We start from the raw sequence: 55,131 nt of genomic DNA, 5'->3' as shown, positions 1-55,131 counted from the left end.
GCATCAATCGGCGTAATGCCGACTACGTGCTCAAGTACAACAAGCGCAGCCTGTACCCGATCGTCGATGACAAGATCATCACCAAGGAGCGCGCGATCGAGGCCGGCATTCATGTGCCGGAGCTGTACGGCGTGATCTCCACGGAGAAAGAAATCGACAAGCTCGACGAGATCATCGGCGGGCGTAACGACTTCGTAATCAAGCCGGCTCAAGGTGCAGGCGGTGACGGCATCATCGTCATCGCTGACCGCTTCGAGGGCCGCTATCGCACGGTGTCGGGCAAGATCCTTGCTCACGAAGAACTCGAGCACCACATCTCGAGCATTCTCACTGGCCTGTATTCGCTGGGCGGCCACCGCGACCGCGCGCTGATCGAATACCGGGTGACCCCGGACCAGATCTTCAAGAGCATCAGCTACGAAGGCGTGCCGGACATCCGCATCATCGTGCTGATGGGTTACCCGGTGATGGCGATGTTGCGCCTGCCGACCCGCCAGTCCGGCGGCAAGGCCAACCTGCACCAGGGCGCCATCGGTGTCGGCGTCGACCTCGCCACCGGCCTGACCCTGCGCGGCACCTGGCTGAACAACATCATCAACAAACACCCCGACACCACCAATGCGGTGGATGGCGTGCAACTGCCCTACTGGGACGGTTTCATGAAACTCGCCGCCGGTTGTTATGAACTGTGCGGGCTGGGTTACATCGGTGTGGACATGGTGCTCGACCAAGAAAAAGGTCCGCTGATTCTCGAGCTGAATGCGCGGCCGGGGCTGAATATCCAGATTGCCAACGATTGCGGGCTGACCCAGCGTACGCATGCGGTCGAAGCGCATCTGGAAGAGCTGAAGGCGCTTGGGGTGACCGAGTCGGTTGAGGAGCGGGTGGCGTTCACTCAGGAAATGTTTGGGCATATTCCGGCGGTCGAGGGCTGAAGCTGAAAAGCTGAAGAGCCCCTCACCCTAGCCCTCTCCCGGAGGGAGAGGGGACTGACCGTGTTGGATGCTCGAAGTACATCGACCTGCAAGTTCGAGTCGAACTCAGAACTTGAAAAGCATGAAGGTCTGCTCCCTTTCCCCCTCGCCCCCTTGAGATATCGAACCGAACTCGGATCTTGAAAAGCATGAAGATCTGCCCCCTTTCCCCCTCGCCCCCTTGGGGGAGAGGGCTGGGGTGAGGGGGTAGCTTTTGATTTTGATCTGGCAGCCGAGAGGACTACAATCCCCACCCCGCCTCGATGGCCGATCTGCCCCGCCCATGTTGACCTGTTCCGTACACCCGCTACCCTACCGTGCCAACCCCGCCGACTACTTCGCGGCCATCCGCCATGCGCCCGGCGCCGTGCTGCTCGACAGCGGCCGACCGAGTGCCGACCGTGGCCGTTACGACCTGCTCAGCGCCTGGCCGCTGGAACACCTGGCGGTGTTGCCTGATGAAAGCGGTAGCGTTTTCCTGCAACGCCTGCGGGAAAATCTGAGCCGTCTGGGCGAAGCACAGTTGCCTGCGGGATATGACCTGCCCTTCGCCGGCGGCCTGATCGGCTATCTCAGTTACGACTTTGGCCGGCATCTGGAACACCTGCCGAGCCAGGCCCGGGACGATCTGCAATTGCCCGACGCGCGGTTCGGCCTGTACGACTGGGCGCTGATCAGCGATCACCAGAGCGCCACCAGCCAACTGGTGTTTCACCCGTCGCTGGCTGACAGCGAGCGGCAACGGCTGATCGCGCTGTTCAGCCAACCGGCTTCAGCGGCGCTGACGCCGTTCAAACTGGACACGCCGATGACCGCCGACCTGTCGCCGGACGACTATCGCCAGGCGCTGGAGCGCATTCATCAATACATCCAGGCCGGCGACTGCTATCAGGTCAACTTCGCCCAGCGTTTCCGCGCAACCTGTCAGGGCGATCCGTGGCTGGCCTATTGCGCGTTACGCGAGGCCTGTCCGACACCGTTTTCCGGGTTTCAGAGCCTGCCCGACGGCGACGCTGTGCTGAGCCTGTCGCCGGAGCGTTTCGTCAAAGTCAGCCAGCGTCAGGTGGAAACCCGCCCGATCAAAGGCACCCGCCCCCGTGGTCTGACGCCTGCCGAAGACGCCGCCAACGCTGCCGAACTGCTGGCCAGCCCCAAGGATCGCGCGGAAAACCTGATGATCGTCGACCTGCTGCGCAACGACCTCGGCCGCGCCTGCCGCATCGGCTCGGTACGGGTGCCGGAGCTGTTCAGCCTGGAAAGCTATCCCAACGTGCATCACCTGGTCAGCAGCGTGACCGGTGAACTGGCGGATGACCGCGACGCCCTCGACCTGATTGCCGGCAGCTTCCCCGGCGGCTCGATCACCGGCGCCCCGAAGATCCGCGCGATGCAGATCATTGACGAACTGGAGCCGACGCGGCGCGGTTTGTATTGCGGTTCGTTGCTGTACCTGGACGTACGCGGCGAGATGGACAGCTCCATCGCGATTCGCAGTCTGTTGGTCAAGGATGGGCAGGTGTGTTGCTGGGGCGGCGGCGGGATCGTGGCCGACTCGGACTGGCAGGCGGAGTATCAGGAGTCGATTACCAAGGTAAGAATCCTCCTCGACACCCTGCAAAACCTATAACTTTTTGTGGCGAGGGAGCTTGCTCCCGCTGGAGTGCGAAGCGCTCCCCAAAATCTTACGACTGCTGCGCAGCCGAGCGGGAGCAAGCTCCCTCGCCACAATGTTGTAATTACAAACTCAAATCCCGGTTCGAGGCCTTGAGGAACTCCTGCTTCAACTCGGCAAACGTATGCACCGCCGGGAACTGCGGGAACTCGCGAATCACATTGTCTGGCGCATGGAACAGAATCCCCGCATCCGCCTCGCCGAGCATGCTCGTGTCGTTATACGAATCCCCCGCCGCAATCACCCGGTAGTACAGGCTCTTGAACGCCAGCACCGACTGACGCTTGGGGTCTTTCTGGCGCAATTGATAGCTGGTCACCCTGCCGCTGTCGTCAGTGATCAGACGGTGGCAGAGCAAGGTCGGGAAGCCCAGCTGACGCATCAGCGGCTGGGAGAATTCGTAGAAAGTGTCCGAGAGAATCACCACCTGGAAGCGCTCGCGCAGCCAGTCGACGAACTCCACCGCGCCGTCCAGCGGCTTGAGGGTGGCGATCACTTCCTGAATGTCCGAGAGTTTCAGGCCGTGCTCGTCGAGGATGCGCAGGCGCTGCTTCATCAGCACGTCGTAATCGGGAATGTCCCGGGTGGTGGCCTTGAGCGAGTCGATTCCGGTTTTTTCGGCGAAGGCGATCCAGATTTCCGGCACCAGTACCCCTTCCAGATCCAGGCAAGCAATTTCCACAAGACACTCCCGTTTGTAGTGATTATTGAGTCGAGCGAGCCCGAACTCTAGCGACTCCCCCGCCACCGCGCAACGCAGCGGGCGCCCCTTACCCCGCCGCTTTTTGTTAACATCGCCGCCATATAGAGCGCCCAGCGCCACCGACCTGTAGGAAGCCGCCCTGATGAGCCCAACGTTCGATGTCGTGGAACTCGCCACGACCTATGCCAACAAATCCGCCCAGGACATCCTGAAACTCGCGTTTGCCGAGTTCGGTGATGAGCTGTGGATCTCTTTCAGTGGCGCCGAGGATGTGGTGCTGGTGGACATGGCCTGGAAGCTGAACAAGAACGTCAAGGTGTTCAGCCTCGACACCGGCCGCCTGCACCCGGAGACCTACCGCTTCATCGATCAGGTGCGCGAGCACTACAAGATCGACATCGAGATTGTCTCGCCGGACTACACGAAACTGGAACCGTTCGTGAAGGAAAAAGGCCTGTTCAGCTTCTACAAGGACGGCCATGGCGAGTGCTGCGGCATCCGCAAGATCGAACCGCTGCGGCGCAAACTGTCCGGCGTCAAAGCCTGGGCCACCGGCCAGCGCCGCGACCAGAGCCCGGGCACCCGCAGCGCCGTGGCGGTGCTGGAGATCGACACCGCGTTCTCCACGCCCGAACGCACGCTCTACAAGTTCAACCCGCTGGCGCAGATGACCAGCGAAGAGATCTGGGGTTACATCCGCATGCTCGAACTGCCGTACAACAGCCTGCATGAACGCGGCTTCATCAGCATCGGCTGCGAACCGTGCACCCGCCCGGTGCTGCCGAACCAGCATGAGCGCGAAGGCCGCTGGTGGTGGGAAGAAGCGACGCAGAAAGAGTGCGGGTTGCATGCGGGGAATATCATCAGCAAGGCGTAAATCTCTGTCTCAATGATGCCCCCCTGTGGGAGCGAGCTTGCTCGCGAAAGCGGTCTGACAGTCACCGGATTTGTTGACTGGAAAGACGCCTTCGCGAGCAAGCTCGCTCCCACATTTGCTTCATGGTGCCATGAAAAAATGTGTACACACAAATGTCACCATCGGTGCCATTTATGTGTGCACTTTTTGTTTTCACGCCCTGAAAAGTTACATCCCTTCTGAATATCCCTGCGCTTTGCCCCCTCCGCAAAATCCCCCGCAAAAAATAAATACCTGTTCAATCGGTCAATTTATAACCACTTATTTTCAAACACTTAGCGCTCTTCGATAACTTTTCGAAATGAGCGCAGCGCTGCATAGATCGCTGACTGGCACAGATCTGGCTTTAGTGCATACATGTTTTGTATACAAAACCGCAAAACATGACCACACACTTTCGATCCGCAAGCCTGAAGCGCCCTATCCCGTACAGGCTGCAGATGCCCCGTAACCAGTGATGTTTGCTGGCCGCGCCGAAGATTTGTCGAGCCCTGGGCTCATGCACAGTCATCGCGGCCCGCCCATCAGGAGCCTGCCGGAATGCGTACAAGTCTCTCCAACAACATCGCGCTGAATCTGTCCGCCTCTGCCCTCGACCAGCCATTGCCCGAACCGGGCTTGGCCGAACCGCTGCAACTGAGCCCACGTCTGCACAACCGCGACCTGGCACCGACCCGCGCCGAAGGTCGGCGCTGGGGCAAATACAGTATCTTCGCCCTGTGGACCAACGATGTGCACAACATCGCCAACTACTCGTTCGCCATCGGGCTGTACGCCCTGGGCCTGGGCGGCTGGCAGATTCTGCTGTCGCTGGGGATCGGCGCGGCGCTGGTGTACTTTTTCATGAACCTGTCCGGCTACATGGGGCAGAAAACCGGGGTGCCGTTTCCGGTGATCAGCCGGATCAGTTTCGGCATCCACGGCGCGCAGATTCCGGCATTGATCCGTGCGGTGATCGCCATCGCCTGGTTCGGCATTCAGACGTATCTGGCGTCGGTGGTGTTTCGCGTGTTGCTGACGGCGATTCACCCAGGTTTTGCCGAATACGACCACAACTCGATCCTCGGTCTGTCGACCCTGGGCTGGGTGTGTTTCGTGGCGATCTGGTTCGTGCAACTGGCGATCCTCGCTTACGGCATGGAAATGGTCCGTCGCTACGAAGCGTTTGCCGGCCCGGTGATTCTGCTGACCGTCGCCGCCCTCGCCGCGTGGATGTACACCCAGGCCAACGCCACGATTGCTTGGTCGATCCGCGAACCGCTGAGCGGTGGCGAGATGTGGCGCAATATCTTTGCCGGCGGCGCACTGTGGCTGGCGATCTACGGCACGCTGATCCTCAATTTCTGCGACTTTGCGCGTTCTTCGCCGTGCCGCAAGACCATCAAGGTTGGCAATTTCTGGGGCCTGCCGGTGAACATACTGGTGTTCGCTGCCATCACCGTCCTGCTGTGCGGTGCGCAATTTCAGATCAACGGACGGATCATCGAAAGCCCTACTGAAATCATCGCTTCGATCCCCAACACGTTCTTTCTGGTGCTTGGTTGCCTGGCGTTCCTGATCGTCACCGTGGCGGTGAACATCATGGCTAACTTCGTTGCCCCGGCGTTCGTCCTGAGCAACCTGGCGCCGAAGTACCTGACCTTCCGCCGCGCCGGGCTGATCAGCGCGACCCTCGCCGTGCTGATCCTGCCGTGGAACCTCTACAACAGCCCGCTGGTGATCGTGTACTTCCTCTCCGGCCTCGGCGCCCTGCTCGGCCCGTTGTACGGGGTGATCATGGTCGACTACTGGTTGATCCGCAAAGGCCGGATCCACGTCCCGCAGCTCTACAGCGAAGACCCCAATGGCGCCTATTACTACAGCCGCGGGGTGAATTTCCGCGCGGTGGCGGCGTTCATTCCTGCGGCTTTGATCGCCATTGTCCTGGCGCTGGTGCCGGGCTTCCACAGCATCTCGCCGTTCTCCTGGCTGGTGGGCGCCGGCATTGCCGCGATGCTCTACCTGATCATCGCCAAACGTCAGCCGCAGTACGCCGACGTCAGCGGCGAATCGATCGCCGTCGACAACGTCAGCCATTAACTTCCTTGCGGCCCGGGTTTGGGCCGCTGAACTGCCCGCAATAAGGACTTCCCATGCGTATTCTTGTGGTCAACGTCAACACCACCGAATCCATCACCCAAGCCATCGCCCGCTCGGCACAGGCCGTCGCGTCTCCCGGCACGGAAATCGTCGGCCTCACGCCGTTCTTCGGCGCCGACTCGGTGGAAGGCAATTTCGAAAGTTACCTGGCGGCCATCGCCGTGATGGACCGGGTGATGTCCTACGATCAACCGTTCGACGCGGTGATTCAGGCCGGTTACGGCGAACACGGCCGCGAAGGTTTGCAGGAATTGCTCAACGTGCCAGTGGTGGACATCACCGACGCCGCCGCCAGTACCGCGATGTTTCTCGGTCACGCCTATTCGGTGGTGACCACGCTGGATCGCACCGTGCCGCTGATCGAGGATCGACTGAAGCTTTCGGGCCTGTGGGATCGCTGTGCCTCGGTGCGGGCCAGCGGCCTGGCGGTGCTGGAGCTGGAACATGAACCGCAGCGCGCGCTCGAAGCCATCGTGCAGCAGGCGGAACTGGCGGTGACTCAGGATAAGGCCGAAGTGATTTGCCTGGGTTGCGGCGGCATGGCCGGACTGGATGAACAGATCCGCCGCCGCACCGGGGTGCCGGTGGTGGATGGCGTGACGGCGGCGGTGACCATCGCCGAATCGCTAGTGCGATTGGGGTTATCGACGTCCAAGGTGCGGACTTACGCGACGCCACGGCCGAAGCAGATCATTGGCTGGGCGGAGCGGTTTGCCCGGTAGACCGCGTTATCGTTTATCGCGAGCAGGCTCACTCCTACAGGATCGGTGTGGCCACAGATTTCGGGCACGACACTATTCCTGTAGGAGTGAGCCTGCTCGCGATGGCCGCAACTCGGTCAAAAGCCAAACTCAGACAGCACTGAACCGCCGAGCCAACCCCCGCTGCGCAAACTGCTCAATCAAAAAATCGACAAACGCCCGGGTTTTGCCCGGCAGCAACTTGTGTTCGGCGTAATAGATCGAGGTGTAGCCGTCGTCGATGTACCAGTCCGGCAGCACCCGCTGCAACCGGCCCGACTCCAGATACCCCGAAGCAAACGGCATGCTCACCAAGGCAATGCCCAGGCCCTGGCAGGCCGCGATGCAAGCGGCTTCGGAGTCGCTCATGGTCATGCGCGCCTTGAGCGTCAAGGGGCGACAGACCTGAGGATCACGACCGGTCAACTGCCAGGAACGTACGCGCCCGGTTTGCGGCGAACGAATCAGAATGCCGTCGTGGTACTTGAGTTCGTCCGGCTCTGTAATGGCCGGATTGGCCTGCAAATAATCCGTGGACGCCACCAACACCCGATGCGCCGGACTCAGCCTGCGGGCCACCACCCCTTGGGGCAATTCGAAACCGCCACCGATGGCCGCATCGAAACCCTGCCCGATCAGATCGACCTGACGGTTATCAAAATGCCAATCCGGGCTGATCGCCGGGTAGCGCCGTAGAAACTCGCCGAGCATCGGCACGATGTGCAGGCAGCCGAAAGCCGTGCCCATGCTGACCTTCAGCGACCCCGCCGGCAGTCCTTCGACACTCGACAGATTGGCCACCGCATTCTGAATCGTCGTCAGACTGCCACTGACCTGACTCAAAAACAGCTGACCGGCCTCGGTCAGAGTCAGGCTGCGTGTACTACGCTGGAACAGCCTTACCCCGAGGCGCACCTCGAGCTTCGCCACACTCTTGCCGACGGCGGCCGGGGTCAGGCTCAAGCGCCGGGCGGCTTCGGCGAAACTGCCGACTTCGGCGCTGCGCACGAAGCATTCGATGCTGCTGAACGTTTCCATGATCGTCACTATAAACTTCTGGTTTACACAGACTATAGCAATCATGGTCTACACGGTTGTCGATGCGAGGCCGATACTCGGCTCCAACAACAAGGCACCCCGCCTTGAATTCTCTGGAGATCGAACATGACCACTCAACACCTCAGCGGCAAAGTCGCTCTGATTCAAGGCGGTTCCCGTGGTATCGGCGCCGCCATCGTCAAACGTCTGGCCGCCGAAGGCGCCGCTGTCGCATTCACCTACGTCAGCTCCACCGCCAAGGCCGAAGAGTTGCAGAACAGCATCACCGGCAATGGCGGCAAAGCCTTGGCGATCAAGGCCGACAGCGCCGATGAAGCCGCAATCCGCAATGCCGTCAACGCCACCGTCGAAGCCTTTGGCCGCCTGGATATTCTGGTGAACAACGCCGGCGTCCTGGCCATCGCGCCGCTGGAAGACTTCAAACTGGAAGACTTCGACCAGACTCTGGCGATCAACGTGCGCAGCGTATTCATCGCTTCTCAGGAAGCGGCAAAACACATGGGCGAAGGCTCGCGCATCGTCAACATCGGCAGCACCAACGCCGACCGCATGCCCTTCGGCGGTGGCGGTGTGTATGCGATGAGCAAATCGGCGCTGGTCGGCCTGACCAAAGGCCTGGCCCGCGATCTCGGCCCGCGCGGCATCACCATCAACAACGTGCAGCCCGGCCCGGTCGACACCGACATGAACCCGGCCCATGGCGATTTCGCCGAGAGCCTGATCCCGCTGATGGCCGTCGGTCGTTACGGCACCGCCGATGAAATCGCCAGCTTCGTTGCCTATCTGGTAGGCCCGGAAGCCGGTTACATCACCGGTGCCAGCCTGACCATCGACGGTGGTTTTGGCGCCTGATTGCGCTGAATCCCGGGTACAAAAAACGCCGCACCTCGATTCGAGGGGCGGCGTTTTTTTACAGGCGCTTATGGGGCGGTCAAGCCCACTCCAGCGCCGGCAAACCGCAGGCACTCGGGGTGAATGCCTTGAGCGTGCGCAAAATCCCGTCGGCGTGTGCGTATTTTTCGTCGGCCATGGCCGCATCGGGAATCGCGATGGCCGTCATCCCCGCCGCTTTCGCTGCGGTTACGCCAAACGGCGAATCCTCGAATACCAGACAATCCTCAGGCGCGACGCCCAGACGCCGGGCCGCCGTGAGGAAGATGTCCGGCGCCGGTTTCGCTGCACCGACTTCCGGATCGTCCGCCGTGACAATGAAATCGAACAGGGCAAACCAGTCGCGGTGCAGGGTGGTTTTCTGGCCGAACGACTGCCGCGACGAACTGGTGCCCACGGCGATCGGAATGTTGTGCGCCTTTAGATGGCGAATCAGTTCCTCCGCGCCCGGCATCGCCTGGGCCTTGGGGAAACGTTCACGCATCAGCGGTTCGCGGATCAGCAGAAACTCTTCGGCGCTGATCGGCAGATCCAGCGCCTGCACCACGTAGTTCGCCAGATCATTGGCGCCACGACCGATGATGTTCTGTTTAACGCTCCAGTCGAAGGTCCGCCCGTAACGCTCGGCAATGAGCGAGGTGACCTCGGTGTAGATGCCCTCGGTGTCCAGCAACAAACCGTCCATGTCGAAAATCACGGCCTTGATCGGGCCAAACGTCTTCATCGGTGCATTCATCATCGGATCCGTTATCAAAAACATCCCGGGCGGCCAAGCCGGCGCCGCTACGCGGATCTGATTAATGGGTTCAGCAGCATAACGAGGCCGGCGGACATTGAGCAACGGGCAATGTTTAAGGGCCATGGAATGACTCGCTGGTATTTAGCGAAATGCCCTACAGATAACGCCTACTTTCCCGACTTCTTTCCCGTTTGATCCCCCGCAAAGTCCGCGCACCTCTTTCACGTGCGCGAGTGCCTGCGAATGTTCCAAACCGATCGGCTCCTGGCCCTGAACAACAGCATCGGCCTGCTGGTGGTTGCCGCCCTGAACCCGCAACACCCGGACTTCGAAACATTGATCCACGAGTTCCGCCTGTGCCTGAACAACTACGAGGCCTGGGCCGAGCAGTTCTGGACCGGGACGGCGCTGGATGTCGAGCAGGTGTTCAAGGTCGGCAACGACGTCCACCTCAGCGCGCCCGTCAAATCTCGCCAGCCGATCCAGACCTCGGTGGTCATGTGCCCCGCGAGCGGTCCGTTGACTCTGGTGCACCTGTTCGAGGCGGCGCGCTTCGTACCGATCGGCAATACCCCGGTGCTGCTCGAACCGGTGATCGGCGAAATCGACGGGGTATTGAGTTTCGGTGAACCGCTGCGCCATACCATCGGCCCGAGCGGCATTCTGGAAGTCAGCGATTGCGACCGGGGCCAGCGTTATCGCATCACCTTCTTTCCTGATGTTTCCAGCACCCATATCCAAGCGCTGTATGCCTCCTACGACGGGATTGTGGATGGGCTGGAGGTCTGGCTTCGTCAGGAGTGGGACGGGTTTCAGCCACTGTGGGCGGAGTTTTCCGGCGCCGGTTTGGCTGATCGTTACCAGCAATTGCAACAGGCCGACTGGCGCGGTTTCGAGAAAGCCCTGCACGCCATCTGGGATGACGTTAAACAGCTGTTCGGCCTGCTCGCCGACCTGCAGGCCAACAGCGAAAAACTTCTGCAGTACTTGAGCGATGTCGAGCTGCAAGCGCTGCTCGACGCCTCCAGTGAGGCCATCGCCAATGGCTTGCTGATCCTCAGTGACGAGCCGTTGCTGTTTATCCACCTGGCCGCGTTTAACAGTTGGTTGAAGATGCTGCCGCCGCAGTACCTGGCGGAAGTGGTGGCAGAAGTTCGGGTCGAGTTGTTGATCAGCTTTTTGCTGATGCGCGTTTGCGGCGGCGTTGGCGTGCCCGTGCGACTGAGCAGCAAGGTGCTGAGCAAGATCAAGTCGTCCCGGGCGCGAGAATGGCTGGCCGCGTCGGCGTTGCGTCTGAGCGAACTGACCTCCCCTGCCGATCTGAACCAGCACGCCGGCGCGTTGAAGCCGTTGCTGGTCAACGCTCGCGATGTGCCGTTGAAGCCAACGCCGGCGATCCCGCTGAACATTCGTCAGGCGGACGCTGTGGTTTTCACCGTGCCGAATCCGGCACCGATGGTTCGTGACAAGTCCCGTGGCACGACCCGGATGGAGCGTCACGAACCTCACGACGACGCTTCGAACCAGGCGAAAAACCTCAACGGTGACAGCGCCGATTGCGCACCGCTGACCTGCACCAACGGCTGTCCGGTGTCGATGGTCACCGGCGAAGAACTGCTGACCCTGACCGACGGCACGCTCGATGGCTTGTTGCCGTTCGAGTTCACCCGCTTGTACCGCACCAGCGCGGTTGAGATTGATGTCGGGCTGGGGTTTGGCTGGAGTCATTCGCTGGCGCATCGGCTGGAGTTCGATGGCAATGCGGTGGACTGGGTCGATCACGAGAACCGCCGCACGCGGTTTCCGCTGCCCAGTGTTCAGAGGCCGGCGATTCACAACAGCCTGTCGCGGGCGGCGATTTTTCTCGGGGATGAGCCGGAGGAACTGGTCCTCGCGCTGGCGGGGGATGTGGCGCGGTTTTATCACTTTCGTGCCGGGCGGCTGGTGGCGGTCAGTGATGCGTATGGCAATCGGCTGACGGTTTCTCGCGATCATCAGCAGCGTGTTGTTCGTTTGGACAATGGCGCCGGGCGCTCGCTGCTTTTGCGCTACGACCGGGCGCATCTGGTGGCGGTCGATTACCAGATGTTCGAGGCTGATGGCTGGCGCACCGAGCAAACACTGGTCAGTTACTGCTACGACGCCCGTCAGCGGTTGTTGGCCGCGACCAACGCCGTCGGTGACAGTGAGCGTTACGACTACGACGACCAGCACGTCATCCTGCAGCGGCAGCTGACCGGCGGCGCGAGCTTTTTCTGGGAATGGGAACGCTCGGGCAAGTCGGCGCGTTGCGTGCGCCATTGGGCCTCGTTCGCGCAGATGAACACGCGGTATGTCTGGGACGACGACGGTCGTGTCACGGTGCATTACGTCGATGGCACCGAAGAAACCTACGTCCACGATGACAGCGCGCGGCTGGTGCGCAAGGTCGAGGCCGATGGTGGTGAGCACCTCAAGGCCTACGACGACGCAGGGCGGCTGATCGCCGAGCAGGATCCGCTGGGCGCGGTCACCGAATACCGCTACGACGACGTCGGACGGCTGATCGCGCTGCTTCCGCCAGACGATGAGCCAACGTCCTACGAGTATCGCAACGGTTTCCTGCACAGCCGTTCCCGCGGCGACGCGGTCTGGACGTTTCGGCGCAACGCCGAGGGGGATGTCACCGAGGCGGTCGATCCCGACGGCCAGGTCACCCATTACTACTACGACACGCGCGGGCAGTTGCTGTCGATCCGCTACCCGGACAGCAGCCGGCACAAGTTGTCGTGGAACGACCTCGGCCAACTGACCGAAGAAACCCTGCCCGACGGTGGTGTACGGCGTTTTTCCTACGATGCGCTGGGGCGACGGACCACCACTTGCGACGAACACGGTGCCGTCACCCGCCAGCAGTGGGACGCTGTTGGCCGACTGGTCCAGACGACGCTTCCTACAGGCAGCACTCGCGCCTACAGCTACGGCGCCTACGGCCAAATCACTGCCGAGCGCGACGAACTCGGGCACATCACCCGCTACGAGTATGACGACGACCTGCACCTCGTCTCGCGCAAGATCAACCCCGATGGCACGCGGGTGCAGTATCGCTACGACCATGCGCAACTGCTGCTGACGGAAATCGAGAACGAGTCCGGGGAAAAGTACTGCCTGGACTACACGCCCACCGGATTGATCCGACAGGAAACCGGCTTCGACGGCCGGCGCACCGCGTACGCCTACGACCGCAACGGGCACCTGCTGGAGAAGACCGAGTTCGGCGATGACGGCTCGACGCTGGTCACGGCCTACGAGCGTGATGCGGCCGGGCGTCTGCTGCTCAAGACCCTGCCGGACGGGGTGCAGGTGGCTTACACCTACGACCGTCTGGGCCGTTTGACCGGGGTCGATGACGGCCAGCAACATCCTCTGGCCTTTGAATACGATCTGCAGGATCGGCTGATCACCGAGCACCAGGGCTGGGGCACCCTGCGTTATGCCTATGACGCCTGCGGCCAGCTCAAGCGCCAGCGTCTGCCGGACAACAGCACGCTTGACTATCACTACGCCAAGGGCGGTGCGCTGACGGCCATCGACCTTAATGGCACGCGGCTGACCAGCCACCAGTTTGAATGTGGTCGCGAGCAACAACGCCAGCAAGGTCTGTTGCGCAGCGACTATGCCTACGACGATCAGGGCCGATTACAGCTGCATACCGTCAATCAGCAAACGCGCCCCTTGTACTTGCGCCACTACAGCTATGCGGTCAACGGCAATCTGGCCGGTATCGCCGACAGTCGACACGGCCAGCGCAGTTATTACTACGACGCCCTCGACCGGCTGACTCGCGTCCGTCACTCGCGCGACGAACTGCCGGAATCCTTCGCCCACGACCCGGCCGGCAACCTGCTGATGCAGGATCGTCCCGGCCCCACCCGGATCAAGGGCAACCGCCTGCTGATGCAGGGCGACCGGCATTACGACTACGACGCCTTCGGCAACCTGATCCGCGAACGCCGTGGCCGCGACCAGCAACTCGTCACCGAATACCGCTACGACTGCCAGCACCGTCTGATCGGCCTGACCCGTCCTGACGGTAAAACCGCGTCCTATCAATACGACGCCTTCGGCCGCCGCATCCGCAAAACCGTCGACGGCCTCAGCACCGAGTTCTTCTGGCAAGGCGACCACCTCGTCGCCGAAAGCAGCAAAACCCACCACCGCAGCTACGTCTACGAACCCGGCACCTTCCGCCCATTGGCACTGCTCGACGGCAAAGGCCCGAAACGCGCCTGCCCGTTCTACTACCAACTCGACCACCTCGGCACCCCGCAGGAACTCACCGACTACAGCGGCGAAATCGTCTGGTCGGCACAATACGACGCCTACGGCAAGGTCGTGGCGATCACCCTGGCCGGCGAGGACTACCTGGACCAGCCGCTGCGCTTTCAGGGGCAGTATTTCGATGCGGAGAGCGGGCTGCATTACAACCGGCATCGATATTACGACCCGAGGTTGGGGCGGTATCTGACGCCGGATCCCATCAAGTTGGCGGGTGGGTTGAATCAGTATCGGTACGTGCCGAATCCGACGGGGTGGGTGGATCCGTTGGGGTTGAATGCCAACTGTCCGCCGCCGAAGAAGCCGGGTTGTTCATCACCGGACAGGGTTGATGGTTCAATTGTTGATGAGGCTAACCCAACGCTTCCCAAACCGAATTCCCGCCCTCAAGATTTTGGAAGTGACGAAAAGCTCTTAGGCCATTTTGAAAAGCATGGCGCCGAATTTAAGGCGATGAACAAGGGGGAATATTTACTCGTCGCACGAGAAGTAGTGAATAAAGGTACTCGTGTGGAGTATTTATACAAAGGAGAGGTGCGATCAGGGTATTTGCTATTGATGGGGAACAATCGGAAAGGTGAAGCGAAATTTGCTTTCGTGGGCACCAACACGAATGATGAAATTACGACGTTACACACCAAAAGTGGAAAGGAACTTTGGCGGACCATCAATGGCAACGCACAAGATAAAAACGTGAGGCCTGCTCATGACTAAGACATACAAAGCATTAGTCGTCGGAATAGATCAATTCGTAGAAGACGCTGTTGACTTGGTAGTTGAGGGTTTTTCGCTCAGGTGTTTCGTCAGCTACAGCCCCTCAAAAATAGCGGTGGGAAGCACTTACGACGTGGAGTTCGAAATGCTGCTGCCTGATAAAGAGTGCGTGATAGCGACTGAACGCGAAAACCAGCAGGTTGAGATGCTTGATGGCGGTTTCTCCTGTGACATTTATGGCTACTTGGATGGAGACACCCTCCGATCGTTTGTCGATTTTTCGGACCAGGATATCCACTACGAATATCCCCATCTGAATGGGCGCTTCGTTAAAGTCAGTGCGGACAGGATTGATGTCTCTTTTTCTGTCCAATAGCCAATTAAAGTGATGTTTGGACTGGCCCTTGCGCTTGCAGCCTTCCAGGAATCACAGGATGAGCGCTACTCCTCCTCATCCTCCAACGGCAACTCATCCCGCTCCAAAGGATCCGTAGGCGAAGGCAACGGATACTCCGGCGTCTGATCGACATCGTCACCCTTCTGCTCACCACTCATCTCACACCTCACAAAGGGCCTGACAGAAATCCAGGCCCTGAAGACTCGAAAGCAGCACTACCGCACTCAATCAAAAGAACAAGCAATCACTGCTCATCCTCATCCTCCTCATACTCCATATCTGCCTCATCCGCATCATTCAACGGCACCGTCGCATCGTCCATCAGCGACCCCGGATCCTCGTTTCCCGGATCATTGATAAACGGCAGACCGCTCGGGCCTTTTTCTTCCTTGCCTTCGGTTTCGGGCGTCATGGCAAACCTCTACGTCTGGTGGGTTGTATACATTCGAAAAGCCCTACAGCCAATCGTTCCAGAGTCCGACCGCCAGACACGAAAAACCCGGCGCCAGGCCGGGTTTGTTTTTCGAACATCCAATCAATGATGACGATTTTTATGTTTGTATTTGTTGTGCCTGTGACCACCACCGGAATGAGCTTTGCCGCCATCGCCACCCAGGTTGTTGCCCACTGCACCACCCGCCGCACCACCCAAACCAGCACCGATGGCCGAACCGGTGGAGCCGCCCAGGCTGTTGCCGACCACCGAACCGCCGGCAGCGCCGAGGCCACCGCCAATGGCGGCTTCGGTGCGATTGTGTTTATTCGCCCCGACCGCGCTGCCCGCCGCGCCACCAACACCCGCACCGACCGCGGCACCGGTGCTGCCACCGAGCTGACCACCGACCACATTACCGAGCACACCGCCCAAACCGCCACCCACGGCGGCGCTGCCATCTCCGGCGGCCATCGCACCTTGAGCGATGAGTAATCCGAAAAACAGTGCAGACAATGACAAGCGCATTTGAACCTCACAGTTCCCGAATCGGGAGGGTATGCCCTAGGGCCTATGTCAGATTGGAGACATTTTTCGGGAAAACGTTCAGCCATAAAAAAGCCCGACATCGAGCCGGGCTATTTCTGACAAACGTTCGCTATCAGTGACGCTTGTGCCCCTTGGACAGGTTGGCGCCGACGGCACCACCCGCAGCGCCACCCAGACCGGCGCCAATGGTCGCGCCATTTCGGCCACCCAGGCTGTTGCCGATCACCGAACCACCGGCCGCGCCAACACCACCGCCGATAGCCGCTTTGGTGCGGCTGCCTTTGCCGGCTGCCATGGCACTGCCGGCCGCACCTGCAACACCGGCACCAATCGCTGCGCCGGTGCTGCCGCCCATCTTCTGGCCGACCACGTTACCCAGCGCACCACCCAGACCGCCGCCGAGTGCCGCAGTGCCTTCACCGGAGACCGCACCTTGAGCAACCAGAAGCCCCAGAACCAGAGCAGGCAATGTTAGACGCATGACGAAAACCTCAAAAATAGGGGGATCAAAAGGGGCCGAGATTGAAAGCTGCCGACGCGCTGATGTCCACACAAATCAGCCGTCGCCGCGCACTTGGCGCCGATTGGACAGCGATTTGGCAAAAGGTTTAATCGCAGGCAAAAAAAAGCCCGCTGGGGAGACGGGCTGGAGACTTGCTTTCTAACGGATGGCTTCACCCTACGTCCGTGGACGTGAAAAGTTTGTGAAAAAAAACACAATCCGTCCTATCACTTGTAGGAGATTTCCCTTCATAAACATCAGGCATAAAAAACCCCGTTCATAGACGGGGTCGTTCGGTCTCACTTTACTTTCTTGAGCGGGCCGACACCTTTGGAAGGAATTTGGCCTTTGGCCCCTTGGGCGTTGTGGACTTGATCTTGCTGGTCTGCACCGGATCCTCGCCAAAGCCCGATTGGTACTCCGTCTGGCCGCAACGGACACAGTTGTTGAATGAAAATTCGGCTCCATCATCTTCGATATACGGATCAGTCATAGCCTCTCCCCTTTGCAATGGATCGACACCGGCAAAGCCCTTTTGCCTGAAAAAATATCGACCTCCAAGGCTTTTGAGACTAGCCGGTCATTACCGGACTTGCGGTTCAGTTCGACCGATGCCCGACGAATGGCCTACGCAAATTCAACATCCGCACGAACCGTTGATCTCACAACGCTAAAGATTCCCGGCCACAGGCCGTTGCCCTTTTTCATACAAATGAATCTCAAGGAGAGAACATGAAAATCAATGGATTTCCGGAAATGCCGGTCGTAAAACTCACGGACGAACAAATCGCTGCCGGCAAAGCCGCCGGTGAGAAATTCAAGGAAAAGCTCGCTTCGGGCGACATCACCATCACCTATCCGAACAAACCGGTTCTGACCCCCGGCGTTATCTACCACCCGAGTCAGCCTACTGATCCAACGCCCTCCACCGGCACCCCGCCTATGGTCGCGATCGATACGCCCCTCACCTATGACGCCCACGGGCTTGTCATCCTCAAGCCTCAGGGCTGACCGAAAGCAAAACGCAAAAAGCCCATTCATCGTCTGAATGGGCTCGCTTGAACAGGCGATTACATCAACGCAACTTGACCGCCGTCCCCGTCGCGAACACCACAACCATACCGCCCTTACCCGCCGGCATGCTGATCTCGAAATCCAGCCCGACCACCGCATCAGCCTGCAACGCCCGCGCCCGCTCCTTAATCTCGTCCGTCGCCTGAACCCGCGCCTCTTTCAACGCCCGCTCCAGCGTCTGCGAGCGCCCACCGAAAAAATCGCGCATGCCGGCAAACAGGTCACGGATCACATTGACGCCCTGCACCGACTCCGCGCTGACAATGTCCAGGTACGCGGTGATCTGTCGGCCTTCGATGGCGTGGGTGGTGGAGATGATCATGGGAGCAATCCTTTTTTCTACGGATAAAGCGGCGATTGTAATGTGCCATGGGAAATCAGACCTGGCACCTGCGCACATGACTTCCGTGACGGATTAAAATCCAGACGCCAGAAACCACAAAACCCCTGATCTCTTTCGAAATCAGGGGTTCTGCGTATTGAATTTGGCGGTGAAGGAGAGATTCGAACTCTCGATACAGTTTCCTGTATACACACTTTCCAGGCGTGCTCCTTAAGCCACTCGGACACTTCACCGTATCTCTTCAAACATGTTCTGTCTGTCGAGGCGCGCTAATGTAGTCGAAAGCTTTTCTGATGGCAAACTTTTTTTCAGAATTTTCATGCGGTTAAGACAAAAAGGCGTTTCGCCCCACCCTGGGCGATGGCAAACCGGCCAATCTCTGGTGACGGCCACCCTTCTATATAGAAGCAGAACGGCGTGCTACGCCGGGCGCGGCCGGAAACGGTGACCGGCGAGTCAGTCACAGCGCTTTACCTGGCCTACGGCGGTGGGTAACGTCTGCCCATCTTTCTTACAAGGAATAGCGTCATGAGTGAGTTGATTGCCTACCACCTCGAAGACGGTATCGCGACCCTGACCTTGAACAACGGCAAGGTCAATGCCATTTCCCCGGACGTGATTGCGGCGTTCAACGCGGCGCTGGATCAGGCGGTGACTGATCGTGCCATCGTGATCATTACCGGTCAGCCGGGGATCCTCTCCGGCGGCTATGACTTGAAGGTGATGACCGCCGGCCCGAAAGAAGCCGTGGCGCTGGTGACTGCGGGTTCGACACTCGCCCGTCGCCTGCTCTCTCACCCGTTTCCGGTGATCGTTGCCTGCCCCGGTCACGCCGTAGCCAAAGGCGCGTTCTTGCTGTTGTCTGCCGATTATCGCATTGGCGTTGATGGCCCGTTCAGCATCGGTCTGAACGAAGTGCAGATCGGCATGACCATGCACCACGCCGGCATCGAGCTGGCGCGCGATCGCCTGCGCCGCTCGGCGTTCCATCGTTCGGTGATCAACGGCGAGATGTTTGATCCGAAAAGTGCGGTGGATGCCGGTTTCCTCGACAAGGTGGTGGCTGCCGAAGAGCTGCAAGGCGCAGCCCTGGCCGCGGCGCGTCAGTTGAAGAAGATCAACATGAACGCGCACAAGAACACCAAACTCAAAGTGCGCAAGGCGCTGCTCGAAGCCCTCGACAACGCGATCATCCAGGATCAGGAACATCTGGGCTAAGCCCGCGCTTCCGAAGCCGAAGAAAAGCCCGACCGTCGTGTCGGGCTTTTTCTTGCGCGTTCGGTTGATCGAGCGTCGACTGCTCTAGCACGGGTCTGACAATCAACTCGGAAACATGCGCTTAAACATCGCCTATCTCCGGACTCTATAGCAGCAATTGCCGAAAACAGTGCACATCCGTACACTGCGCCACCTTTTGTCCCGGTGGGGCCTGAAAATGCTGTTTGTGTTTCGTATGTTATTGATGGGCCTGCACTTTATTCTGGCCGGCGTGCTGGGAGTGATCCTCGGGCTGTGCCGTCCGTTCAACCCGGACAACAGCCGACTGTGCGCCCGCCTCTATGCGCTTCCGGCGATGTGCATTCTGCGCCTGCGGGTAAAAGCCGATGTCGGCCCGTTGATGAACAAACCCGACAGTTGCGTGATCGTCGCCAACCATCAGTCCAACTACGACCTGTTCGTGTTCGGCAACGTGGTGCCGCGACGAACCGTGTGTATCGGCAAGAAAAGCCTGAAATGGGTGCCGCTGTTCGGGCAACTGTTCTGGCTCGCGGGTAATGTGTTGATTGATCGTGGGAACGCGCACAAGGCGCGCAAGTCGATGCTCACCACCACTCACACCTTGCAACACGAAGACACGTCGATCTGGGTATTCCCGGAAGGCACGCGCAACCTCGGTGAAGAACTGCTGCCGTTCAAGAAAGGCGCGTTCCAGATGGCGATCGCCGCCGGTGTGCCGATCGTGCCGGTGTGTGTCAGCAGCTACATCAAGCACATGCGCCTGAACCGCTGGCGTAGCGGGAAAATTCTCATACGCTCGCTGCCGGCGATTCCTACAGCCGGGCTGACCATGGATGACATGCCCATGCTCATGTCCCAGTGCCGCGAGCAGATGCGCGAATGCATCGCCGCGATGGATCAGCAGCTGCAGGCTGCGTGAAAAACCAACCCGCCTCGTGCGGGTTTTCTTTTGCCGGGTGAACTGTGCAGATTTCACTGACTCTCAAGCAGCGACACGGCTAAGCTGAAGCCTTGTATTCCCTGCCATCTGCCAAGAAGAAGTGAACCACCACCATGGGTCGAGTTGTTGCTGCTGCGGTTTACAGCGCTGGTAAGAAAGTCACCAATATTACCCTCGATGAGGGCGCCGCCTGGGCTGCGAAAACCGGACACTTTGTCTGGATCGGACTGGAAGAGCCGGACGCTCAGGAGCTGGCCAAACTGCAACGTCAGTTCAACCTGCATGAACTGGCCATTGAGGACGCCCTGGAGAAACACAGCCGGCCGAAGCTGGAAACTTTTGGCGACGCTTTGTTTATCGTCACCTACTCGCCAATCCGCGAACACGGCATTTTGCAATTCATTGAAACGCATATCTTCGCCGGCAAGGGCTACATCATCACCGCCCGCAATGGTCACTCGGCATCCTACGCGCATGTGCGCCAGCGCTGTGAGGCGCGACCGTTGTTGCTGGAGCATGGGGAAGATTTCGTACTGTATGCAATTCTTGATTTCGTGATCGAAAACTACCAGCCGGTGGGTGAAGCGATCCATGCCGAGATCGATGAACTGGAGCGCAACGTGCTGTGCAGTGCATTGAATGAGCATGACATCCAGAAACTCCACGGCCTGCGGCGTGACGTGTTGCGCCTGCGCCGCTATGCAGCGCCTATGGTGGAGATCGGCGAGGAGCTGCAGAAGCTGAGCTTCCCGTTTATCGACAAGAACATGCGCCCGTACTTCCGCGATGTGCAGATTCACGTCACCCGGCAGATGGAAGACCTGACCACGCTGGCGGACATTGCCAGCCAGACCATCGAGATCGGCGTGTTGCTGGAGGCGTCACGGCAGAGCGTGGTGCAACGCAAGTTTGCCGCGTGGGCGGCGATTCTGGCGTTTCCGACGGCAGTGGCGGGGATTTACGGGATGAACTTCCAGAACATGCCGGAGCTGAGCTGGCATTACGGCTATTTCGCCGTGCTGGGGTTTATCACGGTGGGGTGTGTGAGTTTGTGGGCGAGTTTCAAGAAGTCGGGGTGGTTGTAGTCCCTGTGGCGAGGGAGCTTGCTCCCGCTGGGGTGCGAAGCACCCCCATGCAGAAGTCAAGTTGCCGTAAATTACGGCTGCTGCGCATCCGAGCGGGAGCAAGCTCCCTCGCCACATAGGTAAATGTCAGGTCTTAAATCGCTTCAGCTTCTGGCTTGTGCGCCACAAACCGCATCATCCATTCCGCCACCGTGGTGCCATGGTGCTCCTGCTCCAGGCTGGCCACGCCTTTCGAGTAGATCTGCGAACCCAGCGCGTCCTGGCGCAGATCCAGCAGCGCCCGCGAATAGTCGTGAATGAATTCCGGGTGCCCCTGGAAGCACAGCACCTGATCGTTGATGTGATACGCGGCAAACGGGCAGAAATCGCTGGAGGCAATAACCGTAGCGTTTTCCGGCAGTGCGGTGACCTGATCCTGGTGACTGATCAGCAGCGTCAGCTCTTCCCGCACCGGGCTCATCCACGGCGCCTTGGCCGCCAGTTTGTAGTTGTGGGTGCCGACGCCCCAGCCCTGGCTGGCGCGCTCGCTCTTGCCGCCCAGCAGCAGCGCCAGCAGTTGATGGCCGAAGCACACGCCGAGTAGCTTGTCGCCGCGCTCGTAACGGGTCAGCAGGTATTGCTTGAGGGTCTGGATCCACGGGTCGGTGCCGAACGAATCGGCCTTGCTGCCGGTGATCAGGTACGCATCGAAGGTCAGGTCGTCGCTGGGGTATTCGCCCTGCATCACGTTGTACACGGTGAACTCGGCGGCAATCGGTTGCTGCGAGAACAGGCGCTGAAACATCTGCCCGTAACCCTGATATTGATCGACCAGTTCCGGACGCAGGATGTCGGTTTCCAGAATGCAGATGCGTAGCGACATAAAAAATACCTGACACGTGATGGGAATAATGAACACCCCAGAGCCTGCCTTGAAACACCCCGGCAAGGCAAGCCCCGCAGCGTTCACCCGATCACTTAAAACAGCTCGCCTTTCGCGGCTTTTTCCAGCAGCAGCGCCGGTGGCGCAAAGCGCTCGCCGTACTGCTCGGCCAGATACTGCGCGCGTGCGACGAAGTCCTGCACGCCGTACTGATTGATGAACTGCAAGGCGCCGCCGGTCCACGGCGCAAAACCGATGCCGAAGATCGAGCCGACGTTGGCATCCGCCGTTGAGGTGAGCACGCCCTCCTCCACGCAGCGCACGGTTTCCAGGGCCTGCACGAACAACAGACGATCACGCACATCTTTCGGCGAAATTTGCCCGTCGGCCTTCTCGAAGCGCGTCTTCAACTCCGGCCACAGATGTTTCTGACCACCCGCCGGGTAATCGTAGAAACCACCGCCAGCGGCTTTGCCCGGACGCTTGTATTCGTTGAGCAACAAGTCAATCACAGCGAACGCCGGATGATCTGTCAGCGCTTTCCCTTCCGCTTGCAGGTCTTTGGCCGTTTGTTGACGGATATGGCTCATCAGGCTGAGGGAAACTTCGTCGGAGATCGCCAGCGGCCCGACCGGCATCCCGGCCTTGCGCGCTTCGGTCTCGATCATCGGCGCGCTCACGCCCTCGCCGAGCATGGCGATACCTTCATTGGTGAAGGTGCCAAATACCCGCGAGGTAAAGAAGCCGCGACTGTCGTTGACCACGATCGGGGTTTTCTTGATTTGCAGAACAAAGTCGAAACCTCGCGCCAGGGTTTCAGCACTGGTCTGCGCGCCTTTGATGATTTCCACCAGCGGCATTTTGTCCACCGGGCTGAAAAAATGCAGACCGATGAACTTGCTTTGATCGGGTACTGCGGTCGCCAGTCCGGTGATCGGCAGAGTCGACGTGTTGGAGGCGATTACCGCATCAGAACCGACAATTTTTTGCGCTGCCGACGAGACTTTTGCCTTCAGTTCGCGATCCTCGAACACCGCCTCGATGATCAGATCACAACCCGCCAGATCCGCATCATCTTCAGTGGCGTGAATCCGCGCCAGCACCGCCTCGCGTTTCTCAGCCGTCATCTGCCCACGACCGACTTTCTTGTCCAGCAACGCCGCCGAATGCGCCTTGCCCTTCTCGGCCGCCTCCAGGTTGATGTCCTTGAGCACCACATCGATGCCGGCCGAAGCGCTGACGAAAGCGATCCCGGCGCCCATCATGCCCGCGCCCAGCACACCGACCTTGCGCGTGACATTCGGCGCAAAGCCCTGCGGGCGCGAACCGCCGGCGTTGATCTCGTTGAGCTGAAACCAGAAGGTGCCGATCAGGTTTTTCGAGATCTGCCCGGTGGCCAGTTCGGTGAAGTAACGGGTTTCGATCAGGTGCGCAGTGTCGAAATCAACCTGCGCGCCCTCCACCGCCGCACACAGAATCTTCTCTGGCGCCGGCAGCGTGCCTTGGGTTTTGCTGCGCAGGATCGACGGCGCAATCGCCAGCATCTGCGCAACTTTCGGATTCGACGGCGTGCCACCTGGGATCTGATAGCCCTTCACGTCCCAACGCTGAACTGCAGTCGAGTTGGCGACAATCCAGGCGCGCGCCTTGGCCAGCAACTCGTCGCGATCCGTCGCCAGTTCATCGATCAAACCGGCCTGCAATGCCTGTTGCGGGCGCACCTTTTTGCCTTCGAGCAGATAAGGCAGGGCTTTTTCGATGCCCAGCATGCGCACCATGCGCACCACCCCGCCGCCGCCCGGCAGCAGGCCCAGCGTCACTTCCGGCAAACCGAGTTGCACTGCTGCATCGTCCAGCGCCACGCGATGATGGCAGGCCAGACAGATTTCCCAGCCGCCGCCGAGTGCGGCGCCGTTGATCGCCGCGACCACCGGTTTGCCGAGGGTTTCCAGGGTGCGCAATTGCCCCTTGAGGCTCAGCACCATGTCATAAAAAGCTTTGGCCTCGGGCTTGCCGATCTTGATCAGTTCATTGAGGTCGCCGCCGGCAAAGAAGGTTTTCTTCGCCGACGTGATGATCACCCCGGCGATGCTGTCTTTTTCCTCCACCAGCCGCGCCACGCAGGCGCCCATGGCCTGGCGGTACACGGCATTCATGGTGTTGGCGCTCTGGCCCGGCATGTCGATGGTCAGCACGACGATGCCGTCCTGGCCTTTTTCGTAACGAATGGCTTGGCTCATAACAAGGTTCCTTGAAGTCGGGGCTCAGAGGCGTTCGATGATGGTGGCAATGCCCATGCCGCCGCCGACGCACAGCGTCGCCAGGCCGTAGCGCAGGCGCCGGGCTTCCAGCTCATCGAGCAGGGTGCCGAGGATCGCGCAACCGGTGGCGCCCAGCGGGTGGCCCATGGCGATCGAGCCGCCGTTGACGTTGACCTTGTCCGGGTCGACCGCCATGTCCTTGATGAACTTGAGCACCACCGAGGCAAACGCCTCGTTGACCTCAAACAGATCGATGTCTTCCACGCGCAAACCGGCCTTGGCCAAGGCCTTGCGCGTGGCCGGTGCCGGGCCGGTGAGCATGATGGTCGGGTCGGTGCTGGTGACCGCCGTGGCGACGATCCGCGCCCGTGGCTGCAGGCCCAGTGCCCGACCCTTGGCTTCGGAACCGATCAACATCAGCGCCGCACCGTCGACGATCCCGGAGCTGTTGCCCGGGGTGTGCACGTGGTTGATCCGCTCGACGTGGCTGTAAACCCGCAGCGCCGTGGCGTCGAAGCCCATCTGGCCGATCATTTCGAAACTTGGCTTGAGTTTGCCCAGGCCTTCCATCGTCGATTCGGCGCGAATGAATTCGTCGTGATCGAGCAGGATGATGCCGTTCTGATCCTGCACCGGCACCAGCGACTTGTTGAACGAACCGTCGGCCCGCGCCCGCGCAGCCTTGTGTTGCGAGTGCAATGCGTAGGCATCGACGTCGTGGCGGCTGAAGCCTTCAAGGGTGGCGATCAGATCCGCGCCCACACCCTGCGGGGTGAAGTGGCTGTGCAGGTTGGTCTGCGGGTCCAGCGCCCACGCACCGCCGTCGCTGCCCATCGGCACCCGCGACATCGACTCGACGCCACCGACCACCACCAGATCCTCGAAGCCCGAACGCACCTTCATCGCGCCGAGGTTGACCGCTTCCAGACCCGAGGCGCAGAAGCGGTTGATCTGCACGCCAGCCACGCTGACATCCCAATCCGCCACTTGCACCGCGGTCTTGGCGATGTCCGAGCCTTGATCGCCGATCGGCGTGACGCAGCCGAGCACCACGTCATCGACCTGACTGGTGTCCAGCGCGGTACGGCTTTGCAGTGCCGTTAACAATCCCGCGACCAGATTCACCGGTTTGACGCTGTGCAGTGCGCCATCGGCCTTGCCTTTGCCACGCGGCGTGCGTAACGCATCGAAAATCAAAGCTTGGGTCATGACGTCCTCGAACCTGTGCGGTGAGTGAATTTCGTGCTGTCACTGTTGTCTCGTGCCGTCGCAGATTCAATGACCATAGCGCTCAATGACGTTGACGCGCACGCTCAGACGGACGGTCATTCAGCCTCAGGTGAACCGGTTCAGGTCGGCGAGTTGTCTAGCAAGCGGGCGGCGAAGAAGCTGGCAATACGCCTCATGCCGTTTTTATCGCAACCAGTAGCAAATACATATGAAATGGATCTAAGCCAAGCGTGACGGGGGCTCTAAGGTAGTACATGTACGTCAGGGTCGTCGGGTTTTGCCGGGGCCGATGTTCTCCAACAGGAAGTGCAGCGTTTGCCGTCATGGATATGCAGGCAGACATCAGGAAATAACAATAAAGGCGGTCAAGCCATGTTCAAACAACCAAAAGTTCGTCAAGCAGGACTCATTCTTTTCGCCACCACGCTGTTGCTGATTTTGCCGAACCTGACCAAGGTCATTGGCTGACTTAACGGCCGGGTGCACTTCATCGCCATCAAAAATGTGACTGGCCCGCTACCCGGGCCAGCGTGGCTGTGCCAACCTTTGCGCACTTCCACGACATGGACGGCGATTTTTTGAAAACGCTCATTGTGTTCTGGGCCCTGCTGCTGAGCATGCCCTTGTCTGCCGCGCAGCTGGAATTACAGCTGGGCACAACCCATCGCACCTGGCAAACCGCGGAATTGCTCAAGCATCCTCAGGTACAAAACCTCACCATCAAGAACGATGTGTCCTACAAGAAGGACATGACTTATCGCGTCGTGCCCGTGGCGGCGCTGCTTACCGGGATCGAGCCGGACGATCACCTGCAAGCGGTGGCGCTGGACGGGTTTGCCGCCGAACTCAGCGCCGCTCCGTTGCTCAACACCAAAGGCGCACAAGCGTGGCTGGCGATCGAAGACCCGACGCAGCCGTGGCCGCCGCTGTCCGAAGGCAAGCACAGTGCCGGGCCGTTCTATCTGGTCTGGACCGACCCGCAGGCCGGCAATATCAGCCCGGAACAATGGCCGTTCCAGGTGGCGAGCATCAAACGCATGGCACCAGTGGCCGAGCGCTTCCCTGCGCTGTTGCCGGATCCCAAGCTCAAGGCGACTGACCCGGTGAATCAGGGTTTTGCTCTGTTTCAGAAGAACTGCCTGGCGTGTCACCGGTTGAACGGTGCGGGGGATGCGCAGTTCGGGCCGGATCTGAATATTCCGTACAACCCGACCGAGTATTTCGGCGCGGACTTCCTCAAGCGCTACATTCGTGATCCGCAGAGTTTGCGCCAGTGGCCGCAGGCGAAGATGCCGGGGTTTTCGGCGGATGTGTTGCCGGAGGGGGATTTGCAGTTGCTGATCGGTTATCTGCAGCACATGGCTGGGCGCAAAATTAAGCCCTGACGACATTCCCCTGTAGGAGTGAGCCTGCTCGCGATAGCGGAGTGTCAGTCACTGATCCTTAAACTGACGACTGCTATCGCGAGCAGGCTCACTCCTACAAGGGTTACGTGTGAACCCGTTATTGTTGTTGCACGGAGATGACTGGCGTCGGCGACACGAACACCTTCGCATGCATCTGCTCGCTCCCACCGCCCCGGCGCATGCCGCGTACCGGGCAGGCATCCAGATAATCCAGGCCCACCGCCAGTTTCAAATGGCGCTCGGGTCGAGCCAGTTGGTTGGTCACGTCGAAGCTGTACCACGCGTCATCCAGCCACGCTTCGGCCCAGGCATGACTGGCCAGATGTTCGGCGTCCTCGCTGTACAGATAACCCGACACATAACGCGACGGAATCCCCAGGCTACGTGCACAGGCGAGAAAGGCATGGGTGTGATCCTGACAAACCCCGGCACGCCCGGCGAAGGCTTCGGCGGCGCTGGTGTCGACTTCGGTGGAACCCGGCGTGTAGCTCATATGCTGGTTCAAACCGTGCATCAGGTCGATCAGCGCGGTGCGATCACGTCGCTGCTTGCAGGACTTGTCGGCAAACGCCCGTAGCGCTTCGTCCGCCTCGGTCAGGCGAGTGAAGCGCAGGAATGGCAGCGCCGACTGGCTCTCATGCTCGGCCTCGCGCAACTCATCGATATCGACCTGCCCCCGGGCGCCGATGATGATCGCTTCGTGCGGCTCGTCCATGGTCAGCACATGCAGGATGTTGCCGAACGGATCGAGCTGGGCGCGCACTGGACGCGGCAGGTCGAGTTGCCAGCTCAACACGTGCTGACGCTCGCTGTCGTGCGGGGTCAGGCGCAGATACTGGATGCTCGCTCGCACCTGATCTTCATAGTGATAGGTGGTCTCGTGGCTTATGGAAAGTCTCATGCAGCCTCCAGGTATGAACTGTGAATCGCGTTGCCCAACTGGCGCACCAGCGGGATGAATTCGGTGAGCCAGGCGTGCAGGCCTTCGGCGAGGATTTCGTTGATCCCGGTGTAACGCAGACGCGCGTCCATCTCGGCGGCGAGGCGTTGTGCCGGACGGCCATTGGCGCCGGGTAATTGGGCGAGGATCTGGTCGATTTCCTCGGTGCAGGCGCGCAGCGAACGCGGCACATCCGCACGCAACAGCAGCAGTTCGGCGACATGCCGGGCGCCAGGGGCGTCGCGATAGATCTCGGTGTAGGCCTCGAACGATGACAGCGCTCGCAACAGTGCACTCCACTGGTAATAGGCGTGCGCCGTACCGTCACTGACCGCTTCGGCCTGATCACCAGCCATTTCATAGCGCGCATCGAGCAGGCGCAGCGTGTTGTCCGCACGCTCGATGAACGTTCCCAGACGAATGAAGCGGAACGCATCGTTGCGCATGATCGTGCCGTAGGACGCGCCCCGGAACAGGTGCGAGCGCTCCTTGATCCACTCGCAGAAGCGGCTCATGCCGTAGCGGCTGAGGCCCTGCTCGGCGATGCCGCGAATCTCCAGCCAGGTGGCGTTGATGTTCTCCCACATGTCCGCAGTGATGCGCCCGCGCACCGCATGCGCACTGGCTCGCGCGGCGCCGAGGCAGCTGTAGATGCTCGCCGGATTGGCCGCATCGAGGGCGAAGAAATGCAACAGGCGTTCGGCATGCAATTCGCCGTGACGCTCCAGGTAATCGTCGAGGGTGCCGGTGATCAACAGCGGCATGGCCAGTTCGTGCAGACCGTCGCCGCGACCGTCCTGCGGCATCAGCGACAGCGAATAGCTGACATCGAGCATCCGTGCGAGGTTTTCCGCCCGCTCCAGGTAACGCGACATCCAGTACAGATCCGAGGCAGTTCTACTTAACATGGCAAGCTTCCTTCAATCCTCGACCACCCAGGTGTCCTTGGTTCCGCCGCCCTGGGAGGAGTTCACCACCAGGGAGCCTTCACGCAGGGCGACACGGGTCAAACCGCCGGGCACAACCCGGGTTTCGCGGCCAGACAGTACAAACGGACGCAGGTCGATATGGCGCGGCGCGATACCGTTTTCGACAAAGGTCGGACAGGTCGACAACGACAGCGTCGGCTGCGCGATGTATGCGTGGGGCTTGGCCTTGATCCGCTCACGGAACGCATCGATCTGCGCCGTGGTTGATGCCGGCCCCACCAGCATTCCGTATCCGCCGGAACCCTGGGTTTCCTTGACCACCAGATCCGCAAGATTGGCCAGTACATGGGACAGTTCCGAGGGGTTACGGCACTGCCAGGTCGGCACGTTCTTCAGGATCGGTTCTTCGTCGAGGTAGAAACGGATCATCTCGGTGACAAACGGGTACACCGATTTGTCGTCCGCCACGCCAGTACCGATGGCATTGGCCAGCACCACGTTGCCCGAGCGATAGGACGACAACAGCCCCGGCACACCGAGCATCGAGTCGGGGTTGAATGCCAGCGGATCGAGGAACGCGTCGTCGAGACGGCGGTAGATCACGTCCACCGCTTTCGGCCCGTCGGTGGTGCGCATGAAGACCTTGTCGTCGCGCACGAACAGGTCGGCACCCTCCACCAGTTCAACGCCCATTTCCCGTGCGAGGAAGGCATGTTCGAAGAACGCACTGTTGAAACGCCCCGGCGTCAGCACCACCACGCTCGGATCGTCGATCGGGCTGGAGCTTTTCAGCGTGTCGAGCAACAGGTTCGGATAGTGGTCGATGGGCGCGATGCGCTGGGCGGCGAACAGTTCGGGGAACAGGCGCATCATCATCTTGCGGTCTTCGAGCATGTAGCTCACGCCGCTCGGGGTGCGCAGGTTGTCTTCGAGCACGTAGTAGGTGCCGTCGCCATCGCGCACCAGATCGACGCCGGAAATGTGCGAATAGATATCGCGATGCAGATCCAGGCCCTGCATCGCCAACTGGTACTGCTCGTTGGCCAGCACCTGTTCGGCGGGGATGATCCCGGCCTTGATGATGCGCTGCTCGTGATAAAGGTCGGCGAGGAACATGTTCAACGCCTTGACCCGCTGGATGCAGCCGCGCTCGACGATCCGCCACTCGCTGGCGGGAATGCTGCGCGGAATGGTGTCGAATGGAATCAGGCGCTCGGTGCCCTGCTCATCGCCATAGAGCGTGAAGGTAATCCCGGCCCGGTGGAACAGCAGATCGGCCTCGCGTCGCCGTTGTGCCAGCAACTCGTCAGGCGTGTCCGCCAGCCAGCGGGCGAACTCGCGGTAATGCGGGCGGACCTGGCCGCCGGCATCGTACATTTCATCAAAATAGGTGCGGATCATGCCGTACTCCTTGTCACCCGGACCTACAGGCCTTCGCAAGGCCCGTGCCATCGGCATAAACGCTTTGATTTCAATCGCTTGGATAATCACGCCGCAAGCACCGCACCATTCCTGTGCGGCAAATGCCCCAAGCGGATTGCCCCCGCTTCATTGCGACGCATTGCATCGCCTATCACCAGCATAGTCAGAGTTGATTTCACTGCTTGCGCCGGGCTGCGGATAATCCGCGCATCCGCTGCAAACTTCCCACAAGGGAGGCTGCAGCCCACCTGATCCGGACTGCCCGTGCAGTCCCCGCAGGCCGTGACCCTGACCGGTTTCCTCTCCTTATCGGTCTTCCCTTTCAGCCACCCTCTCCGGTGGCTTTTTTTTGCCTTTCTGAAATGTTTTGAAAGCAAAAGCAAAAGATCGCAGCCTCCGGCAGCTCCTACCAATCACCTGTAGGAGTTGCCGAAGGCTGCGATCTTTTGACTTTAAAAAAGCTAAACCAGAGATCAGTTCAGACGATGGCGGTTGCGCACCTCCTGCTTGACTCCCCAGCCTTCGATGATGCCGCCCAGCGGCTCGACCACGGCAGAGAAGCCCTGCTCGAAATCGCCAATGTCGTCATAGGTCGCGTACATCACTTTGCTCAATTCCAGCGACCAGGCGCCATCGTCGCGCGCACTGACCTGGGCATTGATGGATTCACCACGAAATTTGCCTGCCGCCCTGCGCGCCCGCTCCTCGTCCGGGAAAATGGCGTAGAACTCGATGGGATGGAATCGGGAAAAGTCGAAACCGCCTTCTTTCATGCGGCGCAGAACATTGCTGCTGATGTCTTCTTGATAGGCTGTGCTCATGAATCGTCCCCCTCGGATAGATGGATAGACTTTCCGTATTCCCGCCCCGGGCCTTACAGGCCAAAAGTACATCGGCAAACGGGTTGCCGGCGGGAAACAAGCATGTAGCTGACAAGACCAGACCTTAGCGATCGTTTCGCTGATCTCGCTTGCAGATTAGCCCCAAGGTAGAGCTGCTGCCAAGGCCTGGTTGCTTCGGATGAAAGGAAGTTTTCAGATTGGAGTGATGCTGCGGATTTCGATGCTGTTCTGGGTTTTCAGGCTTTTCGCCCCGGCGTCGGGGGTGCGCCCTTCCAGATCGTTCAGATCCAGTTCGGCGGCCACGGGCAGAAGCCGTTCCTTGATCAGGCGTGCAGCCTCGTCGTCGCTGGGGCATTCCGCGCGCTCGAACACCTCATCGACAATTTCACCATGATCGTCCACGAAAGTGACTTTCCACTTTTGCATCGGTGCCTCCTCGATCAAACCCGCAAATGGGCTTACATCTATCTCGACTTTTGGCGAGATTGATCGTTCAAAAGGATTGCGGCGCACGAACATGAAAAAAACATCATTTTCATGACTGGAAAAATTTTGTGGCGAGGGAGCTTGCTCCCGCTGGGCTGCGAAGCGGCCCCAAAATATTTAGAAATCGCAGATTTTGTGAGTGCTGCGCACTCAAGCGGGAGCAAGCTCCCTCGCCACAAGGAATCCATCGACCTGGTCAGTCGTTGCTGGGCTTGTTGATCGCCTGCAGCACGTACTGTGGCAGCGCGAATGCGCCGATGTGGATTTCCGGGTTGTAGTAGCGAGTGACGATGCCGCTGCCGATGAAGCGCTGTTGCAGGGTTTCACGGCTCAGCTTGCGGTAGGCCGGGTTGGTCGAGCCCCAGGCGAAGGTCATCGAACCGCCGATGTAGGTCGGCACGGCCGCCTGATAGAAGTGCCAGTCCGGGAACAGGCTGCGCAGGCGGCCGGCGGTGGTCTTGACTTCATCGATCTGCATGAACGGCGTGCCGTTCTGGGTCACGAGGATCCCGCCTTCGTTCAGGCAACGGTGGCAGGCCTGGTAGAAGTTCTCCGAGAACAGCACTTCGCCCGGGCCGATCGGGTCGGTGGAGTCGGAGATGATTACGTCGAATTTTTCCGTGGTGGTGGCAACAAAACGCATGCCGTCGTCGATCACCAGGTTCAGCCGTGGGTCGTCGTAGGCGCCCTTGGAGTGGTTCGGCAGGAATTCCTTGCACATGTCGACCACAGTACCGTCGATCTCGACCATGGTGATGTGCTCGACGCTGGCGTGCTTGGTCACTTCGCGCAGCATGCCGCCGTCGCCGCCGCCGATGATCAGCACGCGCTTGGCGGTGCCGTGGGCGAGGATCGGCACGTGGGTGAGCATTTCGTGGTAGATGAATTCATCGGCTTCGGTGGTCTGGATCACGCCGTCCAGCGCCATTACCCGACCCATGCGCGGGTTCTGGAAGATCACCAGGTGCTGGTGTTCGGTGCGCACTTCGTGCAGCAGTTTTTCCATGCGAAAACGCTGGCCGTAGCCTTCGTAGAGGGTTTCCAGGTACTCGCTGGTCTTGGTGACGGTCATGGTCAAGTGCTCCGATGAATGCGCGGGCGTCGATCGTGGGGACGATTGCCCGGGAAAGGCGCGCATTCTACGTTGCCGAAGATGACAGGTCGAACCTCTGTTCATCGGCAATCCGCATAACCTTGTGGGAGCTGGCTTGCCAGCGATGCAATCAACGCGGTCTGTCAGTGAATCCGCTGCGATGCTATCGCTGGCAAGCCAGCTCCCACAGGTTATGGGGTACTTTCAAAGTTGTGGTCAGACCCGCACGTTGCCCCGCGGCCCGGCGATCGCCCAAATGATCAGGCCCAGCACCGGCAGGAGAATGATCAGCAGGACCCAGAGGATTTTCATCCCGGTCTCGGCGCCGCTTTTCAGTACGTTGATGATGGCCCAGATGTCGAGGGCAAGAATGATCAGGCCAATCAGACCGTTGAACGTGGAACCCATGGTGTCACTCCAGAATAGTGGCATGCACTTTTAGGATAGACGGTCGCGCGCAGGGTTCCCTTTTATTGCTTTCAGACGTGAACGGCGACTTTCAGCGCCTCCAGCGAAGGTGCCGCAGCGATACCGACCTCAGCGCACAGCTCCAGCACCCGTGGCACGTCGTTGCCGTAGACCAGCACCACTTGCAGCTCGTCGTCGAGCAACTGGCTGAAATTCATCAGCGTGTAACCGCCGTTTTCCTTGTTCAGGCTGCTCATCTGCACCTGGATGCGGTTCAACGCGGTCAGCGCTTCGGTCTTGGCCAGTTGCTTGGGCTTGAGGTTGAAATCCACGCCCGGGCCAAACGAAGCGATGATCTGCGCGAACAGGTCAGCGTAGGTATCAGCCTGGAACAGCACGGTTTCCGGCAGGCTGCCGACCACCACCCACTCGCCCAGCGGGATCGGGAAGCTGTCGTCGTAGTTGATGTCCGGGTTGGCCGCCAGAAACCCATCGGCATCGGCATAGGCCTGCGCCGCTTCGTCCCCCACCTTCAGGATCTCGTCCTCGGCCATGCAGCCGGAGCTGATTTTGCTGATGAGTTCGACGAGGGCGGCTTTCATGAGGGTAGATCCTGTGGCAGGTGAATATGAGGGCGCGGAGGATAGCGCATTGCAGCCTCAGGCTGCACACAGAACAACTGTGGCGAGGGAGCTTGCGCCCGCTGGGGCGCGAAGCGGCCCCAAACAGTGATTTCACCATTTTTACCAGCGCTGCGCACTGGAGCGGGAGCAAGCTCCCTCGCCACAAGATTCACATCAACTGGAGAATCGAGTTCAGGCCAGCAGTTTTTCCAGCTGCGCCGTGGTATCGACCGCGCCCATGGTGCGAGCCGCGTCCAGCGCGGTGACGCCGTTGGCGTCCTTGGCTTGCGGGTTCGCACCTTTGCCGATCAGGTAATCAACGATTTCAACACGGTTGAACATCGCCGCCATCATCAACGCGGTACGACCATCGAAGGACGAACCTTCAATCTCCGCGCCCGCCTCCACCAACGCCTTGACCACCGCCACGTCACCTTTGAACGCTGCACCGGCAATCGGGCTCTGGCCATTACCGTTGCGCATTTCCGGATCGGCCTTGTGCTTGAGCAGCACCTGTACCGCATCGACGTGACCGTAGTAGCTGGCGAGCATCAGCAGGGTGTCGCCCTTGCTGTTTTTCAGGTTGACCGGCAAACCGGCGCTGATCAGCCGATCGAGCATCAGCGCATCACCTTCGCGCGCCTTGTTGAACACCTGCTCGGTGAATTCGGCAGCTTCTTCAGGGGTCATCTGGCGGCTTTGGTCAGACATGGGGCAACTCCACTTTCGGTTATTCGCAAAGCCGACAGTTTCCCGAGCGCGACCATAGCTGTCACCCCCTTTTTCTCAAGTCGTGCCATAGCCAACCTCAATAACGATATTTGCCCTGATGAATATCGGCCAGAACTGCGTCCGTCACCTGCACGTAAGTCTGGGTGCCGGGCAACCACGCGTAGATCGGGTCATCGCCCGTCTGGCCGGGGTCGAAGCCTTCGTTTTTCAAGCGGGTCTTCTGATATTTGAAGGTTCCGGTGGTTTCCATTTTCACCTTCACCCGCAGGAACAGCGGTACCGCATAGGCCGGCATGCGCTGACGGGCGAATGCGAGCAATTCGGTGAAATCCAGGGTCGCCAGTGACTCGGCGGGCGTGATTGCCGCCATGCCGGCGCGACCATTGGTGTTACGCACTTCGACACCGTAGGCGACGGCCTCGGAGATATGCGGGTGCTGCAGCAACAGGTTTTCCACTTCAGTGGTCGAGACGTTTTCGCCCTTCCAGCGATAGGTGTCGCCAAGTCGATCGACGAACTGCGCGTGGCCGAAACCGATATTGCGCAGCAAGTCGCCGGTGTTGAAGAAGCGGTCGCCCTTGCTGAACACATCGTGCAATACAACCTTGGCGGTTTTCTGCGGATCGGTGTAACCGTCCAGCGGGGCTTTTTCGTCGATCCGCGCCAGCAACAGACCCTGCTCGCCTTTGTTGACCTTGCGCATGAAACCATCAGCGCTGCGCAACGGCTGCCCGCTGTCGTGGTCGTAGGCCACCAGTTCCCAGGCCATCAGCGAAAAACCGATGGTGTTGTCGAAATTGAGGATATTGCTGAAGCCGATGTTGCCGTCGCTCGCCGCGTACAGCTCACAGATGTGCTCGACGGCAAACCGGGTCTTGAACTCGGCCCAGGCGCCGGGGCGCAAACCGTTGCCGATCATCTTGCGCACCGCGTGACGGCTGTCATCGGCGCTGGCCGGTTGATCGACCAGATAACGGCACAACTCGCCGACATAGCCGAGGGTGGTTGCGTTGTAGCGACGCACGTCCGACCAGAACTGGCTGGCGCTGAACTTGCGGCGGATCGCAAACCCGGAAGCGCCATTGATCGCCGAGCCCCAGCACACACAAAGGCCGGTGGCGTGGTACAGCGGCAAGGTGCAATAGACGACATCGTCGGGGCCCATGTTCAGGGCGATCATGCCGAAGCTGGCGGAGCTGCGCATCCAGCGCCCGTGCTTGAACACGCCGGCCTTGGGCAGACCGGTGGTGCCGGAGGTGTAGATGTAAAAGCACGGATCGTCGAAGAACACTTCGCCGCTGCTGGGCGGGTTGTCACCGGGCGCATCGGCGCTGGCACTGATCAGGTTGATGTAGCCCTCGGGCGCAATGCCCGGGTGGCTATAGGTATCACGGTCGGCGATAAACCAGGTCCGCTGCGCCGGGATCGACACCTGCTCGCGGATCGCGGCAAACGCCGGCTGCAGTTCCTCACCGAGGACAATCGCCACTGGCGCCACCAGATTTATGCTGTGAATTAGCGTGTCGCGGGTCTGCGAAGTATTGAGCAGCGCGCTGACTGCGCCGACCTTGGCCAGCGCCAGAATGGTCACCAGCAGTTCCGGGCGGTTTTCGATGAACACCGCCACCACATCACCCTTGCCGATGCCCTGCGCACTCAGATAATGGGCAATCCTGTTGGCCCATTGGTTGACCTGCGAATAGGTGAGCAAGACGTTGTCCTGCAGCAATGCCACGCCGTCAGGGTTGCGCAACGTGGCTTGCTCGAAGGTCCAGCCGAGGCCACACGTTTGGGTCGGATCCGTGACGTTGGCGACTTTCATGCCCTTGACCACCCGCGGGATGGCTTTGGCGATCGTCGGCAGTTTGCGGAGCATCATGCTCCAGGTAATCGTGTCGCTCGGCGCGTGACTCATGGCAGCTCCCCGTTCGGCCTGGTCGGCCGGTTTTTTATTGTTCGGGCTGTGGGCATGACCTGCGTTGTGGGCAAGGTCGAGATCGAAAATACGTCAGCGCTTCTCGGCCTGTACACGCGGTTTTTGCAATGTTTTGTATCCGCCCTGTCACGCTTGGCGGCGGTGATTGCGCCTTTGCCATTTGGTTCCGTGCGCCTCATGAGAATCCCGCAAAATGCAGGATGCACGATGGCCATTCATGCAGTTTGCACGACCCCTGCAAATTTCACGATTTTTAACTTATTGATTTATATAGATTTTTATTTTTTAGCGTGCTGGCACAATCGCTGCAACCTCCTCTGCATGCTTGCCATTCAAGTGCATACGGAGCTGAAAGACATGAGCCTGATCCAAGAAAAATTTACCTCGCTGTTCTCCAACTTCAACGTCACCACTGCGCCACGTCCCGATGGCGGGATTCTGCTGACACTGCGCAGCAGTGAAGGCAAAGTGTTCAAACGCGCCCTGACGTATCAGCAAATGCACAATGCCGACCAGCTGTCGTGGGCAATCAGCGCGATTCGTCGTGACCTGGCGGAAGAAGCCAGTGAGCTGCCGCAAATTGCGATGCTGCAAAGCCAGCAGCGCTTTGCGTTGCCGACGTATCACTCGCTGTAATTGATTCGAAGCTTTAAACAGCTTTAAACAAAAACAGGCCGGACAGCTTTCACTGCCCGGCCTGTTTTTTTGTGGACGCTTTTTATGTAGGAGCTGCGGAACGCTGCGATCTTTTGATCTTGATCTTTAATACCAAAATCAAGATCAAAAGATCGCAGCCTTCGGCAGCTCCTGCAGGGACTTGTGTGGTTAGAAGGCTTCGGGTTCGATGCCGGTGAAGCTGTCGACGGTGATATGGCTTCCCAGTTCTCCACCCTCGCGGGCCAGGCCACAGGTCTGCAAACCGGCAGCCTGCGCGGCATCCAGTTCCTCGACGATGTCCGACAGAAACAGAATCTCCCCCGGTTCGACGCCAATCGCCTGTTGGATGTTGCGATAGGACTGTTCTTCGCGTTTAGGCCCCGACGTGGTGTCGAAGTAACCGCTGAACAGCGGTGTCAGATCCCCCGCCTCGGAGCAGCCGAAGATCAGCTTCTGCGCCTGGATCGAACCCGACGAATACACAAACAGTTGATAACCCGCCGCGTGCCAGCGTTGCAGCGCTTCAACGGCATCCGGGTAAACATGCCCCTTCAACTGCCCGGCGTGATAACCCTGCGCCCAGACCATGCCTTGCAAGGCTTTGAGCGGCGTGGCTTTGCGATCTTCCTCGATCCAGCTCAAGAGAATTTCAACAACCCGTTCAACATCGGCCTGCGGTGCATTGCTGTCACGGCGCACGGCGTCGAGTTGCTCAGCCACATCGGCACGTTCGGCGTTCTGCCGCACGAAGTCCGGCAGGTGTTTGGCCGCATACGGGAACAGCACGTCGAACACGAAACTCACCGCGCTGGTGGTGCCTTCAATGTCAGTGACAATGGCTTTGATCGACATTGGCTCAGTCCTCCAGTCGCGGGAAGCGCCCGGCGATGTCTTCGCCGGTGAAATTGGCGACCCAGCCTTCCGGGTTGTTGAACAGGCGAATCGCCACGAAGTGCGGGTGCTCGCCCATGTCGAACCAGTGCTTGGTACCGGCCGGCACCGAGATCAGGTCGTTCTTTTCGCACAACACCGCGTAGACGTAATCGTCGATGTGCAGGGTGAACAGGCCACGACCGGCGACGAAAAAGCGCACTTCGTCTTCGCCATGGCGGTGCTCCTCAAGGAACTTGGCGCGCAGTTCGGCTTTTTGCGGGTGATCGCTGTTGAGGCTGATCACATCGACGGTGATGTAACCGCGTTCGGTCATCAGTTTGTCGATCTGCTCCTGATAGGCGCTGATCACCTCTTCCTGACTGGCGCCGGGCTGGATCTTCGCCGCGGCTTGCCAGCGGTCGAAGCGCACGCCCTGCTCGGCGAGCGTCGAGGCGATGTCTTCGAAATGGGTCAGCACCTTGTTCGGGATCTCGGGGCTGGATACGTGATAGACGGACAGGCTGCTCATGGGCAATTCCTCGGTATCGGCCTTGCCGTCCGGCTCTTGCAGACCGGTCGGGCAGTGCATTTCATCAGGCGAATGGGCGGCTTCTGGTGAAGTCAGCCTTGGCGGTTCATGACGCTGCGGGTTTTCAACTCGCATTCAAACAGGAATTCAAAAGCCTCGATCTGCCGCAGGGCATCGCTCATCTGCGCGCCCCAGGTGTAGAGGCCGTGGCCGCGAATCAGGTAACCGACGCAATCGGGATGGGCGTCGAGCCAAGGCTGCACCTTGGCGGCGAGGCGCGCAATGTCCTGATCGTTGTCGAAGATCGGCACGCGCACCCGGGATTCGTGGGTGGAGATGCCGCTGAAGGCCTTTTGCAGTTCGTAGTCTTCGAACTCGATAAAGTCTTGCGGCGTCAGGCGCGACAGCACCGTGGCGTTCACCGAGTGGGTGTGCAGCACCGCACCGATTTCAGCGCGCCAGCTATAGAGCTGGGTGTGCAGCAGGGTTTCGGCGGAGGGTTTTTTGCCCGGTTCCAGACTGTTGCCGGACAAATCCGTGGCGAGCACGTCGTCCAGGCCCAACTGGCCCTTGTGCTTGCCGGACACGGTCAGCAGCGCTTCGCTCGGCGACAGGCGCGTCGAGTAATTGCTGCTGGTGGCCGGCGACCAGCCGCGACCATAAAGGAAACGCCCGGCGTCGACGATCTGCTGGGCGAGCTGTTCACGCGTAAGGCTCATGGCCTGTCCTCTTGCATACGTGTGGCAATGATAACGGCAGCAGCGAGCGCCGCGAGACTGGCAATACTAAAGGTCAATGTTGCGCCGAGGGCATTCCAGCTGTAACCGGAATACAACGCGCCGAGCGCGCCACCGGTGCCGGCCAGCGCTGCGTACAACGCCTGGCCCTGACCTTGCTGACGCGCACCGAAGCTACGTTGCACGAAGGCGATGGCAGCCGCATGAAAGCTGCCGAAGGTCGCCGCGTGCAGCACCTGGGCCAACAACAGCACCCAGAGGAATTCGGCGAACGAACCTAGCAGCAACCAGCGCAGCGCCGCCAGCAGAAAACTCGCCATCAGCACCCGACGCAAGGAAAAGCGCACGAGAATCCGGCTCATCGCCATGAACATCAGCACTTCGGCGACCACGCCCACGGCCCAAAGCATGCCGATCACGCCACGGCTGTAACCGAGTCGTTCAAGGTGCAAGGTCAGAAAGGTGTAATACGGACCGTGGCTCATCTGCATCAGCGCAACGCAGGCGTAAAACGCCAGCACACCGGGGCTGCGCAATTGCTTGAGGAAGCCCTCCCCGCTCGGCCGATTGCCTTGCGGCGGTTGCGCATTCGGCACCCACAAACTGCTGAGGACGATACCGGCCATGATCAGCACCAGCGCCGCCGGGTAGATATCGAGACTCAGCCATTCAAACAGTCGGCCCAGCGCGACCACGGTGATGATGAAACCGATCGAGCCCCACAGGCGAATCTGGCTGTAGCGCGAGGTTTGCCCCTGCAAATGCGCGAGGGTGATGACTTCGAATTGCGGCAGCACCGCGTGCCAGAAGAACGCATGCAGCGCCATGACCATCGCCAGCCAGGCGTAGGTCTTGCTGACGAAAATCAGCGAGAACGTCAGCAGCGTGCACACCGCGCCGAAGCGCACGATGGCCAGGCGCTTGCCGGTGTAGTCGCCGAGCCAGCCCCAGATGTTCGGCGCCACACAGCGCATCAGCATCGGGATCGCCACCAGCTCGCCGATCCGCGCAGCGCTGAACCCGAGGTGATCGAAGTACAGCGCCAGAAATGGCGCCGTCGAACCGAGCAAGGCGAAATAGAACAGATAGAAACTGGACAGCCGCCAGTACGGGAGCGCCGCCACGGTCAGGCCGCGACGGCTTGGCGATCAACCATCAAAGCTGACCCAGCACCGGGGTGCTGACGCGCACGTCGGCGTTCTGCCCACGGTGACGCAGCAGGTGATCCATCAGCACTATGGCCATCATCGCTTCGGCAATCGGTGTGGCGCGGATGCCGACGCACGGGTCGTGACGGCCCTTGGTGATCACGTCCACCGGGTTGCCGTGGATGTCGATCGAACGGCCCGGGGTGGTGATGCTCGACGTCGGTTTCAATGCCAGATGCGCGACGATCGGCTGACCGGACGAGATGCCACCGAGAATGCCGCCGGCGTTGTTGCTGAGGAAACCTTCCGGGGTCAGTTCATCGCGATGCTCGGTGCCGCGCTGGGCGACGCAGGCGAAACCGGCGCCGATTTCCACACCTTTGACGGCGTTGATGCTCATCAGCGCATGCGCCAGCTCAGCGTCGAGGCGATCGAAAATCGGCTCGCCGAGACCCGGCATCACACCTTCGGCAACCACGGTGATCTTCGCCCCGACCGAGTCCTGATCGCGGCGCAACTGATCCATGTAGGCTTCCAGCTCCGGGACCTTGTCCGGGTCCGGGCTGAAGAAGGCGTTCTGTTCCACCGAATCCCAGGTCTTGAACGGGATTTCAATCGGGCCGAGCTGGCTCATGTAGCCGCGAATGACGATGCCCTGGGTGGCGAGGAATTTCTTCGCGATGGCCCCGGCCGCCACACGCATGGCGGTTTCCCGCGCCGAGCTGCGACCGCCGCCGCGGTAATCGCGCTCGCCGTATTTGTGGTGGTAGGTGTAGTCGGCGTGCGCCGGGCGGAACAGATCCTTGATCGCCGAGTAGTCCTTGGACTTCTGGTCGGTGTTGCGGATCAGCAGGCCGATCGAGCAACCGGTGGTGCGGCCTTCGAACACGCCAGAGAGGATTTCGACTTCGTCGGCTTCCTGGCGCTGGGTGGTGTGGCGGCTGGTGCCCGGCTTGCGGCGATCGAGGTCGCGCTGCAGGTCGTCGAGGGAAATCTCCAGGCCCGGCGGGCAGCCGTCGACAATGGCGACCAACGCCGGACCATGGCTTTCGCCAGCGGTGGTGACAGTGAACAACTTGCCATAGGTATTGCCGGACATGCAGGACGCTCCGTGAAATCAAACCCGAATTCGTGATGCGCGCCAGTATACGCAGGCTAACCGAGTAGTTCATCCTCGAACCTTAGCGGTGTTGGTGAGTCCAACCGGCACCTTGGCGAATGATGGCGTGATGATGCTGCGAGTTCTGATCTTGAGTCTTACCCTGTTTACCGGCTTTGCCCACGCGACTGTCCTGCAGCGCCCGATCTCTCTGGACACCGGTAACGGTGAACTTTTCGGCTCGCTGTTGCTGCCAAAATCCGACAGCCCGGTGCCGGTTGTCCTGATCCTTGCCGGCTCCGGTCCTACGGATCGTGACGGCAACAACCCCGATGGCGGGCGCAATGACAGCCTCAAGCGGCTGGCCTGGGTACTGGCCAAACACAACATCGCCAGCGTGCGCTACGACAAGCGCGGGGTGGCTGCGAGCCGGCCGGCCACGCCTGACGAGCGCAATCTGTCGGTGGAAGGCTACGTTGACGACGCTGTAGCGTGGAGCCAGAAGCTGAAAAGCGATCCGCGCTTCGGCCCGCTGATTGTGCTCGGTCACAGTGAAGGCGCCCTGATTGCCACCCTCGCCGCTCCTCGCGCAGATGCTGCTGCGCTGATTTCGCTGTCCGGCAGCGCGCGCCCGGTGGATCAGGTGATCCGCGAGCAACTGGCGCGCAGCCTGCCGCCACCGTTGATGCTGCGAAGTAACCAGATTCTCGACAGCCTCAAGGCTGGTCACACCGATGCCGACGTGCCGGCGCCGTTGCAACCGATCTTCCGCCCGAGCGTGCAGCCGTACCTGATTTCGCTGTTCCGCCAGGACCCGGCCAAGGCTTTTGCGCAACTGAAGATGCCGGCGCTGATCGTTCAGGGCAGCAACGACATGCAGGTCGGCGTCGGCGATGCGCAGGCGCTGAAAGCCGCGAAACCCGACGCCGAACTGGTGGTGATCGAAGGCATGAACCACGTCATGCGCATCGTCCCCGCCGATGTGAAGCGGCAATTGGCCTCCTACAAGGACCCCAATTTGCCACTAGCGGCGGAACTGGGCGGCAAACTCATCGAATTTATTGACGGCATTCGCAACCGTTAACCGCAGTTTGCCCTCCAGTCCGGCAAAAAACGGCCGATAAGCCTTTGTCGCCAGCGTATCGGCTGGCGACAAGCAGGGCTTGGACAGGATCTCGCCGTTATGACTGATACCCCGACTTCACCCGACACCACCGCTGAAAAAGACGCACCGCCAGCGGTCGAGCTGCCATGGGCGGACGTCAGCGTCGAGCACCACAAGATGCTCCGCCTGGCGCCCCTGCAGACTGACCGTCATACCGGTGGCCGGCCGTTGCGCTTTGTCGAGTTCGGCTATGCCGAGCGCAACAGCAAAGAACACAGCCTGATGCGCATGGCGATCAAACTGCCCGGCCAGCGCGTGCGCAAAGAGCAGAACCACCTCGACGTGTGGGTCAATCACACCAGCAAACGTGTGCATTTCGGCCCCGACAGCGGTCTGCAAATCGAACCGTTGAACCGTGGCATCGGCCGCTTCATGGCCGCGCAAGGCATCAACTGGGCGAAAAAACGCTGGCCCGCCTACACCGTCGACGGCATCGACCTGAACAACAAGGACGCGCTGAACGAAGACACCCGTCTGCGCCGCGATCACTTCTTGCGTGTGCACGGTTTTGATGTGGTGTACGCCGATGCCCAGCACTTGAAGGGCAGCGTCAAAGAGGTGCAGGTCGGTGACTTGCTGGGCGACTGGAACAGCGAAAAGCTGCAGATCGTCGAGATTCTCGAAGCGGCGCAGATGCTGCAACAGGCCGAGCAAAATCTGGCCGAGCAGGAAGTGAAGCTGAAGAAGCAGGAAGACAAAGTCAGCAAGTTCAAGCGTGAAGACGCCGGGCTGCGCTTCACCATTACGTGTCTGGTGGCGTTTGCGGTGTTTCAGGCGGGGTTGTTGATCTGGATTGCTACGCACCGCTGAAATCAGCGATGACCTGTGGCGAGGGAGCTTGCTCCCGCTCGGCTGCGAAGCAGTCGTAAAACATGCGCATGCGGTATGTCTGGTGCACCGTCATTGCATATTTTGGGTCTGCTTCGCAGACCAGCGGGAGCAAGCTCCCTCGCCACAGAAGTCAGTCAGGTCAAACGCGGGAAGCGAACAGGGCCTGATGATCGCGGCACTGTTCTGCGGTCAACATGAACACGCCATGCCCGCCGCGCTCGAAATCGAGCCAGGCGAAGTCGACTTCCGGGTACAGCGCTTCGACGTGCACCTGGCTGTTGCCCACCTCAACGATCAGCAGCCCCTTCTCGGTCAGGTGATCCGCCCCTTCGGCGAGCATCCGCCGTACCAGGTTCAGACCGTCTTCACCACAGGCCAGGCCCAGCTCCGGTTCGTGCTGGTATTCTTCCGGCATGTCGGCGAAATCTTCTGCGTCAACGTACGGCGGGTTCGACACGATCAGGTCGAAACGCTGCCCCGGCAAGCCATCAAAACCATCGCCCTGCACGGTGTAAACACGCTCATCGACGCCATGGCGCTCGATGTTCTGGTTGGCCACTTCCAGCGCTTCGAACGACAGGTCCGCCAGCACCACTTCGGCGTTCTGGAACTCGTAGGCGCAGGCGATGCCGATGCAGCCGGAGCCGGTGCACAGGTCGAGGATGCGTGCCGGCTCGTCGCCGATCCACGGTGCGAAGCGGTTTTCGATCAGCTCGCCAATCGGCGAACGCGGGATCAGCACGCGCTCATCGACGATGAACGACATGCCGCAGAACCATGCCTCACCCAACAGGTACGCGGTCGGGATGCGTTCTTCGATGCGACGCTTGAGCAGGCGTTGCAGGTTGACCAGTTCGTCGTCTTCCAGCGCACAGTCGAGGTAGCTGTCGGCGATCTCCCACGGCAGGTGCAAGGCTCCGAGCACCAGCTGCCGGGCTTCATCCCAGGCGTTGTCGGTGCCGTGGCCGAAAAACAGATCCTCCCCATGGAAGCGGCTGACGGCCCAACGGATGTGGTCGCGCAGGGTACGAAGTCGGGAAGTGATCACGGGGCAGAACTCCAGAAAAAACGACTGGCGATTCTACCAGCCAAAACGCGCGCCGACGACGCAGGAAAATCAGTCGAGCGACAGTAGGACTTTTCTGTTTTTTGCATCAGCCATTGAACAGAACGTGTAACTTGACAAGGCTGCAGGCCAATAACGACGCTGCCTACGATGGTAGCGGTTCACAGAACCGCTCAGCCAGAGGACAATGCCGCAAAAGCCCCACCCCAAGGAGCCCCGAATGTCCGTTCCAAAAACGATGTTTCAACTCAGCGGCCGCGGTTACGCAGCGGCCACCCTGAGCCATGCCACCGTGGTCATCATCGATGCCCAGAAAGAGTACCTCAGTGGCCCGCTGGCCCTGAGCGGCATGGACGCGGCCGTCGCGAACATCAAACAACTGGTCGCTGCGGCCCGTGCAGCCGGTCGGCCGATCGTGCACGTGCGTCATCTCGGCACCGTCGGTGGCCTGTTCGACCCGCAGGGCGAGCGCGGCGAGTTCATCCCTGGCCTTGAGCCGCAGGGTGATGAAACCATCATCGGCAAACTGCTGCCGAGCGCGTTCCACGGCACCGAACTGCTGGACCGTCTGCAGAATCTTGGCTCGCTGGACCTGATCGTCTGCGGCTTCATGAGCCACTCCAGCGTCAGCACCACCGTGCGCGCAGCGAAAAACCTGGGCTTCCGTTGCACCCTGGTCGAAGACGCCTGCGCCACCCGTGACCTGCCGTTCAAGGGCCGCGTGCTCAGCGCCGCCGTGGTCCAGGAAGCGGAAATGGCGATCATGGCCGACAACTTCGCCACCCTCGCCCTGACGCAAGATCTGATCTGATCTGCTCTGATGAGCGGCTCACCGCGCCGCTCATCCGCAAAAGCCTCGCATTTGCTGCAATTGCCTTAGCCTCAGGAACAACCCGGTCAACTCCCGGTCGAAGGGCCGATACCCATTGAGGAAGGTCGGAATGAAGTTATCCGATGGATTTGACGCACGCCGCTTGCGGCCCAAAGGCCAAAGCAACTGGCGTTTTCGATTCGGCGCAGCGATCGCCGCCATTCTGGCGACGTTCGGTGTGCTGCTGGCGATGGCCGGGGCCGCCAGCCTGCTGGGGCGCCCACCAGCGCTCGGCGACCTGAATGCCACGCCGATGGGTTCGGCGATCATTCTTGCGGTCGGCTTGTTGTTCCTGTACTTCGGTGTGGCGCTATGGCGTCGATGCCGGCGCCGCGCCCGGCAATCGCGGGAACTGAACATGTCCCCGCACCTGATGAAAAAACACGACTGAGGTGATGGCCTGGCTTTTTGCCGGGCCGTTTTGTTTCGACTTGGGTAAACTGGCCGCCCTTCGCGGAGGCTGACATGCAAGACGACGATTTTTCCCTGTTCAAAAGTGCGATCCAAGGCGTCAAGCCGATCAAGCACGACCGCGCCGACACCGGCAAACCCAAGGCCGACCGCGCGCAGATCGCCAAACTGCGCCAGTCCGCCACCGTGCGCACCGAGACCACCACCGTGGATGGCCTGTCCGATCAGTTCGTGATCGACGTCGGCCCCGAAGACGAGTTGATGTGGGCCCGAGACGGGGTGCAGGAAAGCCAGATGCGCAAGCTCAAGGTCGGCCAGATCCCGTTCGAAGGCAGCCTCGACCTGCACGGCATGACCGTCGAAAAAGCCCGCGAGACCCTCTGGGCCTTTCTCGCCGAAGCGACCAGATTCGAAATCCGCTGCGTGCGCGTCACCCACGGCAAGGCCGTGCGCCTGGACGGCAAGCGGCCGATGATCAAAAGCCACGTCAACACCTGGCTGCGTCAGCATCCGCAAGTGCTCGGCTTCACCTCGTGCCAGGCGAAACACGGCGGTGCGGGCGCGGTGTACGTGATGCTCAAACGCACGATGATGGAAGGCCGCGACGAATAATCGCGTTACACCGAACTTGCAGGGTTGTGTCCGCCACCGTACCCTTGCCCTTTGCGAAAATCCCCACAGGTAGTTTCATGTCCCTGGAACAGAATTACACCGCGAGTCTCGGCCAACTGGGCGAGGACGTCTCCCGCGAGGGCCTGCTCGACACGCGCAAGCGTGCCGCCAAAGCCATGCAGTACCTCTGCCGCGGTTATGAACAGACGCTCGAAGAGGTCACCAACGGTGCCCTGTTCAGCTCCGACAACAGCGAAATGGTGCTGGTCAAGGACATCGAGCTGTACTCGTTGTGCGAACACCACCTGCTGCCGTTCATCGGCAAGGCCCACGTCGCGTATATCCCGAGCGGCAAGGTGCTGGGCCTGTCGAAGGTCGCGCGAATCGTCGACATGTACGCCCGCCGCCTGCAGATCCAGGAAAACCTCAGCCGCCAGATCGCTGATGCGGTGATGCAGGTCACCGGTGCGCTGGGCGTTGCCGTGGTGATCGAGGCCAAGCACATGTGCATGATGATGCGCGGTGTCGAGAAACAGAATTCGTCGATGATCACTTCGGTGATGCTCGGCGAGTTCCGCGAAAACGCGGCGACTCGCAGCGAGTTCCTCAGCCTGATCAAGTAATCGGCTGCAGAAAAAAACCGGCGTTGATCGCCGGTTTTTTTTCGCCCGTGAAAAATCGGGTAAGCTGCGCGCCCTTCTCTCTTCGCACCGTGAGGCTTTCAACGTGTTCGTAAAAGCGCTTCGTGTCGGCCTTGGCCAACTGATCATTTTCATTGACTTCATCACCCGCCCGGGCAAGAAACAGCGCCCGGCCGAGGTACAGGCGCAAGTCAACGCCGCCGCCAAAGGCCTGACCCTGTATCAGTTCCACGCCTGCCCGTTCTGCGTGAAAACCCGTCGTACGCTGCGTCGCCTGAATGTGCCGGTCGCACTGAAGGACGCGAAGAACAATGAACAGGATCGCCAGACGCTGTTGGATCAGGGCGGCAAGATCAAGGTGCCGTGCCTGCGCATTGAAGAGAATGGGCAGACGACGTGGATGTATGAGTCCAAGGTGATCATTGATTATCTGGATAAGCGATTTGCGGCGGTCTGATATTGATGTTGTGTTGCTTATGGCCCCATCGCTGGCAAGCCAGCTCCCACAATAATCTGTGGCGTTCACAAAACCTGTGGGAGCTGGCTTGCCAGCGATAAGGACCGCAAGAACAGCACATTACTCAGACAAAAATAAACCGGCCCTCAAGCCGGTTTATTCGTTTTTCAGGCCGCTTTCTCAAGTTGCGCCTGCCTCACCACCGCCGCCAGACGATTGAGCCCCTCATCCAGTCGCGCCGGGTCGATGTGGCTGAAATTCAAACGCAGGTGCCCGAGGTTTTTATCCGGTTCGGGAAAGAATGGCTCACCCGGCATGAACGCCACATCATTGGCCAGCGCCTCGTTGAGCAAAGTTCGCGTATCCAGCGGCTGCTTCAAGGTCAGCCAGAAAAACAACCCACCCTGCGGCATGTTCCAGTCCGCCAGATCGGAAAAATGCCTTTCCAGCGCCGCTTGAAACGCATCGCGGCGCTCGCGATAGAAGCCACGCAATTCACTCAAATGCTGCTGATATTTTTCCGTGCCGATCCATTGCAGCGCCTGCCACTGGCCGATGCGGTTGGTGTGCAGATCCGCCGACTGTTTTAGCTTGAGCAAATGCGGAAACAGGTCCGGACTAGCGATCAGGTAGCCGACGCGCAAACCCGGCAGCAAGGTTTTCGACACCGTGCCGGTGTAGATCCAGCTGGCCTTTTTCAGGCGTCCGGCAATCGGTTTGGCGCTGCCGCCATCGAACGTCAGTTCGCGGTACGGCTCGTCTTCGATCAGGGTCACACCGAATTCGTCGAGCAACGCGGCGACGGCGGCGCGCTTGGCTTCGCTGTAGCGCACGGCGGACGGGTTCTGGAACGTCGGGATCAGGTAGATGAACGCCGGGCGATGCTGCTCCAGGCGACTGCGCAGTTGGGCCAGATTCGGGCCGTCGGCCTCTTGCGGCACGGTCAGGCAATCGGCGCCGAACAGCTGGAAGATCTGCAACGCGGCCAGGTAGGTTGGCGCCTCCAGAAGAATTTCGGTGCCTTTATCGATGTACAACTTGGCCGCCAGATCGAGGGTCTGCTGGGAACCGCTGACCACCAGCACCTGACTCGCCGTGCACGCCAGACCCAACGCCCTCGCCTGCGCCGCCAGCGCTTCACGTAGCGCCGGCTCGCCTTCGCTCATGCCGTATTGGCCGAGGGCCAGCGGCATGTCGGCCCATTCAACTTTCGGCAACATGGCTTCGGCCGGCAGACCTCCGGCGAACGACATCACTTCCGGGCGCTGGGCGGCGGCGAGGATTTCACGGATCAGAGAACTTTTAAGGCGCGAGACACGTTCGGAAAAAGCCATGGGAGTCACCGGTAGCGAGGCCTGGGAAAAATGAGTCAAACTGCTTGACCGAAACTACGACAGCTTGAGCGAGTACGTCAACATGCTTGACCTTAAAAACCCCGCCAGCCAGCAACAGGCGATGGAAGCGTTTTTCTTCGGCTATCAGGCGTTCACCGCCAAAGCCGATGAAATGCTCGAGCGCCGTGGCCTGTCCCGGGTGCATCAGCGGATTGTGTTTTTCATCGCGCGTTATCCGAATTTGAGCGTGAAGGAATTGCTGGGATTGCTCGGCGTGAGCAAGCAGGCGCTGAACATGCCGTTGCGCCAGTTACAGGAAATGCATCTGGTGGAGAGCGTGGCGTCGGAGGCAGACAAGCGTAAGCGGCTGCTGGAATTGACCGTTGAAGGTGCGAAGTTTGAGCAGGCGTTACGGCGTGAACAGGTGAAGTTGCTCGAGCGGGTGTTTGCTGAAGCTGGGGAGGCGGCGGTGAATGGGTGGTTGGCGGTGAATATGGCGCTCGGGAGCACTCAGTCACATCTGGATTGACTGGACTGGCCTCATCGCTGGCAAGCCAGCTCCCACAAGGGCAGCGGCGTACACAGATGTGAAGAAACCCACGAACCCTGTGGGAGCTGGCTTGCCAGCGATGGGGTCTCTGAAGGCGATATATCCCTATCGCCTGACCTTTCGTAAACAAAACCAAAAACAATATTTGCTTTATTTGTACACAAAAGCATAATCCACTGCGTGCGAGTTCCTGACCGCATGGTCAACAAATTCGCGTATGCCTCAAAGGGCTGCTGCCACCCCTCATGGGTCCGGCCCTGGAAATAACAATAAAACTCTTGAGGAGTACTCGCTGTGGAAAGCCGCAAATCCGAAGCATCGACGCTGGAACTCTCGCCGCCCTTACGCACAGGCGTGCTGGAGCGCATCTTCAAACTCAGCTTGCATGGCACCACGGTGAAGACCGAGCTGATTGCCGGTCTGACAACCTTCATCACCATGGCTTACATCATCTTCGTCAACCCGAACATCATGGCCGATGCCGGGATCGATCACGGTGCAGCCTTCGTCGCCACCTGCATCGCCGCCGCACTCGGCTGCCTGCTGATGGGCCTGTACGCCAACTGGCCGGTGGGCCTGGCACCGGGCATGGGCCTCAACGCCTTCTTCACTTACACCGTGGTCGGCACCATGGGCTACAACTGGGAAACCGCGCTTGGTGCGGTGTTCGTTTCCGGTGTGTTGTTCATGATCCTGACCTTCTCGCGGATTCGCGAATGGCTGCTCAACAGCATCCCGGTCAGCCTGCGCTTTGCGATGGGCGCTGGCGTCGGCCTGTTCCTCGGGCTGATTGGTCTGAAAACCGCTGGCATTGTCGTCGACAGCCCGGCCACCCTGATCAAACTCGGCTCCCTGCGTGAACCCGGCCCGCTGCTGGCGGCGATCTGCTTCCTGATGATCGCGATCCTCAGCTACCACAAAGTCTTCGGCGCGATCCTCATCAGCATCATCACCGTGACCCTCGCCGGTTGGGGCCTGGGCATCGTGCACTACGAAGGGATCATGTCGACCCCGCCAAGCCTGGCACCGACCTTCATGGCAATGAACGTCGCCGGTGTGTTCAACGTCAGCATGATCAGCGTGGTGCTGGCCTTCCTCTTCGTGCACATGTTCGACACCGCCGGCACGCTGATGGGTGTGGCCCAGCGCGCCAATCTGGTCAACGCTGACGGGCGTATCGAAAACCTTTCCCGGGCGATGAAAGCCGACAGCGCCTCCAGCGTCTTCGGCGCGGTGGTCGGTGTCCCTCCGGTTACAAGCTATGTGGAAAGTGCCGCGGGTGTAGCGGCTGGTGGTCGGACTGGTCTTACCGCAGTCACCGTGGGTGTGCTATTTATAGCGGCGATGTTTTTCGCACCGCTGGCCGGGATGATTCCGGCCTACGCCACCGCCGGTGCGCTGATTTATGTCGCGATGCTGATGATGGGCGGCATGGCCCACATCGAGTGGGACGAAGCCACCGATGCGATTCCGGCGATTGTCACCGCGATCATGATGCCGCTGACTTTCTCGGTCGCGGACGGCATTGCGCTGGGCTTCATCACCTACGTGGCGTTGAAGGCCGGTACCGGCAAGTACAAGGAAATTTCCGTCAGCCTGTGGGTGCTCTGCGCGATCTTCATCGCCAAGTTCATCTTCTTGTAAGCGTCACGCTGTTCAAGCGTCAAACCAGCCTCACCCTCGCGGGTGGGGCTTTTGCACATTCTTAGTACAACAAAAAAAGGAGCAAAGTGATGAGTCTGGAAACCTGGCTGCTGTTCAGCGGCGCTGCATTGGTGGTGATCCTGATTCCGGGACCACTGTCGTTGCTGATGATCAGCAACAGTCTGAACTACGGCTTGCGCCGCTCTTATCCGGCGTTTCTCGGCGGCGTGATCGCCTCGATCTGCCTGCTCAGTGCGTCGGCGCTGGGCCTCGGCGCCCTGCTGCTGGCGTCGGAGCAATTGTTCAGCGCCCTGAAGATCGTCGGCGCGCTGTACCTGTTCTACCTCGCCTGGCAGAGCTGGCAGCAATCGCGTCAGCCGTCGGTGGGCGCCGAAGTGCCGCAGGCCGCGCCAGTGCCGCGTTTTCGCACACTGTTCGGCCGGGCCTTTGTATTGGGCGCGAGCAATCCGAAAGACATTCTGTTTTTCGCCGCGTTTCTGCCGCAGTTCCTCAGCGCGCAACAACCGTTCCTGCCGCAGCTGCTGATCATGATCGCGACCTGGGTGGTGCTCGACCTGTGCTGCAAACTGGCTTACGGGCTGGGTGCGCATGGTGCGGCGCGCTATCTGCGTAGCGGCAAGGGGCAGAGCTGGTTCAACCGGGTGAGTGCCGGGTTGTTCAGTGGGGCTGGCGCTGCTTCTCTGTTGAGCCGCTAAAAGCATCGCTGGCAAGCCAGCTCCCACAGGTTCGGGGGTCTTCACATTTTTCGTGTACGACCCGGACACTGTGGGAGCTTGCTTGCCAGCGATGGCGTCAGACCAGACACCACTTTTTCAGGGCCGAAAAAAAGCCCGCAGTGTGAGCGGGCGAAAGACCAAAGAAGCTATATGCGCAGTCGCTTCCCGGTGGGGGCAGCTGCTTGGGGGTCAGCTGCCCCGGTAGGTGGAATAGCTGTAAGGCGAGATCAGCAGTGGCACGTGATAGTGATCCTGTTCGGCGGAGATGCCGAAACGCAGCACCACCACATCCAGAAACGCCGGCTCCGGCAGCTGTACACCACGGGCGCGGTAGTAATCGCCGGCATGAAACTGCACCTGATAGACCCCGGTGCGATATTCATCGCCTTGCAGCAGCGGCGCATCGACCCGGCCATCGCTGTTGGTGATTGCACTGGCGACCAATTCCAGATGCGAACCTTCAACGCGGTACAGCTCGACCTTGATCGAGCTGCCCGGGCAACCGTGTGCAGCGTCCAAAACGTGTGTTGTCAAACGTCCCATTGATTCTGCGCGCCTGGCCGCATAGAGCAGTCAGACTTCGCGCCTCCCGAAGTCAGGTAAAAAGGAGACCGCACCGATTCGGAGCACGAAAAGTTGCGGCGAGCGACTGATTAAGACACTTTTCAAAAAAATTGTACACAATAAAAACGACATTTTTCACCTCACCTCCGCCATTCGGGCATTTACAGCCAATCTGCCCCTCAAGCGCCTGTCTATTGAACCTTACATCCATTAGCTGACTGGTCAGGCAGGTTTCTTGCAGGTTCACGCCATTAGCAGCAAAAGATGACAGTCGGTGAAAAATGCGAAAATTCAGGCTTACAAATTGAGAATAAAGTTGTATACAATCAGCCCATCGCTGTGAGGCCAGCCTGTGCAGGCCGTTACACAAACCTGTCAACGAATAAGAAGGAAGACTGCAGTGAGCGCTGACTACCCACGCGACCTGATCGGTTACGGCAGTAACCCTCCTCACCCACACTGGCCGGGCAACGCGCGCATCGCCCTGTCCTTCGTGCTCAATTACGAAGAAGGCGGCGAGCGCAACATCCTGCACGGCGACAAAGAATCCGAAGCCTTCCTCTCCGAAATGGTTGCCGCCCAGCCGCTGCAAGGCGCGCGCAACATGAGCATGGAATCGCTTTACGAGTATGGCAGCCGCGCCGGCGTATGGCGGATTCTGAAACTGTTCAAGGAATTCGACATTCCACTGACCATCTTCGCCGTAGCCATGGCCGCCCAGCGCCACCCGGACGTGATCCGCGCGATGGTCGAAGCCGGTCACGAGATCTGCAGCCACGGCTACCGCTGGATCGACTACCAGTACATGGACGAAGCGCAGGAACGCGAGCACATGCTCGAAGCGATCCGCATCCTCACCGAACTCACCGGCGAGCGCCCACTGGGCTGGTACACCGGCCGCACCGGCCCGAACACCCGTCGGCTGGTGATGGAAGAAGGCGGTTTCCTCTACGACTGCGACACCTACGACGACGACCTGCCTTACTGGGAACCGAACAACCCGACCGGCAAGCCGCACCTGGTGATCCCTTACACCCTCGACACCAACGACATGCGCTTCACCCAGGTGCAGGGTTTCAACAAGGGCGACGATTTCTTCGAATACCTCAAGGACGCGTTCGACGTGCTCTACGCCGAGGGCGCCGAAGCGCCGAAGATGCTTTCGATCGGTCTGCACTGCCGGCTGATCGGCCGTCCGGGGCGTCTCGCCTCGCTCAAACGCTTCATCGAATACGTCAAAGGTCATGAACAGGTGTGGTTCAGCCGTCGCGTCGACATCGCACGTCACTGGCACGAAACCCATCCGTACCAAGGGGCCGCTAAATGAGCCGCTTTCAAACCCTGCAACCGTCGACCCTGAGCCGCGACGCTTTCGTCAAAGCCTTCGCCGACATCTACGAACATTCGCCATGGGTGGCCGAGAAGGCCTACGACCTGGGAGTGGACGCTTCGATCGACGAGATCGAAACCCTGCACCAGCGCATGAGCGACATCCTGTTGAGCGCCGATCACGCCAGTCAACTGGCACTGATCAATGCTCACCCGGACCTGGCCGGCAAAGCTGCCGTCCAGGGCCAACTGACCGAAGCCAGCACCCATGAACAGGCTGGCGCCGGTATTCACCAATGCACGGCCGAAGAGTTCCAGCGCTTCACCGAGCTGAACGACGCCTACAAGGCCAAGTTCAAGTTTCCCTTCATCATGGCGGTAAAAGGCAGCAACCGGCATCAGATCCTCGCGGCGTTCGAAACGCGCATTCACAACTCGGTCGACACCGAATTCAAATGCGCGCTGGCGGAGATCAACAAGATCGCCCTGTTCCGTTTACTGACTCTTTAGCGAAGCCTGACCCGAGTACATCAGACGCGGAGAGTACCCAGGGTCTTGCAAGCATCCCCAGCCAACTTATTAAAGGCAGACAAGAAGAATGAAAGCTTACGCCGTACCTTTCGAGAAGTTCGTCAACCTGGCCGATGCCCGTCTGGGCACCAAAATCATCTCGGTCACCGATGACTGGTTCGCAGACGCCAATCGTCTGTTTCAGCCGACCCCGGCCGTGTGGAAGGAGGGTGTGTTCGACGACAACGGCAAGTGGATGGACGGCTGGGAATCGCGCCGCAAGCGCTTTGAGGGCTACGACAGCGCGGTGATCCGCCTGGGCGTACCGGGTTCGATCAAAGGCGTGGACATCGACACTTCATTCTTCACCGGCAACTTCCCGCCATCGGCCTCGCTGGAAGCGTGCTTCCTGGCCTCGGGCGAACCGGACGAAAACACCCAGTGGACTGAAGTGCTGTCAGCCGTCGAGCTGCAAGGCAACAGCCACCACTACCACGAAATCAGCAACGACAAAGCGTTCAGCCACCTGCGCTTCAACATCTACCCGGACGGCGGTGTCGCCCGTCTGCGCGTGTACGGTATTCCGTTCCGCGACTGGTCGGCTGTTGGCGACAACGAGCAAGTGGATCTGGCCGCAGCCCTCAACGGTGGCCGCGCCCTCGCCTGCTCCGACGAACACTTCGGCCGCATGAGCAACATCCTCAACCCGGGCCGTGGCATCAAAATGGGCGACGGCTGGGAAACTGCACGTCGTCGTACCCCCGGCAAAG

At 60.0% G+C, this 55,131-nt stretch carries 56 protein-coding genes and 1 tRNA gene (1 of these 57 only partly in view); 27 read left to right on the top strand and 30 right to left on the bottom strand.

Annotated elements, in window-relative coordinates; translation table 11 throughout:
• Together ACIP8I_RS13870 and pabB are read left to right on the top strand one after the other, a co-directional pair.
• On the top strand, positions 1–935 hold the 3' portion of the coding sequence (locus ACIP8I_RS13870) for an alpha-L-glutamate ligase-like protein (protein WP_007960892.1). It extends 52 nt beyond the left edge of the window; 935 of the gene's 987 nt are visible here — the last part of the coding sequence; the start codon falls outside the window, past its left edge; the stop codon is at positions 933–935.
• 322 nt (positions 936–1,257) lie between these two features.
• Positions 1,258–2,601 carry an aminodeoxychorismate synthase component I gene (gene pabB, locus ACIP8I_RS13865; protein WP_400761825.1) on the top strand — a complete coding sequence of 448 codons (1,344 nt, stop codon included), beginning with the start codon at positions 1,258–1,260 and terminating at the stop codon, positions 2,599–2,601.
• A gap of 109 nt (positions 2,602–2,710) precedes the next feature.
• On the opposite strand, the gene thrH is transcribed toward pabB, so the two are convergent.
• Positions 2,711–3,328, bottom strand: a complete 618-nt coding sequence (gene thrH / locus ACIP8I_RS13860) for a bifunctional phosphoserine phosphatase/homoserine phosphotransferase ThrH (RefSeq protein WP_367083954.1) — start codon at positions 3,326–3,328, stop codon at positions 2,711–2,713.
• A gap of 163 nt (positions 3,329–3,491) precedes the next feature.
• Between thrH and ACIP8I_RS13855 the strand changes: the two genes are divergently transcribed.
• The 3 genes from ACIP8I_RS13855 (at position 3,492) to ACIP8I_RS13845 (ending at position 7,126) form a co-directional block, all read left to right on the top strand.
• Positions 3,492–4,226 carry a phosphoadenylyl-sulfate reductase gene (locus ACIP8I_RS13855; protein ID WP_400761823.1) on the top strand — a complete coding sequence of 245 codons (735 nt, stop codon included), beginning with the start codon at positions 3,492–3,494 and terminating at the stop codon, positions 4,224–4,226.
• A gap of 579 nt (positions 4,227–4,805) precedes the next feature.
• Positions 4,806–6,344, top strand: coding sequence for an NCS1 family nucleobase:cation symporter-1 (locus ACIP8I_RS13850; RefSeq protein WP_400761821.1), 1,539 nt, complete (start codon positions 4,806–4,808; stop codon positions 6,342–6,344).
• Between the two features lie 53 nt (positions 6,345–6,397).
• Positions 6,398–7,126, top strand: coding sequence for an aspartate/glutamate racemase family protein (locus ACIP8I_RS13845; protein WP_027613303.1), 729 nt, complete (start codon positions 6,398–6,400; stop codon positions 7,124–7,126).
• Between the two features lie 129 nt (positions 7,127–7,255).
• Here the strand turns inward: ACIP8I_RS13845 and ACIP8I_RS13840 are convergent, their stop codons facing one another.
• The gene (locus ACIP8I_RS13840) at positions 7,256–8,182 is read right to left on the bottom strand and encodes a LysR family transcriptional regulator (RefSeq protein WP_400761819.1); all 927 of its coding nucleotides are present in this window, start codon (positions 8,180–8,182) and stop codon (positions 7,256–7,258) included.
• Positions 8,183–8,308: 126 nt separating this feature from the next.
• Between ACIP8I_RS13840 and ACIP8I_RS13835 the strand changes: the two genes are divergently transcribed.
• Positions 8,309–9,055, top strand: a complete 747-nt coding sequence (locus tag ACIP8I_RS13835) for a 3-oxoacyl-ACP reductase family protein (protein ID WP_400761816.1) — start codon at positions 8,309–8,311, stop codon at positions 9,053–9,055.
• A 79-nt stretch (positions 9,056–9,134) separates the two neighbouring features.
• Here ACIP8I_RS13835 and ACIP8I_RS13830 read toward each other — a convergent pair whose 3' ends face one another.
• Complete coding sequence (locus tag ACIP8I_RS13830) at positions 9,135–9,830, bottom strand: HAD-IA family hydrolase (RefSeq protein WP_027613306.1); 696 nt, start codon at positions 9,828–9,830, stop codon at positions 9,135–9,137.
• A gap of 246 nt (positions 9,831–10,076) precedes the next feature.
• On the opposite strand from ACIP8I_RS13830, the gene ACIP8I_RS13825 reads away from it, so the two are divergent.
• Positions 10,077–14,864 carry an RHS repeat-associated core domain-containing protein gene (locus tag ACIP8I_RS13825; RefSeq protein ID WP_400761813.1) on the top strand — a complete coding sequence of 1,596 codons (4,788 nt, stop codon included), beginning with the start codon at positions 10,077–10,079 and terminating at the stop codon, positions 14,862–14,864.
• Positions 14,857–15,240, top strand: a complete 384-nt coding sequence (locus tag ACIP8I_RS13820; protein WP_367083947.1) for a hypothetical protein — start codon at positions 14,857–14,859, stop codon at positions 15,238–15,240. The genes ACIP8I_RS13825 and ACIP8I_RS13820 overlap by 8 nt, the downstream gene beginning before the upstream one ends.
• Positions 15,241–15,505: 265 nt before the next feature.
• Here ACIP8I_RS13820 and ACIP8I_RS13815 read toward each other — a convergent pair whose 3' ends face one another.
• The 4 genes from ACIP8I_RS13815 to ACIP8I_RS13800 all read right to left on the bottom strand — a co-directional run bounded on the left by ACIP8I_RS13815 (position 15,506) and on the right by ACIP8I_RS13800 (position 17,238).
• The gene (locus ACIP8I_RS13815; protein WP_003223252.1) at positions 15,506–15,673 is read right to left on the bottom strand and encodes a hypothetical protein; all 168 of its coding nucleotides are present in this window, start codon (positions 15,671–15,673) and stop codon (positions 15,506–15,508) included.
• Between the two features lie 123 nt (positions 15,674–15,796).
• Positions 15,797–16,222 (bottom strand): YMGG-like glycine zipper-containing protein, encoded by a 426-nt coding sequence (locus tag ACIP8I_RS13810; protein WP_367083946.1) that lies wholly within the window; start codon positions 16,220–16,222, stop codon positions 15,797–15,799.
• 133 nt (positions 16,223–16,355) lie between these two features.
• A complete protein-coding gene (locus ACIP8I_RS13805) occupies positions 16,356–16,724 on the bottom strand; it encodes a bacteriocin (protein WP_400761808.1) in 369 nt (122 codons plus the stop codon).
• A 325-nt stretch (positions 16,725–17,049) separates the two neighbouring features.
• On the bottom strand, positions 17,050–17,238 hold the full coding sequence (locus ACIP8I_RS13800; RefSeq protein ID WP_400761805.1) for a hypothetical protein: 189 nt from the start codon (positions 17,236–17,238) through the stop codon (positions 17,050–17,052).
• Between the two features lie 239 nt (positions 17,239–17,477).
• Between ACIP8I_RS13800 and ACIP8I_RS13795 the strand changes: the two genes are divergently transcribed.
• Positions 17,478–17,756 (top strand): hypothetical protein, encoded by a 279-nt coding sequence (locus tag ACIP8I_RS13795; protein WP_400761802.1) that lies wholly within the window; start codon positions 17,478–17,480, stop codon positions 17,754–17,756.
• Between the two features lie 64 nt (positions 17,757–17,820).
• On the opposite strand, the gene ACIP8I_RS13790 is transcribed toward ACIP8I_RS13795, so the two are convergent.
• Positions 17,821–18,141 carry a YbjQ family protein gene (locus tag ACIP8I_RS13790; protein WP_007960724.1) on the bottom strand — a complete coding sequence of 107 codons (321 nt, stop codon included), beginning with the start codon at positions 18,139–18,141 and terminating at the stop codon, positions 17,821–17,823.
• A gap of 164 nt (positions 18,142–18,305) precedes the next feature.
• Positions 18,306–18,395: transfer RNA gene (locus ACIP8I_RS13785), tRNA-Ser, on the bottom strand.
• A 295-nt stretch (positions 18,396–18,690) separates the two neighbouring features.
• Here ACIP8I_RS13785 and ACIP8I_RS13780 point away from each other — a divergent pair.
• The 3 genes from ACIP8I_RS13780 (at position 18,691) to ACIP8I_RS13770 (ending at position 21,426) form a co-directional block, all read left to right on the top strand.
• Positions 18,691–19,380, top strand: a complete 690-nt coding sequence (locus tag ACIP8I_RS13780) for a crotonase/enoyl-CoA hydratase family protein (RefSeq protein WP_007960722.1) — start codon at positions 18,691–18,693, stop codon at positions 19,378–19,380.
• Between the two features lie 217 nt (positions 19,381–19,597).
• Complete coding sequence (locus tag ACIP8I_RS13775) at positions 19,598–20,320, top strand: 1-acylglycerol-3-phosphate O-acyltransferase (protein ID WP_047292972.1); 723 nt, start codon at positions 19,598–19,600, stop codon at positions 20,318–20,320.
• 134 nt (positions 20,321–20,454) lie between these two features.
• Complete coding sequence (locus ACIP8I_RS13770; protein ID WP_400761797.1) at positions 20,455–21,426, top strand: magnesium and cobalt transport protein CorA; 972 nt, start codon at positions 20,455–20,457, stop codon at positions 21,424–21,426.
• Positions 21,427–21,559: 133 nt separating this feature from the next.
• Here ACIP8I_RS13770 and ACIP8I_RS13765 read toward each other — a convergent pair whose 3' ends face one another.
• The 3 genes from ACIP8I_RS13765 to ACIP8I_RS13755 all read right to left on the bottom strand — a co-directional run bounded on the left by ACIP8I_RS13765 (position 21,560) and on the right by ACIP8I_RS13755 (position 25,758).
• Positions 21,560–22,288 (bottom strand): amidotransferase, encoded by a 729-nt coding sequence (locus ACIP8I_RS13765; RefSeq protein ID WP_400761794.1) that lies wholly within the window; start codon positions 22,286–22,288, stop codon positions 21,560–21,562.
• A 95-nt stretch (positions 22,289–22,383) separates the two neighbouring features.
• Complete coding sequence (locus ACIP8I_RS13760; RefSeq protein WP_400761791.1) at positions 22,384–24,528, bottom strand: 3-hydroxyacyl-CoA dehydrogenase NAD-binding domain-containing protein; 2,145 nt, start codon at positions 24,526–24,528, stop codon at positions 22,384–22,386.
• A gap of 24 nt (positions 24,529–24,552) precedes the next feature.
• A complete protein-coding gene (locus ACIP8I_RS13755; RefSeq protein WP_045122355.1) occupies positions 24,553–25,758 on the bottom strand; it encodes an acetyl-CoA C-acetyltransferase in 1,206 nt (401 codons plus the stop codon).
• A gap of 584 nt (positions 25,759–26,342) precedes the next feature.
• On the opposite strand from ACIP8I_RS13755, the gene ACIP8I_RS13750 reads away from it, so the two are divergent.
• A complete protein-coding gene (locus ACIP8I_RS13750; RefSeq protein ID WP_400761886.1) occupies positions 26,343–27,164 on the top strand; it encodes a c-type cytochrome in 822 nt (273 codons plus the stop codon).
• A 118-nt stretch (positions 27,165–27,282) separates the two neighbouring features.
• Here ACIP8I_RS13750 and ACIP8I_RS13745 read toward each other — a convergent pair whose 3' ends face one another.
• The 10 genes from ACIP8I_RS13745 to ACIP8I_RS13700 form a co-directional block, all read right to left on the bottom strand.
• On the bottom strand, positions 27,283–28,086 hold the full coding sequence (locus ACIP8I_RS13745; RefSeq protein WP_007960704.1) for a transglutaminase family protein: 804 nt from the start codon (positions 28,084–28,086) through the stop codon (positions 27,283–27,285).
• Entirely contained in the window at positions 28,083–29,033 is a 951-nt protein-coding gene (locus tag ACIP8I_RS13740) for an alpha-E domain-containing protein (protein ID WP_007960702.1), read from the bottom strand. The genes ACIP8I_RS13745 and ACIP8I_RS13740 overlap by 4 nt, the downstream gene beginning before the upstream one ends.
• A gap of 12 nt (positions 29,034–29,045) precedes the next feature.
• The gene (locus ACIP8I_RS13735) at positions 29,046–30,455 is read right to left on the bottom strand and encodes a circularly permuted type 2 ATP-grasp protein (RefSeq protein WP_367083942.1); all 1,410 of its coding nucleotides are present in this window, start codon (positions 30,453–30,455) and stop codon (positions 29,046–29,048) included.
• Between the two features lie 494 nt (positions 30,456–30,949).
• On the bottom strand, positions 30,950–31,297 hold the full coding sequence (locus ACIP8I_RS13730; RefSeq protein ID WP_007960698.1) for a ribonuclease E inhibitor RraB: 348 nt from the start codon (positions 31,295–31,297) through the stop codon (positions 30,950–30,952).
• Between the two features lie 213 nt (positions 31,298–31,510).
• Positions 31,511–31,744: a hypothetical protein gene (locus tag ACIP8I_RS13725; protein ID WP_007960696.1), complete on the bottom strand. Its 234-nt coding sequence runs from the start codon at positions 31,742–31,744 to the stop codon at positions 31,511–31,513.
• Positions 31,745–32,000: 256 nt separating this feature from the next.
• The gene (gene speE / locus ACIP8I_RS13720; protein ID WP_041068886.1) at positions 32,001–32,876 is read right to left on the bottom strand and encodes a polyamine aminopropyltransferase; all 876 of its coding nucleotides are present in this window, start codon (positions 32,874–32,876) and stop codon (positions 32,001–32,003) included.
• Between the two features lie 237 nt (positions 32,877–33,113).
• On the bottom strand, positions 33,114–33,305 hold the full coding sequence (locus ACIP8I_RS13715; RefSeq protein WP_007960694.1) for a PLDc N-terminal domain-containing protein: 192 nt from the start codon (positions 33,303–33,305) through the stop codon (positions 33,114–33,116).
• A 71-nt stretch (positions 33,306–33,376) separates the two neighbouring features.
• Positions 33,377–33,907, bottom strand: a complete 531-nt coding sequence (locus ACIP8I_RS13710; RefSeq protein WP_400761784.1) for a hypothetical protein — start codon at positions 33,905–33,907, stop codon at positions 33,377–33,379.
• Positions 33,908–34,120: 213 nt separating this feature from the next.
• On the bottom strand, positions 34,121–34,639 hold the full coding sequence (locus tag ACIP8I_RS13705) for an ankyrin repeat domain-containing protein (RefSeq protein WP_400761781.1): 519 nt from the start codon (positions 34,637–34,639) through the stop codon (positions 34,121–34,123).
• Positions 34,640–34,736: 97 nt separating this feature from the next.
• Positions 34,737–36,575 (bottom strand): long-chain-acyl-CoA synthetase, encoded by a 1,839-nt coding sequence (locus tag ACIP8I_RS13700; RefSeq protein ID WP_367083940.1) that lies wholly within the window; start codon positions 36,573–36,575, stop codon positions 34,737–34,739.
• A 378-nt stretch (positions 36,576–36,953) separates the two neighbouring features.
• Here ACIP8I_RS13700 and ACIP8I_RS13695 point away from each other — a divergent pair, with 378 nt between their 5' ends.
• On the top strand, positions 36,954–37,232 hold the full coding sequence (locus ACIP8I_RS13695) for a DUF3509 domain-containing protein (RefSeq protein ID WP_027613327.1): 279 nt from the start codon (positions 36,954–36,956) through the stop codon (positions 37,230–37,232).
• A 189-nt stretch (positions 37,233–37,421) separates the two neighbouring features.
• Here ACIP8I_RS13695 and mtnC read toward each other — a convergent pair whose 3' ends face one another.
• From mtnC to aroC, 5 genes are all read right to left on the bottom strand, one after another.
• Positions 37,422–38,105, bottom strand: a complete 684-nt coding sequence (mtnC, locus tag ACIP8I_RS13690) for an acireductone synthase (RefSeq protein WP_007960685.1) — start codon at positions 38,103–38,105, stop codon at positions 37,422–37,424.
• Positions 38,106–38,109: 4 nt separating this feature from the next.
• A complete protein-coding gene (locus ACIP8I_RS13685; RefSeq protein ID WP_027613329.1) occupies positions 38,110–38,655 on the bottom strand; it encodes an acireductone dioxygenase in 546 nt (181 codons plus the stop codon).
• Between the two features lie 92 nt (positions 38,656–38,747).
• Entirely contained in the window at positions 38,748–39,374 is a 627-nt protein-coding gene (locus ACIP8I_RS13680; RefSeq protein ID WP_041068872.1) for a methylthioribulose 1-phosphate dehydratase, read from the bottom strand.
• Positions 39,371–40,516: an MFS transporter gene (locus ACIP8I_RS13675; protein ID WP_400761775.1), complete on the bottom strand. Its 1,146-nt coding sequence runs from the start codon at positions 40,514–40,516 to the stop codon at positions 39,371–39,373. The genes ACIP8I_RS13680 and ACIP8I_RS13675 overlap by 4 nt, the downstream gene beginning before the upstream one ends.
• 31 nt (positions 40,517–40,547) lie before the next feature.
• Positions 40,548–41,639, bottom strand: coding sequence for a chorismate synthase (gene aroC, locus ACIP8I_RS13670; RefSeq protein ID WP_095667109.1), 1,092 nt, complete (start codon positions 41,637–41,639; stop codon positions 40,548–40,550).
• A gap of 130 nt (positions 41,640–41,769) precedes the next feature.
• Between aroC and ACIP8I_RS13665 the strand changes: the two genes are divergently transcribed.
• Both ACIP8I_RS13665 and ACIP8I_RS13660 read left to right on the top strand, forming a co-directional pair.
• Positions 41,770–42,723: an alpha/beta fold hydrolase gene (locus ACIP8I_RS13665; RefSeq protein ID WP_367083936.1), complete on the top strand. Its 954-nt coding sequence runs from the start codon at positions 41,770–41,772 to the stop codon at positions 42,721–42,723.
• 99 nt (positions 42,724–42,822) lie between these two features.
• Positions 42,823–43,614, top strand: a complete 792-nt coding sequence (locus ACIP8I_RS13660; protein WP_007960673.1) for a hypothetical protein — start codon at positions 42,823–42,825, stop codon at positions 43,612–43,614.
• 160 nt (positions 43,615–43,774) lie between these two features.
• On the opposite strand, the gene prmB is transcribed toward ACIP8I_RS13660, so the two are convergent.
• Positions 43,775–44,683: a 50S ribosomal protein L3 N(5)-glutamine methyltransferase gene (prmB, locus tag ACIP8I_RS13655; RefSeq protein WP_400761770.1), complete on the bottom strand. Its 909-nt coding sequence runs from the start codon at positions 44,681–44,683 to the stop codon at positions 43,775–43,777.
• A gap of 238 nt (positions 44,684–44,921) precedes the next feature.
• On the opposite strand from prmB, the gene ACIP8I_RS13650 reads away from it, so the two are divergent.
• From ACIP8I_RS13650 to ACIP8I_RS13630, 5 genes are all read left to right on the top strand, one after another.
• Positions 44,922–45,512, top strand: a complete 591-nt coding sequence (locus tag ACIP8I_RS13650; protein WP_003223193.1) for a cysteine hydrolase family protein — start codon at positions 44,922–44,924, stop codon at positions 45,510–45,512.
• A 130-nt stretch (positions 45,513–45,642) separates the two neighbouring features.
• Positions 45,643–45,963, top strand: coding sequence for a hypothetical protein (locus tag ACIP8I_RS13645; protein ID WP_007914024.1), 321 nt, complete (start codon positions 45,643–45,645; stop codon positions 45,961–45,963).
• A 74-nt stretch (positions 45,964–46,037) separates the two neighbouring features.
• On the top strand, positions 46,038–46,595 hold the full coding sequence (locus ACIP8I_RS13640; protein ID WP_367083934.1) for a Smr/MutS family protein: 558 nt from the start codon (positions 46,038–46,040) through the stop codon (positions 46,593–46,595).
• A 77-nt stretch (positions 46,596–46,672) separates the two neighbouring features.
• Complete coding sequence (gene folE, locus ACIP8I_RS13635; protein WP_400761766.1) at positions 46,673–47,218, top strand: GTP cyclohydrolase I FolE; 546 nt, start codon at positions 46,673–46,675, stop codon at positions 47,216–47,218.
• Between the two features lie 103 nt (positions 47,219–47,321).
• Positions 47,322–47,693, top strand: a complete 372-nt coding sequence (locus ACIP8I_RS13630) for a glutathione S-transferase N-terminal domain-containing protein (protein WP_007960660.1) — start codon at positions 47,322–47,324, stop codon at positions 47,691–47,693.
• Between the two features lie 167 nt (positions 47,694–47,860).
• On the opposite strand, the gene ACIP8I_RS13625 is transcribed toward ACIP8I_RS13630, so the two are convergent.
• A complete protein-coding gene (locus ACIP8I_RS13625; protein ID WP_400761763.1) occupies positions 47,861–49,027 on the bottom strand; it encodes a PLP-dependent aminotransferase family protein in 1,167 nt (388 codons plus the stop codon).
• 82 nt (positions 49,028–49,109) lie between these two features.
• Here ACIP8I_RS13625 and ACIP8I_RS13620 point away from each other — a divergent pair, with 82 nt between their 5' ends.
• From ACIP8I_RS13620 to ACIP8I_RS13610, 3 genes are all read left to right on the top strand, one after another.
• Positions 49,110–49,556 (top strand): MarR family transcriptional regulator, encoded by a 447-nt coding sequence (locus ACIP8I_RS13620; protein ID WP_367083932.1) that lies wholly within the window; start codon positions 49,110–49,112, stop codon positions 49,554–49,556.
• 315 nt (positions 49,557–49,871) lie between these two features.
• On the top strand, positions 49,872–51,221 hold the full coding sequence (locus tag ACIP8I_RS13615; protein ID WP_027613339.1) for an NCS2 family permease: 1,350 nt from the start codon (positions 49,872–49,874) through the stop codon (positions 51,219–51,221).
• A gap of 89 nt (positions 51,222–51,310) precedes the next feature.
• Complete coding sequence (locus ACIP8I_RS13610) at positions 51,311–51,937, top strand: LysE family translocator (protein WP_064586707.1); 627 nt, start codon at positions 51,311–51,313, stop codon at positions 51,935–51,937.
• A gap of 210 nt (positions 51,938–52,147) precedes the next feature.
• Here the strand turns inward: ACIP8I_RS13610 and uraH are convergent, their stop codons facing one another.
• Complete coding sequence (gene uraH, locus ACIP8I_RS13605) at positions 52,148–52,501, bottom strand: hydroxyisourate hydrolase (protein ID WP_400761758.1); 354 nt, start codon at positions 52,499–52,501, stop codon at positions 52,148–52,150.
• Between the two features lie 421 nt (positions 52,502–52,922).
• Here uraH and puuE point away from each other — a divergent pair, with 421 nt between their 5' ends.
• From puuE to alc, 3 genes are all read left to right on the top strand, one after another.
• The gene (gene puuE / locus ACIP8I_RS13600) at positions 52,923–53,849 is read left to right on the top strand and encodes an allantoinase PuuE (protein ID WP_400761755.1); all 927 of its coding nucleotides are present in this window, start codon (positions 52,923–52,925) and stop codon (positions 53,847–53,849) included.
• Complete coding sequence (gene uraD, locus ACIP8I_RS13595; RefSeq protein WP_041068835.1) at positions 53,846–54,361, top strand: 2-oxo-4-hydroxy-4-carboxy-5-ureidoimidazoline decarboxylase; 516 nt, start codon at positions 53,846–53,848, stop codon at positions 54,359–54,361. The genes puuE and uraD overlap by 4 nt, the downstream gene beginning before the upstream one ends.
• An 88-nt stretch (positions 54,362–54,449) precedes the next feature.
• The coding region (gene alc / locus ACIP8I_RS13590) for an allantoicase (RefSeq protein WP_400761752.1) at positions 54,450–55,131 on the top strand (682 nt) is incomplete at its 3' end.

Origin of the sequence: Pseudomonas sp. NPDC088414 (assembly GCF_044753325.1) — a bacterium.
Classification (GTDB): domain Bacteria; phylum Pseudomonadota; class Gammaproteobacteria; order Pseudomonadales; family Pseudomonadaceae; genus Aquipseudomonas.
Note: the sequence above shows the minus strand (reverse complement) of the source record. Positions and strands in the feature narration are given on the sequence as shown.

What these genes read in the sequence shown, in the direction of transcription:
- ACIP8I_RS13745 (WP_007960704.1), bottom strand. Translation starts at nt 28,086, where the DNA reads ATGAGACTTTCCATAAGCCACGAGACCACCTATCACTATGAAGATCAG.
- ACIP8I_RS13695 (WP_027613327.1), top strand. Translation starts at nt 36,954, where the DNA reads ATGAGCCTGATCCAAGAAAAATTTACCTCGCTGTTCTCCAACTTCAAC.
- ACIP8I_RS13700 (WP_367083940.1), bottom strand. Translation starts at nt 36,575, where the DNA reads ATGAGTCACGCGCCGAGCGACACGATTACCTGGAGCATGATGCTCCGC.
- ACIP8I_RS13820 (WP_367083947.1), top strand. Translation starts at nt 14,857, where the DNA reads ATGACTAAGACATACAAAGCATTAGTCGTCGGAATAGATCAATTCGTA.
- uraD (WP_041068835.1), top strand. Translation starts at nt 53,846, where the DNA reads ATGAGCCGCTTTCAAACCCTGCAACCGTCGACCCTGAGCCGCGACGCT.
- ACIP8I_RS13815 (WP_003223252.1), bottom strand. Translation starts at nt 15,673, where the DNA reads ATGACGCCCGAAACCGAAGGCAAGGAAGAAAAAGGCCCGAGCGGTCTG.
- pabB (WP_400761825.1), top strand. Translation starts at nt 1,258, where the DNA reads ATGTTGACCTGTTCCGTACACCCGCTACCCTACCGTGCCAACCCCGCC.
- ACIP8I_RS13840 (WP_400761819.1), bottom strand. Translation starts at nt 8,182, where the DNA reads ATGGAAACGTTCAGCAGCATCGAATGCTTCGTGCGCAGCGCCGAAGTC.
- ACIP8I_RS13755 (WP_045122355.1), bottom strand. Translation starts at nt 25,758, where the DNA reads ATGACCCAAGCTTTGATTTTCGATGCGTTACGCACGCCGCGTGGCAAA.
- ACIP8I_RS13665 (WP_367083936.1), top strand. Translation starts at nt 41,770, where the DNA reads ATGATGCTGCGAGTTCTGATCTTGAGTCTTACCCTGTTTACCGGCTTT.
- ACIP8I_RS13780 (WP_007960722.1), top strand. Translation starts at nt 18,691, where the DNA reads ATGAGTGAGTTGATTGCCTACCACCTCGAAGACGGTATCGCGACCCTG.
- ACIP8I_RS13730 (WP_007960698.1), bottom strand. Translation starts at nt 31,297, where the DNA reads ATGAGCACAGCCTATCAAGAAGACATCAGCAGCAATGTTCTGCGCCGC.
- ACIP8I_RS13725 (WP_007960696.1), bottom strand. Translation starts at nt 31,744, where the DNA reads ATGCAAAAGTGGAAAGTCACTTTCGTGGACGATCATGGTGAAATTGTC.
- folE (WP_400761766.1), top strand. Translation starts at nt 46,673, where the DNA reads ATGTCCCTGGAACAGAATTACACCGCGAGTCTCGGCCAACTGGGCGAG.
- ACIP8I_RS13795 (WP_400761802.1), top strand. Translation starts at nt 17,478, where the DNA reads ATGAAAATCAATGGATTTCCGGAAATGCCGGTCGTAAAACTCACGGAC.
- ACIP8I_RS13645 (WP_007914024.1), top strand. Translation starts at nt 45,643, where the DNA reads ATGAAGTTATCCGATGGATTTGACGCACGCCGCTTGCGGCCCAAAGGC.
- ACIP8I_RS13705 (WP_400761781.1), bottom strand. Translation starts at nt 34,639, where the DNA reads ATGTCTGACCAAAGCCGCCAGATGACCCCTGAAGAAGCTGCCGAATTC.
- ACIP8I_RS13845 (WP_027613303.1), top strand. Translation starts at nt 6,398, where the DNA reads ATGCGTATTCTTGTGGTCAACGTCAACACCACCGAATCCATCACCCAA.
- ACIP8I_RS13610 (WP_064586707.1), top strand. Translation starts at nt 51,311, where the DNA reads ATGAGTCTGGAAACCTGGCTGCTGTTCAGCGGCGCTGCATTGGTGGTG.
- ACIP8I_RS13620 (WP_367083932.1), top strand. Translation starts at nt 49,110, where the DNA reads ATGCTTGACCTTAAAAACCCCGCCAGCCAGCAACAGGCGATGGAAGCG.
- ACIP8I_RS13760 (WP_400761791.1), bottom strand. Translation starts at nt 24,528, where the DNA reads ATGAGCCAAGCCATTCGTTACGAAAAAGGCCAGGACGGCATCGTCGTG.
- ACIP8I_RS13855 (WP_400761823.1), top strand. Translation starts at nt 3,492, where the DNA reads ATGAGCCCAACGTTCGATGTCGTGGAACTCGCCACGACCTATGCCAAC.
- aroC (WP_095667109.1), bottom strand. Translation starts at nt 41,639, where the DNA reads ATGTCCGGCAATACCTATGGCAAGTTGTTCACTGTCACCACCGCTGGC.
- ACIP8I_RS13800 (WP_400761805.1), bottom strand. Translation starts at nt 17,238, where the DNA reads ATGACTGATCCGTATATCGAAGATGATGGAGCCGAATTTTCATTCAAC.
- ACIP8I_RS13775 (WP_047292972.1), top strand. Translation starts at nt 19,598, where the DNA reads ATGCTGTTTGTGTTTCGTATGTTATTGATGGGCCTGCACTTTATTCTG.
- ACIP8I_RS13810 (WP_367083946.1), bottom strand. Translation starts at nt 16,222, where the DNA reads ATGCGCTTGTCATTGTCTGCACTGTTTTTCGGATTACTCATCGCTCAA.
- ACIP8I_RS13790 (WP_007960724.1), bottom strand. Translation starts at nt 18,141, where the DNA reads ATGATCATCTCCACCACCCACGCCATCGAAGGCCGACAGATCACCGCG.
- ACIP8I_RS13750 (WP_400761886.1), top strand. Translation starts at nt 26,343, where the DNA reads ATGGACGGCGATTTTTTGAAAACGCTCATTGTGTTCTGGGCCCTGCTG.
- ACIP8I_RS13825 (WP_400761813.1), top strand. Translation starts at nt 10,077, where the DNA reads ATGTTCCAAACCGATCGGCTCCTGGCCCTGAACAACAGCATCGGCCTG.
- ACIP8I_RS13735 (WP_367083942.1), bottom strand. Translation starts at nt 30,455, where the DNA reads ATGATCCGCACCTATTTTGATGAAATGTACGATGCCGGCGGCCAGGTC.
- uraH (WP_400761758.1), bottom strand. Translation starts at nt 52,501, where the DNA reads ATGGGACGTTTGACAACACACGTTTTGGACGCTGCACACGGTTGCCCG.
- mtnC (WP_007960685.1), bottom strand. Translation starts at nt 38,105, where the DNA reads ATGTCGATCAAAGCCATTGTCACTGACATTGAAGGCACCACCAGCGCG.
- ACIP8I_RS13835 (WP_400761816.1), top strand. Translation starts at nt 8,309, where the DNA reads ATGACCACTCAACACCTCAGCGGCAAAGTCGCTCTGATTCAAGGCGGT.
- ACIP8I_RS13805 (WP_400761808.1), bottom strand. Translation starts at nt 16,724, where the DNA reads ATGCGTCTAACATTGCCTGCTCTGGTTCTGGGGCTTCTGGTTGCTCAA.
- speE (WP_041068886.1), bottom strand. Translation starts at nt 32,876, where the DNA reads ATGACCGTCACCAAGACCAGCGAGTACCTGGAAACCCTCTACGAAGGC.
- ACIP8I_RS13740 (WP_007960702.1), bottom strand. Translation starts at nt 29,033, where the DNA reads ATGTTAAGTAGAACTGCCTCGGATCTGTACTGGATGTCGCGTTACCTG.
- ACIP8I_RS13685 (WP_027613329.1), bottom strand. Translation starts at nt 38,655, where the DNA reads ATGAGCAGCCTGTCCGTCTATCACGTATCCAGCCCCGAGATCCCGAAC.
- ACIP8I_RS13650 (WP_003223193.1), top strand. Translation starts at nt 44,922, where the DNA reads ATGTCCGTTCCAAAAACGATGTTTCAACTCAGCGGCCGCGGTTACGCA.
- ACIP8I_RS13715 (WP_007960694.1), bottom strand. Translation starts at nt 33,305, where the DNA reads ATGGGTTCCACGTTCAACGGTCTGATTGGCCTGATCATTCTTGCCCTC.
- ACIP8I_RS13770 (WP_400761797.1), top strand. Translation starts at nt 20,455, where the DNA reads ATGGGTCGAGTTGTTGCTGCTGCGGTTTACAGCGCTGGTAAGAAAGTC.
- ACIP8I_RS13765 (WP_400761794.1), bottom strand. Translation starts at nt 22,288, where the DNA reads ATGTCGCTACGCATCTGCATTCTGGAAACCGACATCCTGCGTCCGGAA.
- ACIP8I_RS13660 (WP_007960673.1), top strand. Translation starts at nt 42,823, where the DNA reads ATGACTGATACCCCGACTTCACCCGACACCACCGCTGAAAAAGACGCA.
- ACIP8I_RS13625 (WP_400761763.1), bottom strand. Translation starts at nt 49,027, where the DNA reads ATGGCTTTTTCCGAACGTGTCTCGCGCCTTAAAAGTTCTCTGATCCGT.
- ACIP8I_RS13830 (WP_027613306.1), bottom strand. Translation starts at nt 9,830, where the DNA reads ATGAATGCACCGATGAAGACGTTTGGCCCGATCAAGGCCGTGATTTTC.
- ACIP8I_RS13640 (WP_367083934.1), top strand. Translation starts at nt 46,038, where the DNA reads ATGCAAGACGACGATTTTTCCCTGTTCAAAAGTGCGATCCAAGGCGTC.
- ACIP8I_RS13850 (WP_400761821.1), top strand. Translation starts at nt 4,806, where the DNA reads ATGCGTACAAGTCTCTCCAACAACATCGCGCTGAATCTGTCCGCCTCT.
- ACIP8I_RS13680 (WP_041068872.1), bottom strand. Translation starts at nt 39,374, where the DNA reads ATGAGCCTTACGCGTGAACAGCTCGCCCAGCAGATCGTCGACGCCGGG.
- ACIP8I_RS13710 (WP_400761784.1), bottom strand. Translation starts at nt 33,907, where the DNA reads ATGAAAGCCGCCCTCGTCGAACTCATCAGCAAAATCAGCTCCGGCTGC.